This window comes from Flavobacterium qiangtangense (genome assembly GCF_042658345.1).
Classification (GTDB): Bacteria; Bacteroidota; Bacteroidia; order Flavobacteriales; family Flavobacteriaceae; genus Flavobacterium; species Flavobacterium qiangtangense.
Window position 1 is genome coordinate 57,672 of the sequence record NZ_JBHSQB010000009.1, and the last position, 57,671, is coordinate 115,342.

Genomic DNA, 57,671 nt, shown 5'->3' on the forward strand with positions numbered 1-57,671 from the left:
GATTCGGTGTATTCGTCCATCAATTTCACGGTGTCAACGTAAGCCGTTTTTTCTGCTGATGAAGTTGCTTCTTCTTTGTTACAAGAAATTAATGTGATGGCAATTGCAAATGCTACTATAGATTTTTTCATTCTAAAATTCTTTGGATTTTTTAATTGGGTTCAAAAATAGGAAAAAAAAGTTATAAATGTTGAAAGTGTTAATTTTCAGTCATTTTTTAATATATAAAGATAATTTATCGAAGTTGAAATTGATATAATTTTCAGCTATTAAAAACAGATTCAAATTAAGCGATTTAAACAACGTTCTTAAATTGGCAATATATTCTGATGTTTTGCTTAAAAATGATTGAACAGCGTTTTTTATTTTAATTTTTAGCGTTTTTTAGCACGTAAATGTGCGAAGAATATTCAAAATTATTCTTCGCTTTTAAATTTGACTTTAATCCGATTGAAAATGCTTTTAGGTAATTCATTTTTCCTGTTTTGTATTTTTCAGAAAGTAAGCTTACGTAAAACGAGTCAAATTTCATCGGAAGAATTTTCTCTAATCGTAAATCTTCTTGGGCAAATAATTTCTCGATTGCTGTTTTTGAGAAATGCCAAAGGTGTCTTGGAACGTCATAAGCGGCCCAAAATTCTTTGTAATATTTTGCATCAAATGATTTAAAATTTGGAACTGCAATAATTATAGAACCATTTGGTTTTATCAATCTTTTTAATTCGGTGATTTGATTTTTCAAATTTGGAACGTGTTCTAAAACGTGCCACATTGTAATTACGTCAAAAGAATGATCGGCGAAATTAGAAAGATTCGACTTCAGCTCCACTCCTTTTTTTTCGGCAATTGCTTTCGCTTTTTCGCTAGGCTCGATTCCGATAGTTTTCCAGCCGTTTTGTTTGGCAACTAATAAAAAATCTCCGGTTCCTGCACCGATGTCAAGAAGATTTCCTTTTGATTTTTGCAAATCATTAATCAAGGAAAGCTTATTTTTTAAAGCGATATTTTTTATAAAATGATATGCTTTTTCAAAAACGGAACGCTTTCCATCAGTATGCGAAATATAATCGTCGCTTTCATAATAGCGTCCAAGATTGTTTTCTGAAGGTTGTGGTGACGTGATTAATAAGTCTAAATTTTCATCATACAGCAGTTCGAATGTTTCTTTTGAAACAGAATTATCTTTAACTGTGAGGTAATTTTTTAGGTTTTTGGAAATCATTATTTGATGTTGATGTATTCGTCTTTTAAGTTTTTTAGGTAAATCGTAGAAACATTTTGAAGCATCGATTTATCAGAAAGGCAATCTTCGTTGAATTCGTTTACCATTGAAATGGCGATAAATTTTGGTTGCCCGCCAACAATATTTGCAATATTTTCTTGATTTACTGCAGCGAAACTAGAATAGCCAAAGTATTTATCAAATTCTGCATTGTCGTAAATAATCAATTTATATTTGCTTTTGTCGACCGTAATCCAAAAATCACGAGAAAACGTATTATTCAATTTATATTTCAAAGAAAGAAACTGTTCAAACGGAAGATTTGTCAGATTGTTTTCAAATATAAACGCGTTCAAAGGTTTTGTTGCAAGAATTTCAACTCCGTTTGGCGCGATATAATAATCGTCAATTTGATAGGCAGTTCTAGCTCCAACACAACTTTGCAATATAAAAACCATCAAAAAAATTAGAACAATCCCTTTGATGATGCGGTTTATTAAGAATGGTTTCACGTGAAACATTTTATGGTGTGGAGTATTCAAGCTTCAATTCTTTTAAATAATTTAAAACTAGGTTTTGATAAATGGAATTGTTTTTCAAGCAATCATTACCAATCTTATCTGTGACCGTAATAGCAACATAATTTTTCTGTTCGCCGTCTTTAACTATATTTCGGCCAGGTCGTTTGAGCACAAAATCTTCCAAAGTAATAAACTTCTCTACTTCTATTTGATCCAAAACCGATATCACGAAATCTTGACTTTGAATCTTAACTTTAAAATCCCGATTCTCGTTTTTCTGATTTAATTTGTAACCCAAAAATGTCTGGAACGAACGTTGCATTCTTTTGTTCTCAAACATAAAAATTGCCGGTTTATTCTTTTTCAATTCTTTTGAATCTACCGAATTTAAAATATGGTAATCTGCAATTTCTGGATTTGATTTTACCGGAAAACAAGAATTAAACACAAAAATCATCAAAAGAGCCGGAACGATTCCTTTGACGATGCGGTTTTGAGCAATTCGTTTCACGTGGAACATATTATCTTCCCATATGAATTAATAATACAGAAATATCGCTCGGAGAAACGCCGCTGATTCTTGAAGCTTGCGATAAAGTCACCGGACGAATTTTTTTAAACTTCTCTTTTGCTTCGTGCGACAATGATTTTATTTTGTCATAATCAAACGAATCTGGAATGATAACGTCTTCAAGGCGCGTTAATTTATCAGCATTATTTCGTTCCTTTTCGATGTAGCCAGAATATTTCACTTGGATTTCGGCTTGTTCTAAAACTTCTCTATCGAAATCATTTTCTGCTACAAACTTCGCTACTTTCTCGAATTTCAACATATCGTCTAATTCAATCTGAGGACGCGAAAATACCTTGAACATTTTATCAGGTTGGTTTATTGAAGCAGAACCTTTTTTTTCCAAAATAGGATTTGTTTCTGCAACCGTAACGCTTGTTTCTTTGAAAAAACTAACTAAGGATTCAGAATCTTTTAGCTTCTTCTCCATCCTTCTCAAACGCGCTTCAGATGCTAAGCCAATTTCATGCGACATGGGCGTCAGCCTAAAATCCGCATTATCTTGTCTTAAAAGCGTTCTGTATTCAGCACGAGAAGTAAACATTCTGTATGGTTCTTCCGTTCCTTTTGTAATCAAATCATCAATTAAAACTCCGATATAAGCTTCGTCTCTTTTCAAAATCAAGGGCGCTTTTTCGTGCACTTTTAAATGCGCGTTGATTCCAGCCATCAATCCTTGTGAAGCTGCTTCTTCATAACCTGTGGTTCCGTTGATTTGTCCTGCGAAATATAAACCTTCCACAAGTTTTGTTTCCAGCGTGTGTTTCAACTGCGTTGGCGGGAAATAATCGTATTCAATTGCATAACCAGGACGAAAGAATTTGACGTTCTCAAAACCTACAACAGAACGCAACGCTTTAAATTGAACTTCTTCAGGAAGCGATGTTGAGAATCCGTTTACGTAAACTTCACAAGTATTCCAGCCTTCTGGTTCAACAAACAATTGATGCCTGTCTTTGTCAGCGAAACGGTTGATTTTATCTTCAATTGACGGACAATATCTTGGCCCGAGTGATTGAATCCTGCCGTTAAACATTGGCGAACGGTCGAAACCTTCACGCAATAAATCGTGTACTTGTAACGACGTGTACGTCATGTGACACGACTTTTGAACTGCTAAAGGTTTGGTTATATCTGAATAAGAAAACTTATCTGGATTTACATCTCCAAGTTGTTCTTCCATTTTTGAATAATCTAAAGAACGACCATCAACACGTGGTGGCGTTCCTGTTTTCATTCTTCCAGCGGTGAATCCTGCACGAACTAAATCTTCAGTGATTCCGTAAGCTGCGCTTTCTCCTGCTCTACCACCACCGAATTGTTTTTCTCCAATGTGAATCAATCCGTTCAGGAAAGTTCCATTGGTCAACACAACCGATTTCGACCTGATTTCAACTCCAAGAGAAGTTCTGATTCCTGCTATTTTCCCGTTTTCAATAATCAATCCTTTGACCATTTCTTGGTAGAAATCAAGATTTGGAGTTGCCTCCAACATCATTCTCCATTCTTCCGCAAAACGCATTCTGTCGCTTTGAACTCTCGGCGACCACATCGCTGGGCCTTTTGATTTATTCAGCATTTTGAATTGGATTGCGGTCTTGTCAGAAACAATTCCGGAGTATCCGCCCAAGGCGTCAATCTCTCGCACGATTTGTCCTTTCGCAATTCCGCCCATTGCAGGATTGCACGACATTTGCGCAATGTTCTGCAAACTCATTGTTACCAATAAAGTTTTTGAACCCAAATTTGCCGCTGCCGCGGCGGCTTCTGAACCAGCGTGGCCGGCTCCAACAACAATTACATCGTATGTGTCTTGAAACATTTTTCTTTTCCTTTCGACTTCAGCTTTCGCAGAAATCTTGTTTTGTTCCACGTGGAACGTTAATCGTAAATTCTATTTTGAAGGAGATGTATAAGCTATTGTTTCACGTGGAACATTGCAATTTTTTCTTCTTCCTTTTGACGCATTTTAAGCTCGTCTTCTTCTGATTTATCTTTGTAACCTGCATAATGAAGAATGCCGTGAACCAGAACTCTTTTGAGTTCTTCGTCAAAACTTACTTCAAAATCCTTCGCATTATCCGCTACTCTTTCAACAGAAACAAAAATATCGCCGTGCAGCTCGTTTCCTACACTGTAATCAAAGCTAATAATATCGGTTAATGTGTCGTGGTTAAGATATTCAATATTGATTTTATGAAGATATTCATCATCACAAAAGATATAATTGATATCACCTTCCTTTTTTGACTCTGATAAAATCACTTGCGAAAGCCAATCTGAAATAGCGGTTTCATCTGACAATTCAAAGTCTGTTTCGTAATTAAAACTAATCATCTTTTCTAAAATATTCTTGAACCTTCTGGTTGTAATTTGGCCGCAAAGGTAGTGTTTGTCTATTTAATATTTCAATGCTGTTTAAATATTGCTTTAACGCAGGCGAAACGGCATTGGTTTGATTGTTGTATTCCTTTTTATTCGTTTCAGATTGGCGTTTGTTTTCTTCGCCTTGCTGTTGGATCGCGTTGTTTAATTTCAAAAGCTCATGTTTTAAATTTAGCATCTTTTGAAGCGTCTCGTTTTTGAAACCTCTGTTCAATAAATCTTTTTCAATCTGCTTCATTTGGTTCAGCGCATTTTGTCCGTTGCCACCCATTCCTTCTTTTTCTAATGCTTTTTGCAATGCTTCGCGAAGACGTTGTTGTTCTTTATAAATCTCTAAAACTTTTCCAGCATCGCCTTCGCCGTCTTCTCCGCCTTCTCCTTCGTTTCCACCACCTTTTCCATCTTTTCCAGACTTGCCTTCTTTTCCTTCGCCCGGCTTTTCACCAGGTTTCTGTCCGGGTTTTTTACCATCTTTCATTCCGTCTTTCATCTTCTCGCCGAGACTTTGTTGCTTTTGGATGATATCTGGTAATTGCATTCCTTGACCTTTTCCCGGTTTTGGCTTGCCTGAACCCATTCCTTGCATTTCCATTTGCATGCTATTCAAAATCTCGCTTAAAAAATCAGCCAATTTATTTGAAGAAGAAACTGCATATTGCTGGTGCGAAACGCCTTTTGGAATTTGAGATTCAGCTAAAGTTTCTAACGATTTATCAATATTGTAATGCACGTTTCCAACTTCGGTCGTGATGTTTTCGCCAAGTTTTGGGTTACGTAACGACATCGCAAAAAGACTATCGTCAACGTGCTTGAATTGCAGTTTTAAATCTTGCTGTGTTTTCAAGTTTTTGTTATATGAAAGCGAGCCTTTTTTGATGCCTTTAAATTGTTTCATCAAATCTTCTTGAGAGAACGAATATGCCAAAAGATTGTCCAGAATCTGACGCAACATTTTCACATCTTCCTCCAGTTGTTCTGATTCCCCGCCTTCCATCGCGTCCATCATTGCACCGCTCATTTTCTTCATCTTTTGAGAAGCGCTTTTCTGTTTTGGCTTTGCCTTGTCTTTTTTATCTTTCTGTAATTCTTCCGAAGCCTTCTTTAAATCTTCATCAATGCTTTTCTCGGTTTGTTCATCTTTCGGAATATCCATCGGAGACTTTAATTCTTTATTGTCTTTCTCCAATTGGTACAATTCTTCCTGAATTTTATCAAATTCTTTATTGACTTCGTTTTGCTTTTCAGTAGAATTTTGCTTGTCGTCGTTAGCCAATTTATCTTGTTTTTCAGAAAGCTTGTCTAACTTTTCAGCCAATTGTTCCGCCTTTTTTTCTACGTAATATTTCTTCGTAAGTTCCACCAATTGTTCCAAATTCTTAGTTTGGTTTTTAGAACTTTGTTTGAACTTATCAATTTTTTCAAAAAGCTCTTCTTCTTTTAATTTCTCCGAAAGCTTCTTCAGTTCGTCCAAAAGCTTTTCGTTCTTTTCGATTTCTTTGTTTGCTTTTTCCAGACGGTCTTTCAACTCTTCCTTAAATTCATCTTTTTTATCGGTTTTGAATTTATCCAAATTGTCTTCCATCTTTTTAGAAAACTCCTTCATCATTTGCTCTTGTTGCTTTTGACGCTGAATAAAATCATTGACTTTTTGCTGGTCTTTAAATTCCAGATTTGACTTTTCTTTTCCTAATTTTTGTAGCTTATCAATCTCACTTAATTGCTTGTCTTTATTTTTTATGGAATTTTCTAAGCTCTTAATATTGTCATTTTGCTGTTGCAAATTCTGTTCCTCTTTTTCTTCCACCGTAGCGATTCTATCCGCAAAAACAGAAGATTTTGTGGACTTGAAATTATGCAAAGCATCGTTGTCAAAAACCTCGAAATAATATTCATACGAAACACCTTCCTCCACCGGAAGATTTCCTGGGAACGAAAATATGAATTGGTCGAAGACATCTTTTTTCACAGGCAAAGCCATTTTCTTAGCTTCATTATTTTTATTCTTCGGATAAAAAACAATTTGCATTTTTGATAATCCGTTGTCATCAGAAACTTGACCCACAACCACGTTTTGATTCAACTTTAAACTATCTGGAGCGTTGTTCACAGCAATTGTTGGAAACTGGTCTTTGATGATTGAAATCTGATAATTCAGTTTTTCGTAATGCTTCACTTTGGCATTTGACGTCAAAATTTGGTATTCTATGTTCTGATTTATGCTTTTTGTGATTTGAAATGTATTTTCATTGGACAAAAATGGCGTAATTGTTTTTAAATCAGACCATTCCACAGAATTTGTGGCCAATGTTGCTACTTTCCAAGTCACTTTTGTGCCTTCAGGAACAATTGCGTTTCCAGAACCTTGAATTACTTCTGATTTCTTATTCAAATACGAAGGAAAATTTAAAACCATTTCAAAATTAGCAATCGTTGGAACAGCGACAACGGCCAATTCAAAATCTTTGGTCGTCACTTCATTTGATTCAATGTGGAAATTTACATTTTTAGTCGGCTTCGAAAATTTGTATTCAAAAACTCCCGGTTTGGTGCTTTCCATAAAATAACTTTCGCCGTCGATAAAAATCATCGCATTTTCTGGAACGACTTTTCCCTGCGATTTTACTTGCAAGACAAAATCATTTCCTTGTTCGGTTTGCAACGACGGATTTGTTACCACAAAAGCAAACGGCGCTGGCGGAGAAAAGCGTTCGTTGTATCGCACTACTCGATTGAAACTTTGCGTAATCACATCGCTGTTTCCGGAAATCATAAAAAAGGCAAAAAACAAAATCGGGATAATTGCCCAAGGAAGATATTTTACGTTTCCTTTAAAATTAATAGCGTTGCCAAAAGGAATTGGGTTCAAAGTTTGCGCCTTCTGGTCAATTGACGCAAGTAATAATTCAGTTTGATTAGTGTCGTTTGACAATTGCAGGAAATTTTTCAGCTTGTCATTGACTTCAGAAAAATGGTTTCCGATGATATTAGACGCTTCTTCATAATTGATTCCTTTTTGAAGCTTGAACAATTTGAATATGGGAAAAAAGATAAATCTAAACAAAAGAAAAAGTTCCACGATGATAAATGTCCAAAATAAAATGGTTCTTCCCATTGGTTTCAGCCACAGAAAATATTCGATGAACAACGTAAAAAGTAAATACAGCAATCCTAAACCTACGAAGAAAATTAATCCTTTGAGGAGTTCGTTGGTGTAAAACTTCTTGATGAAAGCTTCTAATTTGTCGTATATCAATGCTTTATTTTCCAAAATCTTGTGTGGTTTCTTTATAACCGATAAAAGTAGTAATTATTGTTTCAGTAAGCAAGAGCTGATTTTTAAGAGAATAGATGAAAGAAGAAAGAGAAAAGACGGCATCTGAAAAACTCTTTTCTCTTGCCTCTTGCTTCTTACTTCGTATCTTTGCAATAAAATTTATTCAAAATGTCAAAACCAATTCGTGTTCGTTTTGCCCCAAGTCCGACTGGACCTTTGCATATTGGTGGCGTGAGAACTGCCCTTTTCAATTATTTATTTGCTAAAAAACACGGTGGCGTTTTCTATCTACGTGTGGAAGATACTGACCAAAATCGTTTTGTTCCTGGTGCAGAACAATATATCTTGGAAGCCTTGGAATGGCTTGGAATTGCTCCTGATGAAACTGTTGGGAAAAATGAAAAGTTTGGTCCTTACCGTCAGAGCGAAAGAAAAGATTTGTACAAAGAATATGCTGACCAATTGATTGATTCGGGTTGGGCTTATTATGCTTTTGATTCTGCAGAAGACTTGGATAAATTGCGTAAAACGGATGAAGAAAACGGAAAAACATTTATCTACAACCACAGCAATCGTGAGCAATTAGACAATTCATTAACGAATGATGCTCCAACAACTGCCAAACGAATTTTGGACGGAGAAGAATACGTAATTCGTTTTAAAACTCCGGTTGGCGAGCTATTGCAATTGAAAGATATGATTCGTGGCGATGTGAAATTTGACACTAATCTTTTAGACGATAAAGTTTTGTTCAAAAGCGACGGAATGCCGACGTATCATTTGGCCAATATTGTTGACGACCATTTGATGGAAACGTCACACGTGATTCGTGGAGAAGAATGGCTTCCTTCAATGCCGTTGCACGTTTTATTATACAGAGCATTCAATTGGGAAGCTCCAGAATTTGCGCATTTGCCATTGATTTTAAAACCTGTTGGAAACGGAAAATTATCAAAAAGAGACGGAGACAAACTTGGATTTCCAGTATTTCCTTTGGAATGGAAAGACCCAAAATCAGGCGAAACTTCTTCAGGATATAGAGAAAAAGGATTTTTGCCAGAGGCGGTTATCAACTTCTTGGCATTATTAGGTTGGAGTTCAGGAACCGACCAAGAATTGTTTACGCTTGACGAATTGGTAAATATTTTTGATTTAGGAAGAGTTCATAAAGCTGGAGCAAAATTTGACCCAGAGAAAAATAAATGGTTCAACCACCAATATTTCCAACGATCTGACAACGAAGTTTTGGCGCATCAGCTTTCGCATACATTATTAGAAAAAGGAATCAACAGACCTATTGAAACGGTTACAGAAATTGTTCGTTTGGTAAAAGAACGCGCGACATTTGCATCTGAGCTTTGGGATTTATCGAATTTCTTTTTTGTGGCGCCAACATCTTACGATGAAAAAGCGACGAAAAACTGGAAAGAAGATACATCTGAATTGATGAAAAGATTGATTGAAGTCTTAGAAAACACTTTAGATTTTTCTACAGAAAATGTGGAGAATACGGTCAAAGCTTGGATGACAGAAAATGAAATTGGGATGGGGAAAATTATGCAACCATTAAGATTGAGTTTGGTTGGTTCTTTGAAAGGTCCTCACCTATTTGACATTATCAGCATTATTGGAAAAGAAGAAACGATCGCCAGAATTAATAAAGCGATTGAGACTTTGAAATAATCAAGATTCTAGAAATAAATTACTAAGCCTTTCTTAATGAGAGGCTTTTTTTATATCTTAACCGAATTAACTTTTAAACACTGTATTATGGACAACATTCCTTTGTATGTAATTTTATTCTTCGCCTTATTTATCTTCTTATCGTCGTTTTTTACGGTAAAACAACAGACTTCTGCTATCGTAGAACGTTTTGGGAAATTTCAAAGCATCCGTCACTCAGGATTGCAATTGAAAATTCCGATTGTTGATAAAATCGCAGGAAAAATAAATTTGAAAATTCAACAGCTTGATGTAATCATTGAAACAAAAACGAAAGAAAACGTGTTTGTGAAAATGAAGGTTTCGGTTCAGTTTAAAGTTATCCAAGACAAAGTTTATGAAGCTTTTTACAAGTTAGAATATCCGCATGACCAAATCACCTCTTATGTTTTTGACGTGGTTCGTGCGGAAGTTCCAAAGTTGAAATTAGATGATGTTTTTGAAAGAAAAGACGATATTGCCATTGCTGTAAAACGTGAATTGAACGAAGCGATGACCACTTACGGATACGATATCATCAATACTTTGATCACAGATATTGATCCAGACATCCAAGTTAAAAATGCAATGAACAGAATCAACGCAGCCGACAGAGAAAAATCTGCTGCAGAATACGAAGCAGAAGCTGGACGAATCAGAATCGTGGCAAAAGCAAAAGCCGAAGCCGAAAGCAAAAGATTGCAAGGTCAAGGTATTGCAGACCAAAGACGTGAAATTGCAAGAGGTTTGGTTGAAAGTGTTGATATCTTAAATAAAGTGGGAATTAATTCTCAAGAAGCTTCGGCTTTAATTGTTGTAACACAACATTATGATACATTACAAGCAATTGGCGCTGACGCGAATTCTAACTTGATTCTTTTGCCAAATTCTCCACAAGCCGGAAGCGATATGCTAAACAATATGGTGGCATCATTCACAGCTTCAAATCAAGTGGGCGAATCTATGAAACGTTATCAAAAGAAAAAAGATTCTGGTCAGGAAGTAAAACGAAGCATGACCGACTTCAATCAATCAGAAGAATCTAAGTCGAGAGACAAAGAAAATCCAGAAAATACTGATTTGGTATAAGAACATAAAAAAAGAGGCCTTAAAAAGCCTCTTTTTTGTTTTTACATCCGAAAAATCTTCTTTGTCAGATATGCTATTCCCACATTTTTGAGCGGTCCAGATAACGCACCTAAAATATTCAGTGCTATTCCAGGAACCGTCCCCACAATGTTTTTAGCAGTAAAACTATCTTTGGTTTCCATGAAACTCAAATTCATTTTCTCGAAAGCTAAATCTTTTTCAACTTTAAGAATCTGTAATTCTCTATTAATCTCTTCATATGAAGAATATGTTTTTGTAATTTCCATAAACTATATTATTAATATTTCTTGAAAAGCATCTTAGAGAAAGTTCTCAAAATCGGACCTTCAACAATCTTATCCTGAACATAATAGACCAAAATTGCCATGACCAGATAAATTCCGCCAACAATTAAAAATCCATACGCAAAGTTATCAAGACCATATCCAATCGCCAACGCTAAAGCAATCGAAAAAAATAGTGTTACGATCACAAGCATCACACCCAGCAAAAATAATTTGAGCATTAATGTTGTAGATTTCATTGCAATCTTAAAACCATAAAGCTTATAATATGCAATATTTGCATCAATATATTCTTTGGCTCTGTCTTGCAATTCGTCGGTGTTTTCTTTTATTTTTTCAAATGCCATAAAGCGAGGGTTTTATTTTTTGTCAGAAGCAGCTTGCGCCTGAGCTTTCAAGTCAGTCAATTTTTTTTCTAAAGCCGCAATCACATCTTCCTTCGTATCTTGTGCGTTTGCCACTAAATCATCAAAACCTGTCTCCAAGTCAACTTTCGCTTTAGAAAATTTACTTTTAACTTGCTCTGACAACGAATTGAATTTATTAGTCAATTCATCTTTTTGGTTATCAAAACCATCTTTAATTTTTCTTCTAGTTTTATCACCTTTGTCTGGCGCGAATAAAACTCCAATTGCTGCACCGATTGCTGCTCCAGCCAATACTCCGATAATTGCATTTCCTTTAGACATAACTATTTGTTTTTTTGGTTAATAATTTAAAGTTACAATTAATTTTAACATTTGGGTGTTAATGACAGGTTAAAGTATTTTTTTGTGTTTTTATTATGAACCAAACTTTTAGAATTTTTTAAATCATATTCCTGCTGCATGAATTATCTTTTTCTGAAAACAGAAAAAGGATAATTTCAAGCATCAGGGTTAAACGCACCATCTTTCAGGCTTCCTTTTCGCTTTTACAAGTTTGCGAACAAAAAACGCAAATAAAGCGATTTAAGAAAACTTCAATAATTACAATATAAATTACCATTAAAAAATTCAGAAATTCCCTTAAAAACAAAATATGAAAGCCGATTTTGATTACCAAAAACTATAACTGTTTATAAAGCAATAGAAATTTACAATAATAGAAAAAGCTTCCAATAACGGAAGCTTTTCATATATAAAATCTATCAAATGTTTTTTAAAATCCAGCTTAGCGAACTTTGCGAAACCTTTGCAACTTTGCGTTAAAAATTTAAAGCTACAAACTCTTCAAAACTTCCAAAACCAATTCACTTTTCTCATTATTTTTCAAATCTGAAATCTGTCCAGAAAATTCTCCCAAACTAACTTCATCCTTTTTCAAATTCTGAATTACTTCAAATCTTACAAAAGGCGATTCGCTTTTCAACGACATTGAATATAATTTATGCAATGTTTCCGTTTCAATATCCGAAGTTTTCAAATTAGAATATTTCAAAAGGAAATTAGAAAACAACAACGAACTCTTATTATTATTTATGTTTTTCTTCAATGAATTTTGCAACAAGCTGAAATTAGAAACGGTTGCAAGCTCCGCTCCTATTGATTTCTCAACCGCATTTCGCTCTTCATCAGTCCCAACTTTGAAATATTTATTGATTTCTTTCAAAGAATTATTGATGCTGTTTTCTTCTTTTTTACCCTTTTCTTCCCAAGAATCTTTTAACGCAACCGTTCTGTTAATAACTAATTTATTTTCCGTAGAATCCTTATCCACAGTAAAATAACCCAATCGCTGAAACTGAAATTTATCTTCCACTTTAGCGTCTTTTAAACTCGGTTCTAAATATCCTGTAATCACCTGCAACGAATTCGGATTCACAAATTCCAAGAAATCTTTTCCTTTGTGCGTATCTGGAGATTCATCGTTGAAAAGTCGGTCATACAAACGAATTTCAGCTTCAATCGCGTGTGAAATCGAAACCCAGTGTAAGGTTCCAGACACTTTTCTTTGACTTGCTTCCGTTCCGCTTCCGCTTAAACTGTCGGTGTCATAGGTTACGTGAATTTCAGTAATAGTTCCTTCCCCATCTTTTACAACACTTTCTCCTTTAATGATATACGCATTTTTCAAACGCACTTCTTTGCCTAAAGTCAAACGGAAAAACTTGCCGGTTGCTTCTTCTAAAAAGTCTTCTCTTTCGATATAGATTTCTCTAGAAAAAGGAACTTTTCTGAAACCTGCATTGTCATCCTCTTGGTTATTTTCAGCATCAAGCCATTCCTCTTTTCCTTCAGGATAATTGGTAATCACCACTTTCACCGGATCTAAAACTGCCATAACTCTTGGCGCTGTTTTGTTCAAATCTTCACGAATGCAGAATTCCAAAACTGAAATATCAATCAAGTTATCGCGTTTCGCAATTCCGATAGTATTGGCAAAATTACGCAAAGAATTAGCCGTATAACCGCGCCTTCTCAATCCAGAAATCGTTGACATTCTTGGATCATCCCAACTTTCAACATGCTTTTCCTTAACCAATTGCTGTAATTTTCTCTTGCTGACAACCGTATGTGAAAGATTACGTCTTGCAAATTCTCTTTGCTTCGGACGAATCTTGTTGTCATCATAAATTTGGTCTAAAAACCAATCGTATAATTCTCTGTGAGGCAAAAATTCCAACGTACAGAATGAATGCGAAATTCCTTCCAAATAATCGCTTTCACCGTGAGCCCAGTCATACATCGGATAAATTTTCCAATCGCTCCCGGTTCTGTGGTGGTCTTTGTGCAAAATTCGGTACATAATTGGGTCACGCATCAACATATTTGTCGATTTCATGTCAATTTTTGCACGCAAAATATGTGTTCCTTCCGGGAATTCTCCGTTTTTCATTCTTTCGAATAAATCAAGATTTTCCTCAACTGAGCGATTTCTATAAGGTGAATCCGTTCCTAGCGTAGTCGGTGTTCCTTTTTGTTCGGCCATCGCTTCTGAAGATTGGCTGTCAACATAGGCTTTGCCTTTCTTGATAAATTCAACCGCCCAATCATACAATTGCTGGAAATAATCAGAAGCATAACATTCGCTTTCCCACTGATATCCAAGCCATTCCACGTCACGTTTTATTGCATCCACAAATTCCTGTTCTTCTTTCTCAGGATTTGTATCGTCAAAACGTAAATTTACAGGAGCTTGATAATCAATACCTAAACCAAAATTTAATGCAATCGCACTGGCGTGTCCAATGTGCAAATAACCGTTTGGTTCTGGTGGAAAACGAAAACGTAATTTCTGTTGAGACAAGCCATTTTTGATATCTTCTTCAATGATTTGCTCAATAAAATTCAGTGCTTTTTCTTCTGATGCCATACTTTTTCTTAATTTTAGCAAATATAAAAAAAAGGTTCAAGGTTTAAGGTTTAAAGTTAGCAACTATCAATAATCTTTAAGCACTGAACTTTAAAGTTTTACACAAAATGGGAATTATAAAATTAAAAAACATCAGAACTTTTTCTTACCACGGCTGTTTGGTTGAGGAAGGAAAAATTGGTTCTGATTATTCTGTTGACCTTGAAATCAAGACCGATATGCGCAAATCAATGGAAACCGACGAGCTCGAAGATACCGTGGATTATGTACATTTGAATAAAATTGTGGAAGAAGAAATGGCTATCCGTTCCAAATTATTAGAACACGTAGCTCATAGAATTGTGCAAAGAGTTTTCAAGGAAATTGCTTCGGTGTCGAGAATTATTGTTTCTGTTTCAAAAATAAATCCACCGATTGGTGGTGATGTTGAAGCAGTTACCATTCAAATTGAAGAATATAGAAGTTAGGAGTTGGATTTTGTGAAACTTTTTAAACTTTAAACTTTAAACTTTTAAACTTTTTAATTACATTTGCCGTCCATTCAACAAATGGCGTCGTGGCCGAGTGGCTAGGCTGGGCTCTGCAAAAGCTCCTACTCCGGTTCGAATCCGGACGATGCCTCTAAAACCTTCAAGGAAACTTGGAGGTTTTTTTATGTTAAATTTTTAGTAAAAATAATTAAAGATGGGTTCGAATCTCTCCCGAAGCGTCGGGAGATGCCTCAAAAACCTTCAAGGACACGAACGCAGTGAACTGGCGAAGCAAACTTGGAGTTTTTTTATGCCTGATTTTGACAACGAGACCACCCAAACTTGTCATTCCGACGGAGGAAGGATCTCACAATTTGAGCTACTAACAGAGATTCCTCCTCCGTCGGAATGACAAAAATCTTTATATTTCCTAATTACACCCAACGGGTTAAACTACTTAAAAAAATACCTAACAGGTTTTGAAAACCTGTTAGGTATCTTGGAGGTTTTTTTATGCTTGATTTTGACAACGAGACCACCTAAACTTGTCATTCCGACGAAGGAGGAATCTCCACAATCTGAGCAAACATCGATGATTCCTCGTTCCTCGGAATGACAAGATTAAACCTAATATTTTCGTGGAAGATATTAACTGGAAAAAAAAGGAATTCTTACATTTTTAGCTATTAACGAAGATTCCTCTTCCGTTGGAATAACAAGATTCAGATGATACTTTCGATGAGAAGTTGCAAAATATTTTTGGACTTCTTTTCTCGGAATGATGAGATTAAGCGTAATACTTTCGATAAAAATTTAAGACAAAAGTTGCTCCACAATCTTGTAAAAGTTTAAAAGAAGCGGAAAGTTTGAAGATAGCCCTGATGTTCGTAAATATCCTTTTATCACTGTCCAGAAGCTTCGGGAGTGATAAAAGATATGGCGAAACAGCAGGAATTTCATTTAAAAGATTCGGAAGTTTGGCTCAAAAAAAATCCCAACTTTTTGGCTAGGATTGTAGTTTATTTTTTATGTTCAATTTTATTAATAACGTCTTTTACAAATTTCTGATCGCTTGGAAATAGCGCTTGTGACATGATTAATAATCCAAAAATAACCAAAAGGATGCTTGTTATTTTCTTTATTTTAAGGATGTTTTTTGGTGTCATTTTGCTTTTTAGTCTTTTTGCAAGAAACATTTTTGCAAGGTCAACTAAAATGTAAGTTCCGATTACGGAGCCAAAAAATACTAAAAGTCGTGAGGTTTGAAGGTCTAATTGTGGGCCAAATGTGATGATGATTAAAAGCCAAAATCCGAGTACGCCGACGTTGATGAAATTGAGAAGAAATCCTTTGATGAAAAGGCTTCCATAGTTTTTTTTGATTAATTCTACTTCTGGGTCTTCGTTTTGTATTTTATTCGCTTTTTTAAGTTGCATGAACGAAATGACGCCATAAGTTGCCATTATTAATCCGCCAAAAATAAAAAGTGCGGGTTCGTCTTTGATACTGTTGATAAGTCTGTAACTGCTGAAATATGCGATGCAGATGAAGAGAATATCTGCGATTACAACTCCTAAATCAAACACCAATGCTGCGCGGATTCCTTTGACTGCAGCGGTTTCTAAGAGGATAAAAAAAACTGGCCCAATCATAAAGCATAAAAAAATACCGAGTGGAATGCCAGTTAAAATGTCTTGAATCATCAAAAAGGATTGTAAGTTTTCAAATTCTGTTTTAAATCTTGCAAATTAGCAATTTCAGCTAATTTACAAAGAAGTAATACAAAGATAATTCAAAATTTACAATCCTTTTTTAAATTCTCGTTAATGGATGGTGATATTTCCGCCGATAACGTTTTTCTTGTTTACTTGTTTTGGGCTACCGTAAACGTGGATATTTCCGCCAGCTCTGGTTTTTGCTTCGACTAAATCTGACGCATTTACTTCAGCTTCGCCTCCGGCATTTACCGTAATTTGAGTTTGTTTTGTTTTTAAATCTTTTGCCTTTATAATGCCGCCTGAATTACTCACTGAAACTAAATTTGTAGCAGTTCCGGTTAATTTCAAAATACCTCCAGAAGACGTTTTAGCATCTAATTTATCCACATCTAAGTTAATTTTAACCTCTGCTCCTTCTTTTGAGCTTACCTCAAAGGAGACAGCTTTAAAAGTGGCTTCACTAGAAACATAGGAACCTTCGCTGGCTGTAATTTCATGAATTTCATTTTTGAAATATAATTTTGCCGTGATATCATCGCCAGCTAAAAGTTTTCCAAGGCGCATTCTTACTTTTAATTCGCCATTGTTATTCACAATTTGAACGTCGTCTTTCTTTGCTCCTGTGATTTCAATTTTATTTTCAGTTCCTTGAATTAATTGCAAAGAAATTTTATCGAATACTTTTACTTCGTCAAAATCTCCTAAACTTACTGTTTTGTCTTGTGCAAAATTCAGTTGCGAAAGCATTAAAAATGCTACTAAAATTATCTTTTTCATGTTCATTGTGTTTTAATTACCGCAGATTTGCAGATTAAAAAAAATTTAAAATCTAAAAAATTTGCTCTAATTTTATTAATAATTTACCTCAATATTCTGAAGAAAAAATCTACGAATCTGCGGTAAACTTTTTATTCATTCTTACGCAAATAAGTAAAATCCAATTGTTTTTTTACCAAATCTGCGCTTTTTACTTTTACATAAACTTCATCGCCAAGTTGCAGAATATTCTTTGAAACTTCTCCAACCAAAGCATATTGCTTGTCATCAAAAGTGTAATAATCATCACGAATTTCACGGATTCTACACATTCCTTCACATTTATTAGAAACAATTTCCACGTAAATTCCCCATTCGGTTACACCAGAAATTACCCCTAAAAATTCTTCGTCTTTGTGGTCTTGCATGTATTTTACCTGCATGTATTTGATACTGTCGCGTTCTGCATTGGTGGCCAAAACCTCCATATTTGAAGAGTGCTGACACATTTCTTCGTAGGTTTCTTCATCGGCAGTTTTTCCTCCGTCAAGATAATGCTGAAGCAAACGATGTGCCATCACGTCTGGATAACGGCGAATTGGCGAAGTAAAGTGTGAATAATAATCAAAAGCCAAACCATAATGTCCGATGTTTTCTGTCGAATATTTGGCCTTGCTCATTGTTCTGATTGTCAATGTGTCAACCAAATTTTGCTCCTTTTTACCATTGACATCTAACAATAATTGGTTTAGCGATTGCGAAACGTCCTTCTTAGATTTCAGGTTTAAAGTATATCCGAATTTTGAAATAACAGTCTGTAAATTAAACAGTTTTGTTTCATCTGGCTCGTCGTGGATTCTATAAACAAAGGTCTTTTTAGGTTTTTGTTTTCCTATAAATTCAGCTACTTTTCTGTTAGCTAAAAGCATAAATTCTTCAATCAAATGATTCGCATCTTTTGAAACTTTGAAATAAACACCAACCGGTTCGGCTTGTTCGTTCAAATTAAATTTCACTTCCACTTTATCAAACGAAATCGCGCCGTCTTTCATTCTTCTATTACGAAGAATTTTAGCCAAATCATCTAATTTAAGCGTCGCATTTTGAATTTCAGCCGGAACTTGATATTCGCTTCCAGTTAATGAAATTTCTGCTGGAATAACGTCTCCTTTTGTTTCAATGATATGCTGTGCTTCTTCGTAAGAAAATCTTTGATCCGAATAAATCACGGTTCTCCCAAACCAAGAATTTACCAATTGCGCATTTTCAGTCAATTCAAAAACCGCTGAAAACGTATATTTTTCTTCGTGCGGACGTAGTGAACAAGCGAAATTTGATAAAACTTCTGGCAACATAGGAACTACTCTGTCAACCAAATAAACTGAAGTTGCTCTTTGATATGCTTCTTTATCTAAGATGGTTCCTTCTTCAAGATAATACGAAACATCGGCAATATGGACACCGATTTCGTAGTTTCCATTTTCTAATTTTTGGAAGGAAAGCGCATCGTCAAAATCTTTGGCATCTCTTGGGTCAATCGTAAAAGTCAACACATCACGCATATCGCGACGGTTTTTAATTTCACTTTCTTGAATCGAAGTATCAATTTTTTGTGCAAAAGTTTCCACTTCAATCGGGAATTCATACGGAAGACCATATTCTGCCAAAATCGCATGGATTTCAGTATTGTGTTCTCCAGGTTTTCCTAAAACTTTGATTACAGCTCCAAACGGACTGTCGGCTTTTTTCGGCCAATCTTCAATATGAACTAAAACCACATCTCCGTTTTCAGCATCTCCAATTTTATCCTTTGGAATAAAAATATCGGTGTACATCTTTGGATTTGCAGTGGAAACAAAGGCAAAATTCTTTTGGATATCAATAACTCCAACAAAATCGGTCTTGTTTCTTTCGACGATTTCCACCACTTCACCTTCCGGTTTTTTGCCTCTTCTTCGGTTATAAACATAGACTTTCACTTTGTCTTTGTCTAAAGCTTTGTTCAAGTTATTGGTTGGGATAAAAACGTCATCTTCAAAATCATCTGATACAAAATAAGCCGTTTTTCTGCTCGTCATATCGATGGTTCCTTCATAATAATCTTGGCTTGTGGCCACTACCAAGAATTTTCCTGGTTCAATTTCAACTATCTTCTTTTGTGAAGCCAAAAGCTTTAAATCTCTGATAATTTCATTTCTGCTTTTTGTATCGTCAAGTTCTAGCTTTGCTCCTATTTGCTTATAATTGAATGCTTTATTGGCATCTTGTGATAAAATTTTTAAAATCTGTGCTGTAAAATCTTTTACTTTTTTTACAGGCTTGCGAGGTTTCTTACTCATAATTCTTTTCTAATAATGCTGAAAATTACGAATAACATTTCAGATTCTTTTCAAATGTTAAAATTTTTAATCTAAATATAACTTTTTGGAACTATTCTTGAGAATCTGATTTCTTGCGTATCTTTATGAAAATCAAATCATCAATGGAAAAATTCGTTACCATCGCCATCTTCAACTATCCACACGAAATCACAATTTTAAAACATCGGCTGGAACAAGAGGAAATCCAATTCTTTTTTGAGAACGAGACCATGATGAACATCGTTCCCATGTATTCGCAGGCTTTGGGAGGAATCAAATTGAAAGTCCATCCGGAAGATGAAGCTTTGGCAAAGGAAATCGTGACTGAATTCAATGGAAACGAAAATCTGAAAATCGTTTGAAGTTTTCAAAGTTGTCAACATTTATTAAAAACAACAAAAAGAAAAAGAAATTTAAATTTAATTTTTAATGGTTATTATAGCTTGTTAATAGTCGATATAACTTTAAATTTTTTTGTGAGGAATTGTAGTTAGGGATTGTTATACCGAGTTATCAACATAGTTTAAAAGAATTAAGTATCTCATTTTAAGGTAATTTTAAGACATTGTTAACAACGGTTGATAATTGTTTTTGTTTTTGAATTGTAGATAAGTTCACTTGTTAATTACTGTTAACAAAATTGGTTTAGATGCTCATAACTTTTCCAAAAATTCATCAAACTAAACTTGCTTTTTAAATCTAGGTTTTGGATTACTGTTTTTAATCGAACAAACAAGAAATACTTCTAAAATTCTATCCGAACTTATCAACAATCAATGTTAATTTACAATTAACTCAAAGTCAATGGATTGTAAATTGCTGTTAACAATGCAAAGTTTTAACAATTTCATTACAATTTAGGTACTAATAACCAGCATTTTACAAATTGGTAAAAATCTAAATATTTGATAATCAAAAGGTATAACTTCTCTCCTATTTATTTTGGTAAATGATAAAGGTTACGGTAAATTTGCACAACACAACTTAATAACTACAACTTATGAAAATTTCCATCGGAAATGACCACGCAGGACCAGAATATAAAAAAGCAATCGTTGAAATGCTAAAAGCAAAGGGCCACGAAGTTACCAATTATGGAACAGATTCAGCCGATAGCGTTGATTATCCAGATTTTGGGCATCCTGTAGCGACTGATGTTGAAACTGGAAAAGCACAACTTGGAATCGTAATCTGCGGAAGCGGTAACGGAATCAATATGACTGTTAACAAACACCAGGGAATTCGCGCCGCATTGTGCTGGACAAAAGAAATCGCGGCGTTGGCGAGACAACATAATGACGCCAATATCATTAGTATTCCAGCAAGATATACTTCTATAAATCAAGCCGTTGAAATGGTTGAAACTTTTTTGAATACTGATTTTGAAGGAGGAAGACACCAAAATAGAGTGGATAAGATTGCTTGTCAATAAGTAATTTTTTAAATTTTTTTAACCGCAGATTCGCAGATTTTTTGATTTGTAGTTTGCGGTTTTTTTATTCCACAGAGTTTCACAAATACTCACAGAGATTCACGAAAGCTTTGTGAAACTTTGCGAAAAAACTTCGCGGATCTTTGCGTTAAAACCCACAATCAAAACCGCCTGCAAAACCACAATCAGAAAAAACTTCAAAAGATAACTTCCTTTAGAAATCTTATGTCGAAAAAGCAACATTCCAAGCGAAGAACCAACAGTTCCACCAATTGCAACCCAAAACAACAGTGTTTTCTCAGAAATTCTTCTTTTATTTTTCACCGCAAGCCGTTTATCATAACCGATGGTTGTGAAAGCGATGACATTTACCAATAAAAAAAGCAATAATAAAATATCCATTTGGCGAAGATTTGATTGCAAAGATATTATTTTAGCAGAAATATTTTAGAAAAAATGACCAACCTCGAATACATCTCAAAACAAGTCACAACGCCAACAAAAAACATTGAAAACACACTGCAGCTTTTAAACGAAGACTGCACGATTCCGTTTATTTCGCGCTATCGAAAAGACAAAACCGGCAATTTAGATGAGGTTGTCATTGAACAAATCGCCAAACTTGACAAGGAATTTGAAGCCATCACAAAACGAAAAGAAGCGATTTTAAAATCCATTCAAGAGCAAAATGCACTGACGCCAGAATTAGAAAAGAAAATCCAGCAAAGCTATGATTTGAATGAATTGGAAGATTTTTACCTTCCGTATAAAAAGAAGAAAAAAACAAGGGCAGATGTTGCGCGTGAAAACGGATTGGAACCTTTGGCCAAAATAATTATGGCGCAAAATAACGACGATGTTGACTTCGTAGCTTCAAAATATCTGAATAAAAATGTGGCCAATGAAGAGGAAGCTTTGCAAGGAGCGAGAGACATTATCGCCGAATGGATTAATGAAAATATCTATATTCGAAAAAATTTACGTAGAACTTTCCAAAGAAAAGCTTCGATTACAACAAAAGTTGTAAAAGCAAAAAAAGACGACGAAAAAGCCAAGAAATTCGAGCAATATTTTGAATGGGAAGAAAATCTGCAACGCGCGCCTTCGCACAGATTATTAGCAATGCTTCGTGCGGAAAATGAAGGTTTTATCAAATTTAAAATAGAAATTGATACCGATGAAGCCATCGAAATGATGGAAGAATCGATTATAAAAAATAAAAAAGACACAGCTGTCCATTTGAAAAAAGCCATTGAAGACAGTTATAAAAGACTGCTGGCTCCGGCGATTTCAAACGAAACTTTGCAGGAAGCAAAAGCAAAAGCCGATGCGACGGCAATTCAAGTTTTCGCAGGAAATTTGGGTCAGTTATTATTGGCGCCACCTTTGGGCGAAAAACGAATTTTGGCAATCGATCCAGGTTTCAGAAGCGGTTGTAAAATCGTTTGTTTAGACGAAAACGGAAATCTGCTTTACAACGAAACGATTTTCCCGCACGCGCCACAAAATGAAACCACAATTGCGATGAAAAAAATCCGTTCGATGGTGAATGCTTATAAAATTGACGCAATTTCCATCGGAAACGGAACAGCTTCTCGCGAAACAGAATTTTTTATCAAAAAAATTGCGTTTGATAAACCGTTGCAGGTTTTTGTGGTTAGTGAAGCCGGCGCGTCGATTTATTCTGCGTCTAAGATTGCCAGAGATGAATTTCCAACGTATGATGTGACGGTTCGTGGCGCGGTTTCCATCGGAAGAAGATTGTCTGATCCGTTGGCAGAATTGGTAAAAATTGATGCAAAATCAATCGGAGTCGGGCAATACCAGCACGATGTGGATCAAACTAAACTAAAAGAAGAACTAGATTCAGTCGTGGTTCGTTGCGTGAATTCGGTTGGAATTAATATCAACACGGCTAGTAAATCTTTGCTGAGCTATGTTTCCGGAATCGGGGAGAAGATGGCTGAAAATATTGTGGCGTATCGTGCTGAAAACGGTGCTTTTGAAGAACGAAAAGAATTGAAAAAAGTCCCAAGATTAGGAGAAAAAGCCTATCAACAAGCCGCCGCTTTTATTAGAATCGCGAATGGAAAAAATCCGCTAGATAATTCTGCAGTTCATCCTGAAGCTTATAAGATTGTAGAAAAAATGGCCAAAGATTTGAAAGTTTCTGTCAATGATTTGATTGCCAATAAAGAAAAAATAGCGCAGATCCCAGTGGAAAAGTATGTAACAGAAGATATCGGATTACTTGGTTTAAAAGACATCGTAAAAGAATTAGAAAAGCCAGGATTAGATCCCAGAAAAGCGGCTAAAGTTTTTGAATTTGACCCAAATGTGAAAACAATTGGCCACTTAAAAACCGGAATGGTCTTGCCAGGAATTGTGAATAACATCACCAATTTTGGCTGTTTTGTTGATATCGGAATCAAAGAAAGCGGATTGGTTCACATTTCACAGTTAAAAGAAGGTTTTGTTTCTGACGTGAATGAGGTAGTGAAAATGCACCAGCAAGTTCAAGTGAAAGTTGTTGAGGTGGATGAAAGTAGAAAGAGAGTTCAGTTGACGATGATATTGTAAAATAAAACCCTCGAGAATTTCCCGAGGGCTATTAAATTTTTATCGAAACATCGGTTTATATTTCTCCCAATTATCTTGAATCATCCAGATATTTATTATCAAAAACACGCCAGCAATCGCCAAACCAGATGGCATGAAAACAGCATTATGTAAAATAATTCCAATTGTTATCGGCAAAATAACAATTGCTCCTAAAGCTCTTGTCTTTGGAAAAATAAATAATAATCCACCTAAAATTTCAATAAGCCCAATTAAAGGGATTAACCATGTTATTGTTACCATCGCCTCTCCAGCTTTTACTACTTCTGGACTCATTTCAGGCATTGGCATATAATGCAAGAATTTGTCAACACCAGCGTTTAGGAACATAAGTCCAAACAAGGTGCTGAGAATAGTTTTTAGAATTTTCATAAGTTTATAATTTTAAGTTATTTGATGCTACGAAATTAGAAATTTATACAATTAAATTTCGATAAATAAAATAAAACTATAAAATTCAGAAATAATTTTGTTCGGAAAATATAAAAAATAAAAGCCTCAAAGATTTTAAAATCCTTGAGGCTTTCAATAAAAGCTTTTGAGTGGAAAAGCTTTATTAGATCTTTTCTTCTTCTTTTTTTGCTGCTGCTGGCTGATTCTCGTCTTTAGCTGCATTTTTGAATTCCTTAATACCAGAACCCAATCCTTTCATTAATTCTGGAATTTTTTTACCTCCAAAAAGTAATAAGATGATCGCAACGATTACAAGTATTTCTGTTAAGCCTAATTTTCCCATGATGTTTAAAATTATTGCTTGCGCAATGTTTAGAAATATTTTACAAAGATAAAAAAGAAAAACGTACCACTTAATAATAATAAGTTAAAAACGTTATGTCTTATAAAACCAATTTACGACAAAAAAATGAAATTGGTTTTAATTTGAAAATTTATCCTAAATAATTCCATTGTAAAACTGCATAAAAGCAAGCAAAAAACTGTCAAATTATTATATTTGTAAAATACACGAATTCCAATGTCAGCAAAGAGACAAAAACGAGAAATTTTAAAGAAAAAGCTACTGACAAAAAACCGTTTGGTTATTTTGAATGAGGAAACTTTTGAAGAAATTTTTTCGCTGAAATTGAACTTGATGAACGTGTTTGTGGTGTTGACCGGAGGCGCCATTTTCTTGATCGCAATTACCACATATATCATTGCTTTCACGCCATTGCGAGAATATATTCCGGGTTATGCTTCTTCAAAATTGAAACGAGAAGCGACAGAATTGGCCTTAAAATCAGACTCTTTAGAAAAAGCTATCAAAGTAAATAATGCATATATCGAATCCATAAAAAAAGTTTTGGCGGGCGACGTTGAGGTAGCAAAATTGAACAAAGATTCGATAAAAGCGGCTGAACTTTTAGATGAAGACGAAGTGAATTTGAAGCCAACTTCTGCCGATTTAAAACTCAGGGAACAAGTGGCTCAAGAAGACAAATATAATTTATTCGATAAGGCTGAAGCCAAAGTAAATCTGGTGCTTTTTCCGCCAGTCACCGGACATATTACTGATAAATACGATCCAAAGACCAAGCATTTTGCCGTGGATATTGCCGTTCCAAAAAACACTCCGATAAAGTCAGTGGCCAACGGAACCGTGATTTTTGCTGATTGGACGCCCACAAACGGTTATGTAATCATCATTCGCCACGGCGAGGGAATTCTGTCTGTTTACAAACACGCCAATTCGCTCACAAAATCACAAGGTGACGTAGTTCGAACAGGCGAAGTCGTTGCCACAGCAGGAACAACCGGAAAAGAATCGACCGGAGTTCACCTTCATTTTGAATTATGGAAAGACGGTTTTGCCATCGATCCCACAACTTTTATAGATTTTGAATAATATGGAATGGACTGAAAACATAAACCAATTACCGCTTTTGACGGGTTCGATTTTTATAATCGCTGGATTTATTATGTATCGATTTCCGCCAAAAAAAATAAATATGTTTTATGGATATCGAACTATGAATTCGATGAAAACGCAGGAAAGATGGGACTTTTCGCAGAAATATTCTGCAAAAGAATTGATGAAATTTGGCGGTATTATTTTGCCATTTTGTTTTTTAGGTCTTTTTGATTTCCCTGAAAATTATATCAATATTATTGTAATATTCGCCGTTTTTATTCCAATTTTAACCACAGAAATAGCATTGCGAAAAAAATTCGCAAATCCTAAATAAATATCAATTTGAGCTAAAATCTCAAATCAAAAATCATAAATAAAGAATGTCAATAAAAGCTTTTTTAGCCAAGCAGTTCGCCAAAAAAATCTATGATAAAACCCAGAAATGGGCCAAAAATCCGATTGAAACTCAAGAAAAAGTGTTCAAGAGTTTGATTCAAGATGCGCAGGAAACACAGTTTGGGAAAGACCATAATTTTAGCCAAATAAAATCATTTTCTGATTTTGCAAAACACGTTCCGGTTCGTGATTATGAAGGTTTGAAATCATATGTCGATAAAGTCGTGAAAGGCGAAGAAAATGTGCTTTGGAAAGGAAAACCGCTGTATTTTGCGAAAACTTCCGGAACCACTTCTGGTGCAAAATACATTCCGTTGACCAAGGAATCAATGCCTTTTCACGTCGAAGCCGCGCGAAATGCGATTCTTCATTACATCCACGAAACTGGCAAAGCCGATTTTGTTTCGGGCAAAATGATTTTCTTGCAAGGAAGTCCGATTATGGAGGAAAAAAACGGAATCCAGTTTGGAAGATTGTCCGGAATCGTGGCACATTTTGTTCCAAAATATTTACAGAAAAACAGAATGCCGAGTTGGGAAACCAATTGCATTGAAGATTGGGAAACCAAAGTTGATGCGATTGTGGAAGAAACTTTCGACAAAAACATGACCGTCATTTCGGGAATTCCGTCGTGGGTTCAGATGTATTTTGAAAAGCTGAAACAAAAAGGAGGGAAGCCTGTCGGCGAAATTTTCAAAAACTTCAATTTGTTCATTTACGGAGGCGTGAATTTTGAACCGTACCGTGCCAAATTTGAGAATTTAATCGGAAGAAAAGTAGATTCGATTGAACTTTTTCCGGCTTCCGAAGGATTTTTTGCCTACCAAGATTCGCAGTCAGCAAAAGGAATGTTATTGCTCTTGAACGCCGGAATTTTCTATGAATTCATCAAAGCCGATGAATTTTTTACGGAAAATCCAAGAAGATATACGATCGGTGAAGTACAATTAAATGTCAATTATGTCTTGATAATTTCAACCAATGCCGGACTTTGGGGTTACAATATTGGCGACACCGTGCAATTTACGTCGTTGAAGCCATATCGTGTCATTGTTTCTGGGCGAATCAAACATTACATTTCTGCTTTTGGCGAGCACGTTATTGGCAAAGAAGTGGAAGAAGCCTTAAAAGAAGCGATGGAAAATTCAAACGTGCGCGTGAATGAGTTTACCGTTGCCCCGCAAATTGCTCCAAATGAAGGTCTGCCGTTTCACGAATGGTTTATCGAATTTGATTCTGAAGCTTCGGGAGAACCCGAAAACCTGGACGAATTTGCCTTGAAAATTGACAACGCGATGCGAAAACAAAACATTTATTATGACGATTTAATCGTAGGAAATGTGTTGCGAAAGCTTGTAATTACTAAAGTTTCTAAAAACGGATTCCAAGATTATATGAAATCCATCGGAAAATTAGGCGGACAAAATAAAATTCCAAGGTTGAGCAATGATAGAAATATTGCGGATAAATTAGTTTAGGAGAAAAGAAAAAAGATGAAAGAGAAAAGATTAATCGCATTGCTTTATTTTATTGGATTTATCGGTTTTGCCCAAACCAAAGGCGTTGTCAAGGACAGTCTTTCCGGAAATGCAATTCCTTACGTGAGCGTATGGGTGGAAAATGAAAACATCGGGACGACTTCTGAAGAAAATGGCGAATTTGTCATTAATTTTTCGGATAAAAGTAAAAATCTGGTTTTTTCTGCTTTGGGATTTGAAAGGAAAGTGGTGAAAGCTTCAGAATCGCTGATTGTGAATTTGTCTCCGTCGGCGGTGGAAATTGGCGAGATTTTGATTTCAAATAATAGGAAGGAAAAAACACAAATCGAAATTGGGAAAACCAAAAACAGAGTTGCTGAAGCTTTTGACAACGGACCAAAAATGGACGCCAAGTTTTTCCCTTTTTTGCCCGAATACAAAAAAACAAGCTGGATTAAAAAAGCCACAATTACTGTTGACAGCAAAATTGAAGGCGCGACGATCAGAATTCAATTGTATAAAGTTGACGAGCGCGGTTATCCTGGCGATGAATTATTGGACAAAAATTATATCGTGACCTTAAAAAAAGGCATCAACAAACAAGAAGTTGATTTGACGGAATTTAACTTAGAAATGCCTGAAACCGGAGTTTTTGTCGTCTTCGAAAGACTTTTGATCGAAAAAAATAAAATCACAAAAACCATCACCGATTACAATTCAAATACCACAAAAACCAAAATCAGTTTTGCGCCGTTGGTACTTTATAATGCGGTTGAAAAAGATCATTTGTTTAGTTTTTCTGGCGGAAGATGGATCAAGCAGAGTAAAGAAGAACTGAATCCGTATGGAAAGACGACGACGATTTATGAACCGTCGATCAACTTGATTTTGACGAATTAATGATTACATAAAACTAAGACAAAGTCACTGTTAAAGTTAATTAAAAATAAAAATCTTACTTTTGCGGGTTAGAAATTAAAAAGAATGAAAGAAACTAAAAATATATCACGATCAAGAGCCCAAGAATCTTCGGCGGCAATTGAGAAATTATACATCACAATGCGCCATTTGTTTAATAGAGGATTCTATAAACCAATGGGCGTTTCTGGAGAAACATTGAGAGAAGCATTACTGCAATTGCGTCCGGAAATTTATGGAACTATTGCAGAAGAAAAGGTCGAATTAAGCGGATTATTGTATGTAATCGAGAGGCTTCCGGTGGGAATTGAAGAATGTCGTTTCATCAATTTAACTTCGGATGAAGGCTACTCAAAATCGCATTTCACGCCGATTGTTCCGCCAAAAAGAAAGCGCAATTGCTACCGAATTGACGATGAACAAATGAACGTGGAAATCACACGAGGTCGTTCTGATATCTATGATATTTTGACGCATTTGACTTTTATTTTCATCGAGTCGCATAAAATCAAGGACAGAGTTTTATTGGATGAAAATACCAAAGAATTTACCAGAGATTGGGAAAAATTACAGGAAATTGTTTTCAAAAACGAAGAACTTCCGTTGATTGAAAGAGAAATTGCTATTTCGCACGCTTCCAATATTTTAGGACGTTCTTTTGAGGAAATCTTGGATATTTATGAAGCTTTTGGAACCAAAGAAAAACCAGATCGTTTCTTGCATGTCATTTACTGGTTAGGAAAATTGGCGATTGAAGAAGTGATTTTCAATAATAAAAGAACAATTACTTTTAGTCCGATTTTGCGTGAACGTTTAGGACATCATATCCACGGAGAAATTTGGGCAAACAACATCAAGGAAGTTTTGAGACAAAACGACTTGTTAGATCGCCCAATTCACATTATCAGCGCGAATATGCATAGTGTGATGAACTCGATTTTTGCTACGCACACATTAAAAACAAAATTCAAGGACAAGTCTGATTTCTTTATTTTTGAAGAATTAAGCAAGCCAGGGGCAAATGATGTGCGCGATAAAGTGGAAGAAGTAGCATTAAAATTCGGAATGATTTCTGTTCCTGATGCGGCTTCTGGAACAAATATTGACGTTCAGGTTTTTGATACTGCTAAAATTGATTGGGCAAAATCTGCGTTTCCAAAAGCACAAATTGGCGAGCATCCGCCGGTAATTATCGTGATGGATTATGCGTTTGGAGAGCAAGCTTATGAAACGATTGACGAATTATTGAAGCCTTATAAATTTGAGAAAAACAAATATTTCTTAAATGTAGAATCGGTTTCGATTATGGGAAAAGCCGGAATTCTTGAGGGCGGAAAAGGCGATATAATGATTCCGTCCGCGCATATCAATGAAGGAACGGGAGATAATTATCCGTTTGAAAATGAGCTTACTGCAGAAATGTTTGAAGGAAATGATATTCCGGTTTATGCGGGGCCAATGGTTTCTGTTTTGGGAACTTCGCTTCAAAATAAGGATTTATTGAAATTTTTCCATGAATCGACTTGGGGCGTAATTGGCCTTGAAATGGAAGGTTCTTATTACCAAAAAGCGATTCAGTCGGCATCAAAAATTAGAAAAAGCATCAATCCAGATGTAAAAGTAAGATATGCGTATTATGCATCGGATAATCCGTTGGAAACCGGAAGCACATTGGCTTCGGGCGGACTTGGAACTACCGGTGTAAAACCTACTTATTTGATTACTATAAAAATATTGGAACAAATCTTTAACGTAAAATAATAACTTTTTATGAGTTCAAATACTCCAAATAATAATGATCAAGAAATTGATTTGAGACAGGTTTCGCAAAAAATGGGTCAGGCTTATGAAAACTTCCTGAGTTGGATTTTTAGAGGATTTCTTTTTGTGAAGAGAAATTTGATTGTATTGATTGTTTTGTTCGTGATAGGAGCGGGAATTGGGTATTATTTGGATAAAAAGACGAATTCGTATAGCAGTGAAATTATTGTAAAGCCGAACTATAAAAGTACAGATTATCTGTATTCCAAAGTTGAGCTTTTGCAATCAAAAATAAAAGAAGGTGATACTGTTTTCCTTAAAAAAATTGGAATAAAAAAATCGCAAAAAATGTCATTTATTGAAATTAAGCCAGTAGTTGATGTTTATAAATTTATTGAAAATAATGAACAAAATTTTGAGCTTATTAAATTAATGGCTGAAGATGGCGATTTGAATAAAATCGTTCAAGACAAAGTAACCAGCAAGAATTATCCTTTTCACGGTATTTATTTTACAACTGGCGAAACCACTAATCAAAAAAATACTGTAGAGCCAATTATTAACTTTTTAAATGACTCTGATTATTATGCTGAACAGAAAAGAGTACACATAGAAAACATAAAGATGAAAATGGTTTCAAACGATTCAATCATCAAGCAAATTGATGCCATTTTGAATATGTTTTCAAAGAATCAATCTGGATCAAAAGGCTCTCAATTAGTTTATTATAATGACAATACGCAACTCAATGAGATGCTAAAGACTAAAGAGTTATTGATTCAGGACAACGCTAATATCAGGATTGAGCTCTTGAGCGCTGATTATGTGGTAAAACTTAATAGTTCAGTACTTAATATAAAAGATACAAAGTCAATAAATGAAAAAATGAAATTCATTCTTCCGATAGTTTTCATACTTTTATTTTTGATAATTAATTCATTTCTAAAATTTTATAAATCGCAGTTGCGAAAAATAAACACGTAGTGTTAAACTGTTTCAGTCCAATAACTAGAATAAACTAAATGAATTACGAAGACAAAGCAAGTGATTATTATACTAACATAAGGAAAGATCTTATTAGTATGATTGAAGACAAAAAGGATTTAAAAGTTTTGGAAGTGGGTGCTGGTTTTGGAGAAACGCTTTTTTACTTAAAAAAAAAAGGTATTGCGGCAGAGGCAATCGGTTTAGATATATTTGAAGACGTAGAGAAAAGAAATCAATATAAAAAAATCGATAATTTTATATTTGGAAACATTGAAGAGCTAGATTTTCCCCAATATAATGGATACTTTGATGTTATTTTGCTAGCCGATGTCTTAGAACATTTGATAGAGCCGGCTGTTGTGTTAGAAAAGTTAAAAAACTATCTAAAACCCGATGGAGAAATATTGGTAAGCATGCCTAACATAAGGCATTACACAGCGTTTGTTAAGATTTTTATAAAAGGAAATTTTGACTATGACGAAAGCGGACTTTTTGATTATACACACCGACGGTTTTTTTGCAAGAAAAACATCAGAGAATTAATTGAATCAAACTTTAAAGTGAAAAGAGAAGCGAGTAGCCTCGAATTTTACAAAGGAAAATCCGGAGCAAAAATTTTCAATAAACTAACTTTTGGGTTGTTTGAAGAGTTTTTATCCGTGCAATATTTATATCAGGCTGGGAAGTAGCAAGATTAATGGTGTTCTATAAAAATAATGTCAAAAATTGTTTCAAGAAAATTTAAAAATGTCCCAGTTGAAAAAAATATATTGTTTGACCCCAGTTTATAATGACTGGAAAAGCTTTGCGATATTGTCGGAATATATCAATCAGTTGAATTCCAAACATTCTGGGAACTACTTATTTGAAATAATTGCAGTAAACGACGGTTCCACTGAAGAACCACAAAAAGTTCTACCATCTGGTTTAACGGTAAAGACACTGAATTTAAAAGTCAATATTGGACATCAAAGAGCAATAGCTGTTGGGTTACAATACATTTATAACGAGATTACAGATAATGACTATGTTGTTGTAATGGACAGTGACGGCGAAGACAAACCTAATGATATAATTTTTTTGCTTGAAGAGGCAAGAAAAGAAAAAGACAAGAAGATTGTTTTTGCACAGCGGAAAAAGAGACAGGAATCAATAGCTTTTAAAACCGGCTACTTTTTCTATAAATATCTTTTTTATTTTTTAACTGGCCAAAAAATATCTTTTGGAAACTTTAGCATAATTCCGAAATCACTTCTTGGAAAAGTAGTACATCAAAGCAACATCTGGAATCATTATTCTGGAGGAATTATTCAATCGAAGATACCTTTTTCAAAGATTTTACTAGACAGAGGAAAACGGTTCAAAGGAGTTTCTAAAATGAATTCTAACAGTTTGATTATCCACGGACTGAGCTCTATCGCAGTTTATTTTGATTTTTTGTCATTAAGAATTTTGCGGTATTCACTTTATGGGATTGGCATTTGTTTTATTTCGGTGATGTATATTCTTTATCAAAAAATATTTACCGATAACGCTATACCGGGCTGGGCTTCTAGTTTGATTTTAATTATATCGGGAATCATTTTACAATTATTTTCGGTTACATTAATTGTATTGCTGTTGCAATTAAGTTCGAGAAAAAATATCAGTGCACCAAACGCGAAGATTTATTTAGATTTTATTGAAAATGAGGAAAATAATAAATGGAATTCAAAACAATAAATTATTATTCATAATAATTGTTATAGGCTCAATTTTAAGATTTTATCACTTAGATTATCAAAGTGTGTGGTTAGATGAAATCCATACTCTGAATGAGGCCAATCCAAGTACACCATTTTCAGAACTTTATACTAAAATTAAAGAGGGAGAACAAATGCCCCCATTGTATTTTTACACCGTATATTTTTTGTTTAAGATTTTTGGCTACACAACGATTGTTGTAAGGGTGTATTCAGCTTTGTTAGGCGCTTTCAGTCTGTATGCATTATATTTGCTAGGCTATGAACTATATTCAAAAAGAGTAGGGCTTATCGCTTCATTTTTTTTGAGTGTAAATTATTTTCACTTATTTTATTCACAAGAAGCAAGACCATATTCTTTTTTTATGCTTTTTAGCATTCTTTCTTTTTATTGGTTGGTAAAATTTATAAAGAGGCCTACCTATAAAACAAGTATATATTATGGAATTTTCTCTGCCTTAATGATTTATGGACATTTCTTTGGATTGTTTGCTCTTTTTTCCCAATACATTATTTTATTGCTCTTTTTATTATTACACAATAATAAACAAAAAATAGATTTCATAAAAAAGGCAATTGTCTCAGCCTTGATTACTTTAATTCTTTATCTACCGGCAATAAATATATTGTTAGGAATATCCAAGTTAACCAATTTTTGGATTCCAGCACCCACAAATGATAGCTTTGGGATAATTTTTAAAGAGTTCTTTGGTAACTCTGAGATTCTTTTTTCACTTTTACTTATTCCAATAATAGCTTACATAGTAAGTTTATATAAAAGTAATGTTATTAATATTGATAAAGAGAATATTTTAAATGATAAAATAACAATTAGTTTTTTAGTACTGTCTCTTTGGATTTCAATTGTAATAATTTGTCCATTAATCCGGTCGTACCTTTCTGTACCAATGCTTATAAGCAGATATTTTATAGTTATTTTACCAGCAGTTCTAATCATATTTGCCATAGGACTTGCTGCAATAAAAAATAAAATAGTTTTATATAGCTATTGTATATCGTTTTCTGTTTTTTCATTGATAGATATTTCAATTGTCAAAAACTTTTATTCTGGAATTAATAAAACCCAGTTTAGAGAAGCAACTAACTTTGTAAAGGAGAATAATAAAAAGGGATTGCCCATTGTTAGTAGCTTAGGGGTATATATGCCCTATTTTTTTAATAAAAATCAAACTATTATAGACCAAAGTTTAGAAAATTACATTTCTGAGATGCAACAAGATTCTACCAAAATAAAAGAGTTTTGGTACATTGACGGGCATGGTCGTAATTATACTAAAAACGAGCAAGTATTGGCTTTTATAGATAAAAATTTTTATATCGAAAATAACTATAATGGAATGGATGCTTGGACAAAACACTTCATATTATTAAAAAATTTTTCAAGTACGGTAGATTTATCGAAGTTTAATTTAGTTGGAACAGAAGGAGATTTATTTAAATTAAATTTAGAATTTTTTGAAAATAATGGAATAACTATAAAGGCTACTGGTTGGGCATTCTTTGAGGGCATGGAGAGTAAAGACACAAGGATTGAATTGGTTTTGATAAAAGCAGGCACAAAAAATGCAATTAAGCTTCGTACCCAAAAAGTTAATAGGCCAGATGTAACAGATTATTTTAAAAGTGAAAAGAACTTGGATAATTCTGGTTTTACTTCCGAAATTAATGTTAGTGACTTACAATCAGGAAGCTACAAATTAGGTGTCTTATTAATAAATAATCAGTTAAAAAAGGAAGGAATCTTTTTAACAGACAGAGAAATTAACAAATAAAGGGCCTGTAATAACGAGTATGAAAATTTACTGTCCACATAAAAAAATATATTTATATTTGCACAAATTATGACGTTATGAGAAAAAATATTTTTGTTGTTAGCATTCTATTTTGCCTGTTTTCTTGTAAAGAAGAGCCAAAAGTGGTTCAACAAGAAAAAAAAGAAACTTTTAGGGTTGCTTTGGATTTAATTGTTAAGGCGGATGATAGCCTTCAATTATTTTATTGTGAAGAAGGTGAACAGGATTATGACGGCGTAAAAACAGTATGGGCGCCAATTAAGGGTAAAGAAACTAGTCAAGAGGTGAAATTTGAATTACCTGAGGACGCTATGCCAACAAAAATTCGAATCGATTTTGGAGTAAATAAACAGCAGCAGCCAATTGAGGTAAAAAAATTCACGATGAATTATTACGATAAATCATTTCAAATAAAAGATACAATGTTTTATCAATATTTTATCCCAAGTCACCAAATTGAATGGGACAGAAAAAAAGCGGTAGCCACGCTCAAGCCTACAAATGGCGAAACATATGATCCAGCTTTCAGAAGTAGAACTTCTTTAGAAGTAGAACTAGCTAAAATGTTTAAAAACTAAATAAAAGATCTCTAGAAATAGAGATTTTTTTTTAATATGAAATGAAAAACTCTTTAAAAGTAGCCTTTGTAACTTCTACTGACCCAAATGATAAAACTTCTTGGTCTGGTATACATTATAAAATGTTTACAACCTTGAAAGACAATTTTGAAGTAGTAGAAGCGATTGGCCCAATCGATAACTTGTTTTTCAAATCATTTGGAATAATCAATAGAATTACCAGGTTTCTTTTCTCAAAAGGATATAATCATAAAAATTCTATTGCTAGAAGCTACTTTCTCTCAAAGATTATTCAGCGACGTTTACGGAAGGATAATTACGACGTTATATTTGCTCCAGCCGCTTCTACTGAAATTGCCTTTCTTAAAACTGATTTGCCGATTTGTAGCACTTCAGACTCTTCTTTTGGGCAGCTTAAGGGCTACTATGATACTTATTCAAACTTATTCAACTTTTCAGCAAAAGAATCTAATTTTATTGAGCAAAAAGCGCTATTAAAAGCCAGTTATATGACTTATCCTTCACAGTGGGCTAAAGAATATATCGAGAAAAACTATCAGAAAAAAGCATCAATTGATGTGATACCATTTGGAGCCAATATTTTAGATGAGCAAATATCTTATATTGAAAAATCGATTGATAAATCAAAGCCAGTACATTTGCTTTTTTTAGGCGTAGATTGGCTGAGAAAAGGCGGGGACATTGTTTTTGAAACTTTTTTATTATTAAAAGAAAAATACGACGTGAAGCTTACCGTTTGTGGATGTATTCCACCTGTTTCACATCCTGATATTGAAGTCATTCCTTTCTTAAACAAAAATAACCCGGTTGATTTTGAGCAATTTAATAAGATGTTAGAACAGACCCATCTTTTATTTTTACCGAGTCGTTCTGAGTGTTTTGGAATTGTTTTTTGCGAAGCAAGTGCTTACGGAATTCCAAGTATTGCATCAAATACTGGCGGTATTGAAGGAGCAATAACAAATAACGTCAACGGATATTGTCTAGACGTTTCGGCCACACCAGCCAATTATTTTTCAAAAATTTCTCATTTAATTGAAAATGCTGACGATTATATAAAAATAAGCGAATCTTCTAGAAAATTATATTTAGAAAAGCTAAATTGGAACAATTGGGGTAAAGAAATTTCTAATAAAATAATTGCAACAGCTTTACAAAAAAAATAAACCGAAATTTGTGAAAATCATCATAAGTAAACTTTTAAATGACAACGTATTAAAATATCTTCTATCAAAAGGTATTGTTTCGCTAGCTTTTAGGGCATTGGGAGTTGCTTTTGGGTTTCTGGTTGCGTGGATGCTTTCTTTTTATTTTAAAGAAAAAATTTATGGTGCTTTTTCCCTTTTGCAAACCATTATACAGTTATTAGCAATGATTTTCACACTGGGAATACAAAACACAATTCTCATTGAAATTAATAAGATCCAACCTCTTAACATTCATAAGGCAACCTCTTTTCTTTTTCATGTTTTTAAATTGGTTTTTTTTGTCGCTTTAATCCCTATATTGTTTTTTTATTTTGGCGCGCCATTTATCAGCGCGGTTATCTTTAACAAGCCTCACTTATCAGAAAGTTTTAAAATCATAGCTTTATTCCTACCTGTGTTCTTGTTTCATGAATTAGTACTTTATTATTTTATAGGCATCAAACGTTTTTTAACATTTGGGCTATTTATGTTTGTAGTGCCTAATTTGTTTTTCATAGGCTTTGTTTTTTTACTTCGTGATAGTCTAAATGGTCCATCCGAGATTGTTTTATATTATGCACTTTCATTTTTAATTACTTTTATAATTGAACTTCTGGTAATAATTGACAGAAAGAAAAAGTTTATTATGGAAAAATTTTCCAATAAAAAGACATTTTTTAGTTCTCTTCCAATGATGTTTTCAGGATTGATGGGTTTTTTAATAAGTTGGACAGATGTGTTGATGTTGGGCGCAATGTCTACAGAAGAGAGTGTTGGGATTTATAATGCTGCTTTCAAAATAGGTATGTTTGTATTAATTATTATTGCTTCCATAAACATTGTTACAGGTCCTAAAATAGCAGAATTTTTTGTGAATGGAGATAATCAAAATTTAAAAAAGATGATCCAAAAATCCACGCAATTAGTAACTTTAATTTCGTTACCCATCGTTTCCATAATAGTTTTTTTTAGTGACTTATTGCTTCAGTTTTTCGGTGAAAGTTTTAAGAGTGGTTCATTGGTGCTTATTATTATTGCTGTTTCGACATTCATAAGTGCTGCTAGCGGAAATGTTGACCAAATCCTTAATTTGACAGACAATCGTAAACTACTTTTCAAGATAAATCTCATCGCTTTATCTGTGAACATTGTTCTTAACTATATTTTCATACCTATATACGATATTAATGGATCTGCAATCGCAAGTATGATTTCTATTATTATTTTAAACTTAACATGCGTGTATTTTATCAAAAAGAAATTGGGATTTTACACTCTTATATAAATGGAAAAACAGTTATCAATAATCATAGTTAACTACAATGGGCTTAAATACTTAAAAAACTGTATTGATAGCATTATATTAAAAACGAATGGGTTGTCTTATGAGATTATTATTTTGGATAACAATTCAATAGACGAAAGTTGCGCCTTTATAAAATCACATTATCCAAAAGTACAATTGATTGAATCTAAAGTTAATTACGGCTTTGGTAAAGGAAATAATGAGGCATTTAAATTAGCAACTGGAGATTCAATTTTGTTGCTTAATAATGATACAATTTTACGAGATGATTTATTGCCAATTGTAAATTATTTGAAAAAAGATCCCACAATAGGTGCAATTGGAATTAAGATGTTAGATGGAAACAAACAATTCCTACCTGCTTCCGGTGATTTTCCAACAATAAACAATATGTTTTGGATGAAGAATATTCAAAAGAAAAGTAAGAAATTAGCAAATAGCAAAACGTTACAAGAAGTAGATTGGTTAACAGGCTCTTTTTTATTAATGCCTAAGAACGTGTTTGCAGAAATTGACGGCTTTGATGAAGACTATTTTTTATATGTAGAAGATGTTGATTTGTGTAAAAGGGTTGCAGATAAAAAGTACAAGCGAATATTTTTGCCACAATATCAGTACACCCATTTTGTGGGATTTAGCACATTGAAAAATCCACTGTTGGTCAAAGGGTATGAATTATATATTTCGAAGCATTTTAAGGGAGCTCACAAAGTTTTAATTAGTTTTGCCTTGAGTATTAATAAATTTGTAAAAAACATCAAGTTGTTCTTTAGAACTACAAAATAAGAATGGTAATTAAAAAAAAATCATTTTATGCGTTTTTGTTTGCAATCGTAATTTTTGCGCAACTGTATGTCGAATCTTTTCGAATAAATACAGTGCTGCAAATTTCGGCCTTATCAATTTATTTCAATTTTGAAAAATTCGTTTTACCAATACGATTAATTAAGAATATTTTACCTGTTGTAATTCTATTTTTTATAGGTTTTGCTGGTTTTTTTTTTCACGATTACTCCACATTTAATTTCGTTAAGGATATTTTCCATTTTATTAAACCAATCTTAGGAATCTCTATTGGATATCTGTTTTTTTCTAAATCCCAGAATATCGCAGTATTTATAAAAACGATAATATTTGTATCGTTATTTTCAGCGATAATCCATCTTATAGTATTACTGGCAACAGGAAGTATTTTTACTGGTTCCGTGGAAGCAATTAGAAGTCTTTCGAGAGATAATTTTTTAGAATTATTCGCCATATTTTTTCTAATTTATTTTAGAAAATTTCAAGGATACCTGCTCTTCGAAAAAAAAATAATACATCGCTTAATTTTAGGGCTTCTGCTACTTTCATGCATTTTATATTTCTCAAGAACAATGTTAATCGTAGCATTTATTTTGTACGCTAGCGTGAACGGATACACTCGCTTGACGGTAAAATCGATTAAAATTATTGGCGTTTTCTTGCTTTGCGTTGGGTTAATGTATGCATATCTTTTCTCCATTAAAATTGACCGAAGAGCAGAAGGATTAGAAAACTTTCTCTTCAAGATAAAAAATGCACCAGAAGAACTTTTTGTGACCAAAATCAATAGAAATGATCATAAAGATTTATGGGATCATTGGAGAGGATATGAGGCAAAACGGGCACTTGAATTAATGAAAAAACAGCCCTCGAGTTACGTCGTGGGAACCGGTCAAGGGTCTCTGGTAAATTTAAAATTTAAAGCCCCTTTAACCTCAGATGGCAGCAAGGGATTAAAATATATTTCAGAGCTTCATAACGGGTACATTTACATTTTTTATAAAACAGGAATTATTGGTTTAGTAATATTATTGAGTTTTCTTTTTTCAATTTATAATACGATTAACAAAAAAGAGTGGAAAAATAAAATGGACGCTGTTTTTATTTCGGCCATTGGAATTATATTTTTATTTTCAACTTTAACCATTACCGGAATTTACAATTCTAGAGATATTATAATTTTTATATTGGGAGCATTACTTTTCTTTCTTCACAAAGAAAACGTAGATTTAAAAATAAAAGATGAAGCCAATTAATATATTCATAGACTGTCACGTTTTTGACGGAGGTTTCCAAGGAACAACCTCATATATTCGCGGAATCTACCAAGAATTAGTCAAACATAGTTACATTAATTTTTATTTTGCTTCACACGACATGGCTGTACTTAAAGACGTTTTTGGCACCGCCGAAAACATCTATTATTTGCAATATTCATCGCATAACAAGTTTTGGAGATTATTAGTAGATATTCCAAAGCTTATCAAAGACAACAAAATCGACTATGCGCATTTTCAGTATATTGTTCCACCAATAAAATATTGCAAATACATCAATACAGTTCATGATGTTCTTTTTTTAGATTATCCACGGTATTTTCCTTTATCATACAAAATTAAAAATAAATTTTTGTTCAAATGGAGCGCCAGACACTCTGATATTGTTTTGACTGTTTCTGAGTATTCCAAGAATCAAATTAAAAAACACTTTGGCATAAATCAAGTTTTTGTAACTCCAAATGCGGTAGATACTATATTTTTTAAGAAATATGACAAGTCAAAGATGGAGGCGGAGGTTTTAAGCAAGTTTAAGGTGCAAAATTACTGGCTCTTCATAAGTCGATGGGAACCCCGAAAGAATCATCACACGCTATTAAAAGTTTTTGTGGATGGCGAGTTTTATAAAAATCATGATTTGGTTTTTGTTGGGGATAAAGCAATCTTAAATCAGCACTATAATCAGTTATACAACTCGTTGTCAGAAGATATCAAGAAAAAGATTCATAGTTTCAGTAAAGTCACTTTTAGCGATTTATTGTTGTTTTTGAGAGGGGCAAGGCTGTCTGTTTATCCCTCTATAGCGGAAGGATTTGGAATTCCTCCATTAGAGGCTGTCGCAGCAGGAATTCCATCCGTATGTTCAGGCACAACATCAATGGCCGACTTTTCTTTTCTAAAAAAATATTCTTTCAATCCCTTAGATGCATCTGACGTGGACAACATTATCAGAGAGACATTGAGAGATTTTGAACCAATTCCAAAAGAAACTATTTTAGAGATGTACAATTGGAAGATTGGTGCAGAAGCACTTTACAAACTTTTGAAATAGATATATCATTGTAATTTTTAATAAAATTTACCCTCGAAAGGGATATTTTTTTTTAATTTTACCAGTTGTTAATGTCCGATACAAATGAAAATAGCTATTTTAGGAACTCGAGGCGTGCCTAATCATTATGGAGGTTTTGAGCAATTTGCAGAGTTTTTTTCAGTTTATCTTGCCGAAAAAGGACATCAAGTTTATGTTTACAATTCTCACAATCACCCTTACCAAGGAAAAATATTTAATGGTGTAAATTTAATTCACCGCTATGATCCAGAATTTAAAATTGGAACTGCGGGACAATTCATTTATGACTTAAACTGTATTTTAGATTCTAAGAAAAGAGATTTTGATATTATTCTTCAACTGGGCTACACAAGCAGCTCTGTATGGCACTTCTTGCTTCCAAAAAAAGCCATTATCATCACAAACATGGACGGTTTAGAGTGGAAACGTACAAAATACTCAAGTCTAGTTCAAAAAGGATTAAAATTTGCTGAGAAGCTAGCAGTTAAGAACAGTCATGCCCTCATCGCAGATTCGATAGGTATACAAACATATCTTAAAAATAAATATAGAAAACACGCCACCTATATTGCTTACGGAAGCGACATTTTTGAAAAGGCAAATGAAGAAATACTTTCAAAATTTAAACTTGAAAAGTATCATTTTAATATGCTTATCGCGCGATTAGAGCCAGAAAATAGCATTGAAATGATTCTTGATGGTTTTGTTGATAGTAAAGACACAACTCCTTTTTTGGTAATAGGAAATCATGACACAAAATTTGGTAATTACTTAAAGCAAAAATACAGGCTTTCAAATACCATTAAATTCTTGGGCGCAATATACAATCTCGACTATTTAAATAATCTTCGATATTTTTCAAATCTATATTTTCACGGGCATACAGTTGGCGGAACCAATCCTTCTTTACTAGAAGCGATGGCTTCAAAAGCACTTATTTTAGCTCATAAAAATGAATTTAATGAGGGAATATTGAGAGAAAACGCATTCTATTTCTCTTCAAGTCTCGAAGTTAAAAATTTAATTTTGTCAATAAAAAAAAGTGATAACTTGCGACTTATCCAAAACAACGGAAATGCTATCCAGAATGAATTTAATTGGACAAAGATAAATGAGCAATATTTACAACTTTTTGAGGAAAGTTTATCAAGATTTAAGGGAAGAGACGAAAATCAATAATTTATTCGTTCCAATAATATTAGTATTGCTTACTATTCCATTGAATTATGCATATAACAGCGTCAGCGTTTGCGTATTTTCAGGAATTACGCTCCTGACGTTCAAGAAGGACAAAGCAAGTTTACAAAAAAGGCTTTTGCCACTAATGCTGCTATACGTTTTAATGGTCATTTCAATAACCTGGAGTTGGGACGTTGACAAATCGGCAGCATCAATTGTGAAAGAACTTCCTCTGTTTGCAATTCCATTTTGTTTTTTTATTTACAAACCATTTACAAAAGCTCAAGTAAACAAAATCTTAAGATATTATAGTTTTGGTATGGTCTGTTTCGCTATTTTCTATTTAATACGGGCAACCATTCGATTCATTACTCACCATGATTATAAATTCTTTTTTTATCACGGACTCGTAACAGAAGATTTAAATGCGATACATGTTTCAATTTTTATGGCTATGGCATGCTTTTACTTTATAGACAAAAAAAATAAAAGCATAGTAGAAATAGCATTTATCATCTTATTATCAGCAATTATTTTTATGTTGGCTTCAAAAAATGCGATGGTTATCTTCCTGATGTTGGTATTCATTTACTTTTTCTTTTATGCTAAAATTTCTAACAAAATAAGGTATGGAAGCATCATTGGTATTGTTACATTATTAGTTTCATTTTCATTTGTCAAACAAATTAGGGAACGTTTTTTAGTAGAAATCAACACAAACATCACTGAAAACACTTTAGCGAGCGGTGCAGTCATGAACACAAGTATTAGACAGGCTTGGACAAATGAAAGTTTTACTGAAAACAATTTTTTCCCAGGAGCGGCTTTTAGGGTTTATCAAGTGAGAATTTTTCTAGAAATGATACACGAAGATTCCATTTTTTTTACAGGATATGGACTAAATGCGTCACACATAAAAATTGAAGAAAAAGCAAGACAATATAAGATTCATCCTGGTTACGCAACTTACAATTTTCACAATCAATATATTCAGAACTTTGCAGAACTTGGAATCTTTGGATTGTTACTCTTGCTGATTCTTTTATATCTTAACACCCAAAAAGCTTTTAGTACCAAAAATTTTGTGCATATTGCTTTTGCAATTTTAATGATAATGCTTTTTTTAACAGAATCATTTTTATGGAGACAAAGAGGGGTGATTTATTTTGCAGTACTTTATTGCCTCTTTAATGCCAATGGTCAAATTAAAGCCAACGAAAAAACAATATGAAAAGACTTTTAATAACAGGTGCAGCCGGTTTTTTAGGCTCCCATCTCTGTGACCGATTTATTGCAGAAGGCTATCACGTGATTGGTATGGACAATCTCATCACGGGAGATTTGAAAAACATCGAACATCTGTTCAAGCTCGAAAATTTTGAGTTTTACCATCACGATATTACAAAATTTGTTCACATTCCGGGTAAATTAGATTACATACTCCATTTTGCATCGCCGGCAAGTCCGATCGATTATTTGAAAATTCCAATCCAAACTTTAAAAGTTGGATCCCTGGGAACACACAATTTATTGGGCTTGGCCCGAGTTAAAAATGCGAGAATTTTGATCGCCTCAACATCAGAAGTTTATGGAGATCCATTGGTTCATCCTCAAACCGAAGATTACTACGGAAACGTAAATACAATTGGCCCAAGAGGCGTGTACGACGAAGCAAAACGTTTTCAAGAATCAATAACGATGGCGTATCATACTTTTCACGGCGTAGAAACCAGAATTGTTCGTATATTTAATACATATGGCCCAAGAATGCGATTAAACGACGGCCGCGTAATTCCGGCTTTTATCGGACAAGCACTGAGGGGAGAAGATTTGACTATCTTTGGAGACGGAATGCAAACCCGTTCGTTCTGTTATGTTGATGATCAAGTTGAAGGAATTTTTAGATTATTGCATTCTGACTACGTTTATCCGGTAAATATTGGAAACCCAGATGAAATCACAATCAAAGATTTTGCCGAAGAAATAATAAAATTGACAGGAACAGACCAAAAAGTAGTGTACCATCCCTTGCCAATAAATGATCCATTGCAACGCCAGCCAGATATTACAAAAGCAAAAGAGTTATTAGGCTGGGAAGCAAGAGTGTCAAGGTCAGAAGGAATGAAAATCACCTATGAATATTTTAAATCTTTATCGTCAGAAGAGCTGTTGAAGGAAGAACATAAAGATTTCTCGAAATATATTTTTTAAGTGCGTAGAAAAACAGGAAGATACTCAGGCTATATAAGGCCTTTTTCATATTTGCTAGATTTGATAATTGTCAACATCTTAGCAAATTTTCTGTTACCCGAAACTCTAAATATTTTTAGTTATCACATCTTCATAACCATTTCTTGGTTGGTAATTGCTTGGAATATAGGGTTTTATGAAGTATATCGTTACACAAAAGTCATCGATATATTAGCAAATATTTTAAAGCAATATTTTATATTTTTAATTATAAATTTTGCATTCATAGGTTTCTACCTCAAGTTTTCAGAGCCGTCAATGATGATTCAATTCGTCACCATTTCGGTTTTGTTGATTTCAATGGCAAAGTTTTTTATTTATTTTGCACTAAGAAGATTTCGTGTTGTTTTTGGAGGAAACTTTCGAAGAGTCATAATTGTTGGAAACGGAAAAAGTGTCGAGCAATTAGAAGATTTCTTCAATGAAAATCCAGATTATGGTTATAAATTAGAGCACACTTTTAATTTAAATTGCAATAAAAAGGAAGAATTAGAACAGTGTTTTCAATTTGTGATGAAAAATAAAATCGACGAAATTTATTGCTCACTAGCCGATTTGTCGAATACTGATATTAATAAATTTGTAGATTTTACAGATAATAATTTAAAAATTTTAAAATTTCTTCCAGACAATAAAGAAGTGTTGGCCAGAAACTTGATCTTTGATTATTACGATTACATCCCAATTATTTCTTTACGAAACATTCCGTTAGACGAAACTGCAAATAAGATAATAAAACGTCTTTTTGACATCGTTTTTTCGCTACTTATCATCGTCGGAATTTTATCTTGGCTGATACCAATATTAGCGGTTTTCATTAGATTAGAATCAAAAGGAGGCGTTTTCTTTAGACAAAAAAGGAATGGACTCAATTATAAGGAATTTAACTGCTATAAATTTCGCTCTATGGAAATCAACGATATAGCAGATTTACACCAAGTTTCAAAAAACGATCCCCGAATTACCAAAGTTGGGAAATTTATCAGAAAAACCAGCATCGACGAATTACCGCAGTTTTTCAATGTATTGCTCGGCGATATGTCAGTCGTTGGCCCACGACCGCACATGGTCAGCCACACCGAGATGTACGCCAGAAGAATTGACAAATTCATGGTGCGCCATTTTATTAAACCAGGAATTACCGGATTAGCCCAAACCAAAGGATTTCGTGGCGAAGTAGAAACCGATAAAGACATTATTTACCGAGTTAAATTTGATATTTTCTATCTCGAAAATTGGTCACTTTTACTCGATATAAAGATTGTATTCTTGACAATTTACAACGCAATTAAAGGCGAAGAAAAAGCATATTAAATCATGGAAAATTCTTTAGTTTCCATAATTACGCCTTCTTATAATTCAGAAAAATTTATTTCTGAAACGATAAAATCAGTCCAAAACCAAACCTATCAAGATTGGGAAATGATCATTATAGATGATTGTTCAACTGATAAAACAACCGAAATTATAAGGAAAATTTCCAAAGAAGATCCCCGAATTAAATTAATACTATTAAACAAAAACTCGGGCCCAGCTATTGCCAGAAATAAAGGAATTGAAGCAGTTCAAGGGCGATACATGACATTTCTTGACGCCGACGATATTTGGTTTCCAGATTTTATCGAAAACAGCATCCAGGCCATAAAAACCACTGGAATATATTTCGTTTTTTCATCATATAAACGTTCTGATGAAGCGCTGAATTTTGTCTATTCAGATTTTATTGTTCCAAGGAAAGTGACATATTTCGACATTTTAAAAACAAATTCCATCAGTTGTTTGACCGCATTCATCGACATTCAAGTTCTTGGGAAAAAGACGATGCCCGAAGTTTTTAAAAGACAAGATATGGGCTTGTGGCTGAAATATTTGAAAGAAATTCCGTTTGCCTACGGAATTTTAGAACCAAAAGCAATTTACAGAATCAGGAAAAATTCGTTGTCAAGAAAAAAATCTGATTTATTAAAATACCAATGGCAATTTTACCGAAACGTTGAAAATCTAACTGTTTTTCAATCGTGTTTTTACATGGCACATTGGATGTACCGCGGATTCATGAAATATCGAAATTAAATCAAAGACTGAAATTGCTTTAATTTTCCTCGATTTGTTCGTTCCAAGGACTTTTTTCGGATAAAAATAAAATTTAAATTTGGTTCTAAATAAAGCGAAATCGCATCTTTTATTTTTAAAATTTGTTCTTCAGAAAGTTGACTTTCGCTAACATATTCCACCTCAAAAGAATCAATTTTTGTTTGTTTAATGACAAATTCCTTCACGTTTCCGTCATCTTCAATGATACTTTTAGTAACGTAATAAAATGTCAACCCAGGCGATTTTTTCCCACTCGGAAGCATTGCAAAATCATTAGTTCTTCCGATTAATTTTTTAAGAATTGGTTTTTTAAATGTGCTTTTTTCGTCTAAAATCCCGATGTCGCCAATTTCATATCTAATAAAAGGATGCGCTTTGTTATACAGCGAAGTGATTACGATTTTTCCTTCTTCTCCGTTTGCAACCGGCTGATTATTTTCGTCTAAAATTTCTACGAATAACGTTTCAGAATTGACTTGCCATTCTCCATTTTTATTTTCAAAAGCAATTAAATCTAATTCAGAAGCTCCGTATTCATTGATAATTGGAATCCCGAATTGCTTTTCCATCAAAATTTTATCTTCTTCAAAAAGCATTTCTGAAGTGACAAAACAAACTTTCAAGCTGGGGCAAACTTCTTTCAAAACAATATTTTTTCGATCTAAGAATTTTGCAAATAAAACAATCGAACTGGTATAACCGTTGAGGTAGTCGAATTTAGAGGTCTTAAATTTCTGCAGAACTTTTTCTAGAAAACCATCCGAAAGATCAAAAATTGGAAAGCGGAATCTTCTTCCGAAAAAATCTTTCAAACGCTCTTTTTTATTTCCGAAAAAATCCAAAGGAATTCCATAAAATCTAGCTTGATAAGAAGCATTAAAATCAATTCCAAACCAACCAAAACGATAAATTATTGAAGCCCAAGTCAGTGCGTGACAGTATTTATCTTTAGCAAAAATAAAAGGCTCACCGCTGGATCCCGACGTTTTATTGACAAAAACACTCTTTTCAGAATATCCTTTTGAAAGCCGTTCTGACAATGGTTTCTGCAAGTCTTTTTTTGAAATAACAGGCAATTTATTCCAATCAGTTGTATCAACTCCTGAAGTCAATTCTTTATAAAATTGATTATTTCTTAAATGGAAATCAATAATTTCTTTCCTTTTCTGTAAAGTAAACGCTTCAAAATCAGCTTCTGGAACTTCTAGAATTCGCTCAAAATCTTTTTTAGCTTCTTCTATTTTGAAGCCATTTAGTTTTAAAGAAAGGTCGAAGAGTTTGAACACAGCCAAAAGTTGATAGTTTTTAGTAAATTAATTATTTTTTATGTTCAAAAGCAATTAATTTTGGGACTTATTAAACAAACAACATAACAATGACAATTTTACTACTTGGATCAGGCGGAAGAGAACATGCTTTAGCTTGGAAAATGTTGCAAAGCGACAAATGCTCAAAACTTTTTGTGGCGCCGGGAAATGCTGGAACTGAAGCAATTGCAATCAATAAAAACATCAGCCCAACTGATTTTGAAGCTATAAAAGAGTTAGTTATCGAAGAAAAAATTGAGATGGTTGTCGTTGGTCCAGAAGATCCTTTGGTGGCCGGAATTTTTGATTTTTTCAAGAAGGATGAAGCTTTAAAAGATATTCCGGTAATTGGTCCGTCAAAAAATGGCGCGCAATTAGAAGGAAGCAAGGAGTTTGCGAAAGAATTTTTGGTAAAACACAACATTCCAACCGCAGCTTACGGAAGTTTCACGGCAGCAACGTTAGAAAAAGGACAGCAATTCTTGGAAACTTTAAGTCCGCCTTATGTTTTAAAAGCAGATGGTTTGGCTGCGGGAAAAGGCGTTTTGATCATTCAAGATTTGGAAGAAGCAAAAACTGAATTGAAAAATATGTTGGTCGATGAAAAATTCGGTCAGGCAAGTTCAAAAGTCGTTATCGAAGAATTTTTAGACGGAATCGAATTGAGTTGTTTTGTTTTAACGGATGGTAAAAACTATAAAATTCTTCCAACGGCAAAAGATTACAAAAGAATTGGCGAAGGCGACACCGGCTTAAATACGGGCGGAATGGGCGCTGTTTCGCCGGTTCCATTTGCGGATGCGGTTTTATTGGAAAAAATCGAAACTAGAATTGTAAAGCCAACAATTGATGGTTTGCAAAAAGATGGAATTGAATATAAAGGTTTCGTTTTCATCGGATTAATCAACGTGAAAAACGAGCCGATCGTGATTGAATACAACGTGAGAATGGGCGATCCAGAAACTGAAGTTGTAATTCCTAGAATTAAATCTGACTTGGTCGAATTATTTCAAGCGGTTGCCGAACAAAAATTAGGCGAAAAAACATTGGAAATTGACGAAAGAAGTGCAACGACAATTATGGTGGTTTCTGGCGGTTATCCTGAAGATTATGAAAAAGGAAAAGCAATTTCAGGAATTGAAAATGTGCAAGATTCAATCGTTTTTCACGCAGGAACAAAAACTGAAAACGGACAAGTGGTTTCTAACGGAGGAAGAGTTCTGGCGGTAACTTCTTATGGAAATGACTTTCAAGAAGCTATAAATCAGTCTTATGCCAATATTGGAAAGTTGCAATTTGACAAAATGTACTTCAGAAAAGACATTGGATTTGACCTATAAAAAACAAAAAAAATCCTAGAAATGAATAAATCGTTTCTAGGATTTTTTTATGCTTTAATGAAAATTATTTCAAGAAAGAATGTGCAGTCGTATCTTGATACTCGTCATTATTTTCTTTGTGCAATTTTAATTGTTTAATCCAGTAAACAATTGCGGCAGCGCAAATAATCATAAAAATCCAGTTTAAAGTATTTGCTCCAAACCAGCTAGTTAATTCTAATTCTCTTAACCAATCAAGCGGTTTGAACAAAATATCCACGAACAAATATTGTATTCCTTCGAAAAATGCTTTCATATCGTTTTCTTTATATTTAATTTGTCAGACAAAACATTTTATAGCTTCATCTTCGAACAAGTATTATCTTTACAATTGCAAAAGTATAAAATATCCTTATGATTACAAGCATTTTTAGCAAATCTCGACCAGCAAATTACATAATAATTACAACGTTACTTGTCGTATGCTATTTTTTATACCTACAAAACTTTCCAGAATCGCTTCAAACGTTGGAAGGAATCGGAGCTAAACTCGCATTATTGCTGGTTTTAGTAGGTTCGCTTTTCATCATAAATTTTGTGACGAAGAAAAATGGATTGAGCAAAGACAATAGTTTTGCGTTCTTATTTTTCTTTTCGTTTTTGATATTATTTCCCACAACTTTAGGAAATACCGACTTGATTTTGTCTAATTTCTTCATTCTTTTAGCCTTGAGAAGGCTGATTTCGCTACAATCCTTGCTTACGCCAAAAGAAAAAATCTTCGACGCATCGCTGTGGATTTTTGTCGCTTCGATTTTTCATTTCTGGAGTATTTTATTTATTCTGATTGTTTTTGTGTCGATACTTTTCCACGTTTCAAGAGATTATAGAAACTGGGTTTTGCCTTTTATCGCATTTTTTTCTGTCGGAGTTATCGGCTTGATGTATGCACTGACTTTCGATAAAAGCTTAATAGATTCTATAATTGACAGCGCTTATATTGATTTTAATTTCAATTATTTTACCAATAATTACCAGAATTTTGCCCTCTCATTATATGTTGTAATTGCGTTGTTTTTCTTTGTGACGCAAGCATTGTCAGTTCCAAGCAAACCTTTGAATATGCAATCATCTTACAAGAAAATCATCGTGGCGTTCATTCTTGGAGCCGTAGTTTTTTTGATTTCTTCGGATAAAAATAACAGCATGATGATTTTTACGTTCGCTCCGGTTGCCATTATGGCCACAAATCAAGTGGAAGCAATGCAAATTAATTGGATGAAAGAAACGGTCGTTTATGTGATTGTGATTTGCAGTTTATTGACGTTTTTCTCGCAATTATAATTTATTTCCATACGCCAAATCGCCAGCATCGCCAAGACCTGGAATGATGTAATTTTTTTCGTTTAATTTCTCGTCTAAAGTCGCAACCCAAAGATGGCAATGATCAGGAAGATGTTGCTCTAAATAAGCAATTCCTTCTGGAACCGCGATTACCACTGCAATGTGAACTTCCTTCGGAGTTCCTTTTTCCATCAATTTATTAAAAACTGCAACCATCGATTGTCCTGTCGCCAACATCGGATCAATTAGAAGCAAATTTTTATTTTCTATGCTTGGAACTGCTTGATATTCCACCTTAATTTCAAAAGCTTCGTCATTGTTATAATGATGGCGATAAGCAGAAACAAATCCGTTTTCAGCCGCATCAAAATAATTCAAAAAACCCAAATGCAACGGCAAACCAGCTCTTAAAATCGAACACAAAACCAAATCGTCTTCAATTTCTGTAGTTTTTTTGATTCCAAGAGGCGTCTGGATTTCGATATTTCTATAATGCAAGTTTTTGCTCAATTCATAAGACATCACTTCGCCAATTCGCTCAATATTTCTACGGAAACGCATGCTGTCTTTCTGAACATTTACATTTCTGATTTGTCCCAAAAAGTGATTCAGGATGCTATTTTCTTCAGATAAATAATGGATTTGCATTTCTTTAGTTATGAATTATAAGTTATGAATTATGAGTTTGAGCCAATGTGTTTGTGTTTTGAAATCCAATAACTGCAAACTGAACACTAAACACTGCAAACTTTTTCCCTGCCATAAAGGTATAAAAAGTATATTTGTATTTTAAATGTAAAAATATGTTTTCAAAACTAGCGTATTCCGTTTTTGAACAGAGTATTAACGATTATCACAAATTTGATAGCGTTGACCAACCAATAGAAAATCCGTATTCAAATGATACTTTTGAGCATTTGTTGTATCTAAAAAATTGGATTGATACCGTTCAATGGCATTTTGAGGATATCATTCGTGATCCAAATATTGATCCAGTTGCAGCGTTAACTTTAAAAAGAAGAATCGACGCTTCCAATCAAGAAAGAACTGATATGGTTGAATTTATCGACAGCTTTTTCTTGAAAAAATACAGCGATGTGAAAGTGAAAGATTCGGCAAAAATCAATTCCGAAAGTCCGGCTTGGGCTTTTGACAGACTATCGATTTTGGCTTTAAAAATCTACCACATGAACGAAGAAGCGACTAGAAAAGATGCTTCAAAAGAACACATCAGCAACTGTCAGGTGAAATTAAATGTTTTGCTTGAACAAAGATCAGATTTGACCACGGCAATCGATGATTTGTTGACAGATATTCAAAACGGTGATAAATATATGAAAGTGTACAAACAGATGAAAATGTACAATGACGACGATTTGAACCCAATTTTGTACCAAAACAAAAAATAATCGATTAAGGAATTCAATTAACAAACCTAACAGGTTTTCAAAACCTGTTAGGTTTTTATAGTTTAATCAATTTCAATTGTCAAAAATCAAACACATATTAGTTTTCAGACTTTCCGCAATGGGTGACGTGGCGATGACAGTTCCTGTGATTCGGGCGTTTGTTTCGCAACATCCAGAAGTTCAAATCACGGTGGTTTCCCGACCGTTTTTCAAGCCTTTTTTTGACGGAATTCCGAATTTAAATTTCTTTTCAATTGATTTAAAAGAAAGGCACAAAGGTTTCTTCGGATTGCTCCAACTATATAAAGATTTAAATATGCTGAAAATTGACGCCGTTGCTGATTTGCACAATGTTTTACGATCTAAAATCATCAGAAATCTTTTCGCTTTAAGCGGAAAAAATACAGCGTTTGTCGATAAAGGAAGAGCCGAAAAGAAAGCGTTGACCAGAGCCGAAAATAAAATTTTTAAGCCGGTAACTTCAATGTTTGAAAGACATAAAAAGGTTTTTCAAGAGCTTGGGTTTGATATAAATCTAAATGATCCAATATTTCCGCTAGCGGCAAATCTTTCTTCAGAAATTCTAAATGTTACTGGAGAAAAGACTCAAAATTGGATTGGAATTGCGCCTTTTGCACAATATGATTCCAAAGTTTATCCGCAAGATTTGATGCAAGAAGTAATTGATAAATTAGGAGAAAATAACAATAACAAAATCTTCCTTTTTGGTGGCGGAAATAAAGAAATTGAGATTCTGAATCAATTCGCTTCCGGAAAAGTAAACGTAATTACAATTGCCGGGAAATTAAAATTTGAAGAAGAATTAAAGCTGATTTCCAACTTAGATGTCATGCTTTCTATGGATTCTGGGAATTCTCATATTGCTGCGATGTTGGGAATTAAAGTTGTAACGCTTTGGGGCGCGACACATCCTTACGCGGGATTTTTATCGTTTAATCAAACACTGGATTCTGCTTTAGTTTCCGACAGAGAAAAATATCCATTGCTTCCGACATCCGTTTACGGAAATAAAAAAGTGGAAGGTTATGAAGACGCGATGCGAAGTATTTCTGTGGAAAGTGTTGTGAAGAAAGTTATAGAAAATCTAACAAAATAACCGCAGATTCGCAGATTAAAAATTTTAAAAATCTGCGAATCTGCGGTAAAAATTACGCCTTCGGTTTCGATTTAAACTTTCTATATAGAAACCAAATCCCAAAACCAATTAAGATAAATGCCCAAAGATTGGCTATAAAAACAATGATTTCTTCCAAGATATGCCAGCCGGTTTTTAATCCGTCGAGCAATCTTACGCCAAGACCAGTCCTAAATTCTTCATTATCAGGATTCGTCACTTTTTCGCTTTTAATTTCTTCACGCTGATATAATTGCAGGCTTAAAGTGCTGAAATTCACTTGATCTTTCATTGACAAATTAGAAAGTTTTGCTTCATCAGATTCAGTTTGGCTATTGTGCAATCGATCTTCAGCATCAAGAGTTTCGCCTAATTTTTTGCCTCGATTTTGAATTGCTTCTTGAACACGCTGTTGATTCGCGCTGTTTCTGTTTTGCGAAAGTTGGTTTGACAACATTTGCAATGAAACATCGTCAGCTTTTATAATTCTGAAATCTAAATAGTCGATTTGTCGCGCGATTGTTTTTAAAGTCGTATCCAACATTGTATTTGGAACGCGGACAATCATATTGTTTTCGACATAAAAACGCGTGTTTTCAAGTAGAGAATCGTTGTTAATTTTGGTTGTGGAAGTATTTAAAATGTTGCTTCTTAATTCTGTGGAAGTTACAAATCCGCCAAATTTTGCGACTGTATTTTCGATAGAATAAGTCGATTGCGCAACATTTTTCACCTTGAATCGCAAGTCTGCGGTTCGTATAAATTTCCGATCAGATTTTGGATCAACAACTGCGGCGGAGGACGAAGCCATTTTCGCTTCTTTTGAAGAAGATTCTGCACTTTCGGACATTGCGGCTTCTTCTTGATTTTGATTTTGTTTGCAAGAGAAAATACTGGCTGATAATAGAACTACATAAAATAATTTTTGCAATTTCATATATTGTTGATTTTAAAGTGATAATCAAAAATATGTAAAATTTCTATTACTTTTTAAATTAATTGAAAAAGAGGATTCTAAAAAAATAACCGCAGATTCGCAGATTTTGAAATTATAACCTGCGAATCTGCGGTATATTAATCTTAAAGATAAATTTTATTAATTCTGCAAATTTCTTGAATATAGCTTTTCAAATTAGAAACCGTTTCTTGATAATCAGGAGCTTCGTAGCCAAAGCGCTCGTGTTCCATTTGCTCTTTTTCAAGCGCGTTGCAACCTTTCATCACTTCTTTCATCATGTCGAGAAGCACCAATTCTTTGTTGGCATTTTTCTCGAATTTCAAGTCAATGAGTTCTTCTTCAAGACTTTCGCAATATTCTAAAAGCGCTTCCACTTCTGGTTCGTCCAAAAGTGAAGGTTTGTTTTTAAAGAAATCGCGAGGTTTTTTCATCCGAAGAAATTTTTAAAATCGCTAAAACTAGACACTAATTACTGACTAAACGTCGTCGAAATCAATATAAATTTCTGCAGAAGTTGGGTGCGCTTGGCAAGTCAACGTCAATCCTTCGGCAATTTCTCTGTCGGTCAAGATTGAGTTTTTCTTCATTTCGGCAGTTCCAGAAACGATTCTTGCGATACAACTACTGCAGATGCCGCCTTGGCAAGAATATGGCGCGTCAATTCCTTGTTTTAATGCGGCATCAAGAAGCGTCATTTTTTGCGACATATCAAAAGTCGTCTCTTCATCGTCAACCATCACGGTCACTTTTGAATGTCCTTCAAGAGATTGGTCGATTTCATTTTCTTTGGTAGAAGTTGAAAATAATTCGAATTTAATATGTTTTTCGTTGATGTTATTTTCTTTTAAAACGCCGTTTACCGTGTTGATCATATCTTCTGGACCGCACAAATAAAACTTGTCAAATTCAAGAGAAGCGTGTTTGTTTTTCAAAACAAAATTCACGGCAGATTTTTCAATCCTTCCAAAGATTGAATTTTCTGCGCGCGCTTGACTGAACACAAAATGCACGAACAAACGTCCGGTATATTTCAATTGCAAATCGTGCAATTCTTGGTAAAAAATCGTGTCTTCGGGAGTTTTGTTTCCATAAACCAAAACAAAAGTGCTTTGTGGTTCTTTCTCCAAAACTGTTTTTATAATGGCCATAACCGGCGTGATGCCACTTCCGGCAACAAAAGCCGAATAATTTTTAGTTCTCTCCGGATTTGGTTCAAACGTGAATTTTCCCTCTGGAGTTCCCACCTCAATAACGTCTCCGGCTTTCAAGCTTTTGTTCGAAAAAGTCGAAAAAGCTCCGTTTGAAACTGCTTTGATGGCAATTCTCAGTTCGCCACTTTCTGGTGAAGAACAGATGGAATAAGCGCGACGAATTTCATTTCCGTCCAAAGTCAATTTTAAGTTGATGTATTGTCCGGCGATGAAATTATAGTTTGGCTGTAAAGCTTCGGGAACGTTGAAGAGAACCGAAACCGCATCTTTGGTCTCGCGTCTTACTTCTTTTATTGAGAGTTTATAAAATGTAGACATGCTTTATATTTTATGCAAAAGTAAGCAATCTGTTAACTTTTTTAAATAAGAATTCCTTAAAATTAATACATAGGAATATTATGTATAAGAAACTTATGTATATTTGTAATTCAAAATCGCATTTATGAAAAACTCGCAATTGTATAAAGGAAGCCTTAACACGATAATAATGAAGTTATTAGGTGAAAACGGGCGGATGTATGGTTATGAAATTACGCAGAAAGTAAAAGAGATTACCAAAGGCGAATTGAATATTACCGAAGGCGCGCTGTATCCGGCTTTGCATAAATTGGAAGCCGAAGGTTTGCTTGACGTGGAAATGGAAAAGGTGGATAATCGTGTTCGAAAATACTATAAATTAACCGAAAGTGGCCAGACAGAAACGGTAAACCGCTTGGCAGAACTCGAAGAATTTATCAGAAATATGCAAAGTATCGTGAATCCTAAACTAGCCTAATTATGAAGTTGAACGAAGAACAAATTAATGCAATAGACTTGTTTTTGGAACAATCAGGCGTGGTTTATGTTGATTATAAATTTGAAATTTTAGATCATATCGCGACAGAAGTCGAAGAATTGATGGCTGGAAAAGACTTAAGTTTTGAAAATTCATTGGACTTAATTTTAAAGAAATGGGAACCGAAACTTAAAAAATCTACTGCAAGCACTTTTGGGTATTTTTGGGAAATGCCCGAGATTTTGATGCAAAAAGCAAGGAAATTATATTGGAGAAAAATGATTTTGCTTTTTGGAACATCGTTTGTTTTTATGGGAATATTGCTTTTAATAAAAGAAGTTCTGGCAAAATTTACTAAGAACATTTGCTATTTACTCATTTCGATTCTAGCGATTCAATTCGTTGGATATATCAAGATAAGATTGAGCAGACAGAAAACCACTTTTGGGTTTTTATACAAGCAACAATTTTTTGCGTTTTTCTTTATGTATTTGATTCCCACATTTACTTTAAGTACTAACGAAAAACTTTTAGAAAAGTCTGCGAACGAGATTTTCCTGTAATTTTTATGATTGCAACGTTAATAATCGCACCAATTATGAATTTCAAATTTTACAACGAACATTTTGAACAATTAAAAAGAAACAAAAAACTTATTTAATCGAAATATGCAAAAAATTACTCAAGAACAAATCAAATTTATAGACAATTACCTGCAAAAATCAGATGTCATTTTCGTGGATATTCGGGCTGAATTAACCGATCATATTGCTTCTGCGGTGGAAGAAAAAATGGAAGTTGAAAATTTAGATTTTTATGATGCTTTCAAGGATTTTATGGTGCGTAATAAAAAACAGCTTTTGCGAAAAAAGAATAGCTTTTTGCCACCACTTTTCAGCTTTAGTAAAACACTTTATAAATGGTATAATCTGATCATTGGAGTTTTAATTATAGTCGTTTTTTATCTAATTTCTGAAGATAGTAATCAGCAAAATATCTTGAAAAAAATTCATCTAGGGTTATGGTATGGTATTTTAATTTTCACGATTTTACAAGGAATTTACACTTTTTTAATTATTAGGAAACGTTTTGCATACATTGAAAAAACTACATTTTGGTTGGTAATTATTTTTTATATAGATCAGCTTTTTAATGGAGCGTATAAAAACTTTTACGGAAATTTTTTTAGTGTAGGAATTACGCTTTTTTTGTTCATTGCATTTTTAATTTATTTTGCAAAAGCTATTTTAAAATTTAATCCGAAAATATTTGTGCGGTGAAATGGGAGAATATGAAATTTTAAAATAATCTGTAACATTTTCCAAACTTTTCCTACTTATTAATTAAACCAAACCAAAAAAATATGTTCAAAAAGTTTCTCTTTCTCGAATGGAAATCGTTTATCAGGTCGGCTTCCTTTGGGACAAATTTAGCCCTCAAAATTATCTTGGGCCTTGTGGCTTTTATGTATGCCGTCATCTTTCTCTTTGCAGGAGTCGGCGCTTTTTATGGATTAAAAGAAGCCAATCTCGATCCGCTTTTTGAAGTCAATAAATTTTTAATTTATTATTTGATTTTTGACTTGATGATTCGCTTGTTTCTGCAAAAAATTCCGGTGTTAAACATCAGGACTTTGCTGACTTTGCCGATAAAAAAAGCCACAATTGTCAATTTTTCTTTGGGTAAAACCATGCTTTCGTTTTTTAACTTGGTACATTCTTTTTTCTTTGTGCCGTTTTCAATCGTTTTGCTGATCGAAGGTTACGATCCTTTGCATGTGATT

Annotated in this window: 58 protein-coding genes and 1 tRNA gene (2 of these 59 cut by a window edge); 35 read left to right on the forward strand and 24 right to left on the reverse strand. The window is 33.9% G+C overall.

Going from position 1 to position 57,671, the window contains the following annotated elements:
• From ACFPVY_RS12030 to ACFPVY_RS12060, 7 genes are all read right to left on the reverse strand, one after another.
• Nucleotides 1-131, reverse strand: partial view of an OmpH/Skp family outer membrane protein gene (locus tag ACFPVY_RS12030; protein ID WP_379792328.1) — the 5' portion only. It extends 454 nt beyond the left edge of the window; the window shows 131 of its 585 coding nt (coding positions 1-131); its start codon is at nucleotides 129-131; the stop codon falls past the left edge of the window.
• Nucleotides 132-367: 236 nt separating this feature from the next.
• Entirely contained in the window at nucleotides 368-1,222 is an 855-nt protein-coding gene (locus ACFPVY_RS12035; protein ID WP_379792329.1) for a class I SAM-dependent methyltransferase, read from the reverse strand.
• The gene (locus ACFPVY_RS12040) at nucleotides 1,222-1,734 is read right to left on the reverse strand and encodes a hypothetical protein (protein WP_379792330.1); all 513 of its coding nucleotides are present in this window, start codon (nucleotides 1,732-1,734) and stop codon (nucleotides 1,222-1,224) included. Before ACFPVY_RS12040 ends, ACFPVY_RS12035 begins: the two co-directional genes overlap by 1 nt.
• Nucleotides 1,735-1,744: 10 nt before the next feature.
• Nucleotides 1,745-2,254, reverse strand: coding sequence for a hypothetical protein (locus ACFPVY_RS12045; protein WP_379792331.1), 510 nt, complete (start codon nucleotides 2,252-2,254; stop codon nucleotides 1,745-1,747).
• 10 nt (nucleotides 2,255-2,264) lie between these two features.
• Entirely contained in the window at nucleotides 2,265-4,136 is a 1,872-nt protein-coding gene (gene mnmG, locus ACFPVY_RS12050; RefSeq protein ID WP_379792332.1) for a tRNA uridine-5-carboxymethylaminomethyl(34) synthesis enzyme MnmG, read from the reverse strand.
• Nucleotides 4,137-4,231: 95 nt separating this feature from the next.
• The gene (gene ybeY, locus ACFPVY_RS12055; protein WP_379792334.1) at nucleotides 4,232-4,651 is read right to left on the reverse strand and encodes an rRNA maturation RNase YbeY; all 420 of its coding nucleotides are present in this window, start codon (nucleotides 4,649-4,651) and stop codon (nucleotides 4,232-4,234) included.
• Nucleotides 4,644-7,967: a hypothetical protein gene (locus ACFPVY_RS12060; RefSeq protein ID WP_379792335.1), complete on the reverse strand. Its 3,324-nt coding sequence runs from the start codon at nucleotides 7,965-7,967 to the stop codon at nucleotides 4,644-4,646. The genes ybeY and ACFPVY_RS12060 overlap by 8 nt, the downstream gene beginning before the upstream one ends.
• 174 nt (nucleotides 7,968-8,141) lie before the next feature.
• Here ACFPVY_RS12060 and gltX point away from each other — a divergent pair, with 174 nt between their 5' ends.
• Both gltX and ACFPVY_RS12070 read left to right on the forward strand, forming a co-directional pair.
• On the forward strand, nucleotides 8,142-9,656 hold the full coding sequence (gene gltX / locus ACFPVY_RS12065) for a glutamate--tRNA ligase (RefSeq protein ID WP_379792337.1): 1,515 nt from the start codon (nucleotides 8,142-8,144) through the stop codon (nucleotides 9,654-9,656).
• Between the two features lie 87 nt (nucleotides 9,657-9,743).
• Nucleotides 9,744-10,763 (forward strand): SPFH domain-containing protein, encoded by a 1,020-nt coding sequence (locus ACFPVY_RS12070; RefSeq protein ID WP_379792339.1) that lies wholly within the window; start codon nucleotides 9,744-9,746, stop codon nucleotides 10,761-10,763.
• 41 nt (nucleotides 10,764-10,804) lie between these two features.
• On the opposite strand, the gene ACFPVY_RS12075 is transcribed toward ACFPVY_RS12070, so the two are convergent.
• The 4 genes from ACFPVY_RS12075 to ACFPVY_RS12090 form a co-directional block, all read right to left on the reverse strand.
• Entirely contained in the window at nucleotides 10,805-11,050 is a 246-nt protein-coding gene (locus ACFPVY_RS12075) for a DUF6327 family protein (protein WP_379792340.1), read from the reverse strand.
• An 11-nt stretch (nucleotides 11,051-11,061) separates the two neighbouring features.
• Nucleotides 11,062-11,415 (reverse strand): competence protein, encoded by a 354-nt coding sequence (locus tag ACFPVY_RS12080; RefSeq protein WP_379792341.1) that lies wholly within the window; start codon nucleotides 11,413-11,415, stop codon nucleotides 11,062-11,064.
• Nucleotides 11,416-11,427: 12 nt separating this feature from the next.
• On the reverse strand, nucleotides 11,428-11,757 hold the full coding sequence (locus ACFPVY_RS12085) for a YtxH domain-containing protein (protein ID WP_379792342.1): 330 nt from the start codon (nucleotides 11,755-11,757) through the stop codon (nucleotides 11,428-11,430).
• Between the two features lie 511 nt (nucleotides 11,758-12,268).
• Entirely contained in the window at nucleotides 12,269-14,362 is a 2,094-nt protein-coding gene (locus tag ACFPVY_RS12090; RefSeq protein ID WP_379792344.1) for a glutamine--tRNA ligase/YqeY domain fusion protein, read from the reverse strand.
• 107 nt (nucleotides 14,363-14,469) lie between these two features.
• On the opposite strand from ACFPVY_RS12090, the gene folB reads away from it, so the two are divergent.
• Nucleotides 14,470-14,829, forward strand: a complete 360-nt coding sequence (gene folB, locus ACFPVY_RS12095) for a dihydroneopterin aldolase (protein WP_379792346.1) — start codon at nucleotides 14,470-14,472, stop codon at nucleotides 14,827-14,829.
• 83 nt (nucleotides 14,830-14,912) lie between these two features.
• Nucleotides 14,913-14,983, forward strand: a tRNA-Cys gene (locus tag ACFPVY_RS12100).
• Between the two features lie 868 nt (nucleotides 14,984-15,851).
• On the opposite strand, the gene ACFPVY_RS12105 is transcribed toward ACFPVY_RS12100, so the two are convergent.
• The 3 genes from ACFPVY_RS12105 to rnr all read right to left on the reverse strand — a co-directional run bounded on the left by ACFPVY_RS12105 (nucleotide 15,852) and on the right by rnr (nucleotide 19,645).
• Nucleotides 15,852-16,535 carry a LysE family translocator gene (locus tag ACFPVY_RS12105; RefSeq protein WP_379792347.1) on the reverse strand — a complete coding sequence of 228 codons (684 nt, stop codon included), beginning with the start codon at nucleotides 16,533-16,535 and terminating at the stop codon, nucleotides 15,852-15,854.
• 120 nt (nucleotides 16,536-16,655) lie between these two features.
• Nucleotides 16,656-17,327 carry a head GIN domain-containing protein gene (locus tag ACFPVY_RS12110; protein WP_379792348.1) on the reverse strand — a complete coding sequence of 224 codons (672 nt, stop codon included), beginning with the start codon at nucleotides 17,325-17,327 and terminating at the stop codon, nucleotides 16,656-16,658.
• A gap of 131 nt (nucleotides 17,328-17,458) precedes the next feature.
• Nucleotides 17,459-19,645, reverse strand: a complete 2,187-nt coding sequence (rnr, locus tag ACFPVY_RS12115; protein ID WP_379792349.1) for a ribonuclease R — start codon at nucleotides 19,643-19,645, stop codon at nucleotides 17,459-17,461.
• Between the two features lie 143 nt (nucleotides 19,646-19,788).
• Here rnr and ACFPVY_RS12120 point away from each other — a divergent pair, with 143 nt between their 5' ends.
• Nucleotides 19,789-20,028, forward strand: coding sequence for a putative signal transducing protein (locus ACFPVY_RS12120; RefSeq protein ID WP_379792350.1), 240 nt, complete (start codon nucleotides 19,789-19,791; stop codon nucleotides 20,026-20,028).
• 638 nt (nucleotides 20,029-20,666) lie between these two features.
• The gene (gene rpiB / locus ACFPVY_RS12125) at nucleotides 20,667-21,098 is read left to right on the forward strand and encodes a ribose 5-phosphate isomerase B (protein ID WP_379792351.1); all 432 of its coding nucleotides are present in this window, start codon (nucleotides 20,667-20,669) and stop codon (nucleotides 21,096-21,098) included.
• Between the two features lie 99 nt (nucleotides 21,099-21,197).
• Here rpiB and ACFPVY_RS12130 read toward each other — a convergent pair whose 3' ends face one another.
• On the reverse strand, nucleotides 21,198-21,500 hold the full coding sequence (locus ACFPVY_RS12130; RefSeq protein ID WP_379792352.1) for a DUF1294 domain-containing protein: 303 nt from the start codon (nucleotides 21,498-21,500) through the stop codon (nucleotides 21,198-21,200).
• 54 nt (nucleotides 21,501-21,554) lie between these two features.
• On the opposite strand from ACFPVY_RS12130, the gene ACFPVY_RS12135 reads away from it, so the two are divergent.
• Nucleotides 21,555-23,678 carry a Tex family protein gene (locus ACFPVY_RS12135; protein WP_379792353.1) on the forward strand — a complete coding sequence of 708 codons (2,124 nt, stop codon included), beginning with the start codon at nucleotides 21,555-21,557 and terminating at the stop codon, nucleotides 23,676-23,678.
• Between the two features lie 39 nt (nucleotides 23,679-23,717).
• Here the strand turns inward: ACFPVY_RS12135 and ACFPVY_RS12140 are convergent, their stop codons facing one another.
• Nucleotides 23,718-24,089, reverse strand: coding sequence for a DoxX family protein (locus tag ACFPVY_RS12140; protein WP_379792354.1), 372 nt, complete (start codon nucleotides 24,087-24,089; stop codon nucleotides 23,718-23,720).
• Between the two features lie 184 nt (nucleotides 24,090-24,273).
• On the reverse strand, nucleotides 24,274-24,453 hold the full coding sequence (locus tag ACFPVY_RS12145; RefSeq protein ID WP_379792355.1) for a Sec-independent protein translocase subunit TatA/TatB: 180 nt from the start codon (nucleotides 24,451-24,453) through the stop codon (nucleotides 24,274-24,276).
• Between the two features lie 237 nt (nucleotides 24,454-24,690).
• On the opposite strand from ACFPVY_RS12145, the gene ACFPVY_RS12150 reads away from it, so the two are divergent.
• The 13 genes from ACFPVY_RS12150 (at nucleotide 24,691) to ACFPVY_RS12210 (ending at nucleotide 38,540) form a co-directional block, all read left to right on the forward strand.
• Entirely contained in the window at nucleotides 24,691-25,560 is an 870-nt protein-coding gene (locus tag ACFPVY_RS12150; RefSeq protein WP_379792356.1) for a M23 family metallopeptidase, read from the forward strand.
• A 1-nt stretch (nucleotide 25,561) separates the two neighbouring features.
• The gene (locus ACFPVY_RS12155) at nucleotides 25,562-25,900 is read left to right on the forward strand and encodes an SdpI family protein (protein ID WP_379792357.1); all 339 of its coding nucleotides are present in this window, start codon (nucleotides 25,562-25,564) and stop codon (nucleotides 25,898-25,900) included.
• A 46-nt stretch (nucleotides 25,901-25,946) separates the two neighbouring features.
• Complete coding sequence (locus tag ACFPVY_RS12160) at nucleotides 25,947-27,440, forward strand: GH3 auxin-responsive promoter family protein (RefSeq protein ID WP_379792358.1); 1,494 nt, start codon at nucleotides 25,947-25,949, stop codon at nucleotides 27,438-27,440.
• A 15-nt stretch (nucleotides 27,441-27,455) separates the two neighbouring features.
• Nucleotides 27,456-28,340: a carboxypeptidase-like regulatory domain-containing protein gene (locus ACFPVY_RS12165; protein ID WP_379792359.1), complete on the forward strand. Its 885-nt coding sequence runs from the start codon at nucleotides 27,456-27,458 to the stop codon at nucleotides 28,338-28,340.
• Nucleotides 28,341-28,424: 84 nt separating this feature from the next.
• On the forward strand, nucleotides 28,425-30,119 hold the full coding sequence (locus ACFPVY_RS12170; protein ID WP_379792360.1) for a DUF6909 family protein: 1,695 nt from the start codon (nucleotides 28,425-28,427) through the stop codon (nucleotides 30,117-30,119).
• Between the two features lie 9 nt (nucleotides 30,120-30,128).
• Nucleotides 30,129-31,103, forward strand: coding sequence for a hypothetical protein (locus tag ACFPVY_RS12175; RefSeq protein WP_379792361.1), 975 nt, complete (start codon nucleotides 30,129-30,131; stop codon nucleotides 31,101-31,103).
• A 38-nt stretch (nucleotides 31,104-31,141) separates the two neighbouring features.
• On the forward strand, nucleotides 31,142-31,795 hold the full coding sequence (locus ACFPVY_RS12180; RefSeq protein WP_379792362.1) for a class I SAM-dependent methyltransferase: 654 nt from the start codon (nucleotides 31,142-31,144) through the stop codon (nucleotides 31,793-31,795).
• A 67-nt stretch (nucleotides 31,796-31,862) separates the two neighbouring features.
• A complete protein-coding gene (locus ACFPVY_RS12185) occupies nucleotides 31,863-32,828 on the forward strand; it encodes a glycosyltransferase (RefSeq protein WP_379792363.1) in 966 nt (321 codons plus the stop codon).
• The gene (locus ACFPVY_RS12190) at nucleotides 32,794-34,641 is read left to right on the forward strand and encodes a glycosyltransferase family 39 protein (protein ID WP_379792364.1); all 1,848 of its coding nucleotides are present in this window, start codon (nucleotides 32,794-32,796) and stop codon (nucleotides 34,639-34,641) included. The genes ACFPVY_RS12185 and ACFPVY_RS12190 overlap by 35 nt, the downstream gene beginning before the upstream one ends.
• Before the next feature lie 77 nt (nucleotides 34,642-34,718).
• A complete protein-coding gene (locus ACFPVY_RS12195; RefSeq protein ID WP_379792365.1) occupies nucleotides 34,719-35,240 on the forward strand; it encodes a hypothetical protein in 522 nt (173 codons plus the stop codon).
• Nucleotides 35,241-35,281: 41 nt separating this feature from the next.
• Nucleotides 35,282-36,427: a glycosyltransferase family 4 protein gene (locus ACFPVY_RS12200; protein ID WP_379792366.1), complete on the forward strand. Its 1,146-nt coding sequence runs from the start codon at nucleotides 35,282-35,284 to the stop codon at nucleotides 36,425-36,427.
• A 10-nt stretch (nucleotides 36,428-36,437) separates the two neighbouring features.
• A complete protein-coding gene (locus ACFPVY_RS12205; RefSeq protein WP_379792367.1) occupies nucleotides 36,438-37,733 on the forward strand; it encodes an oligosaccharide flippase family protein in 1,296 nt (431 codons plus the stop codon).
• Nucleotides 37,734-38,540, forward strand: a complete 807-nt coding sequence (locus tag ACFPVY_RS12210; protein ID WP_379792368.1) for a glycosyltransferase family 2 protein — start codon at nucleotides 37,734-37,736, stop codon at nucleotides 38,538-38,540.
• A 223-nt stretch (nucleotides 38,541-38,763) separates the two neighbouring features.
• Here the strand turns inward: ACFPVY_RS12210 and ACFPVY_RS12215 are convergent, their stop codons facing one another.
• Nucleotides 38,764-39,012, reverse strand: a complete 249-nt coding sequence (locus tag ACFPVY_RS12215; RefSeq protein WP_379792710.1) for a hypothetical protein — start codon at nucleotides 39,010-39,012, stop codon at nucleotides 38,764-38,766.
• On the opposite strand from ACFPVY_RS12215, the gene ACFPVY_RS12220 reads away from it, so the two are divergent.
• From ACFPVY_RS12220 to ACFPVY_RS12250, 7 genes are all read left to right on the forward strand, one after another.
• Nucleotides 38,960-39,814, forward strand: coding sequence for an O-antigen ligase family protein (locus ACFPVY_RS12220; RefSeq protein ID WP_379792369.1), 855 nt, complete (start codon nucleotides 38,960-38,962; stop codon nucleotides 39,812-39,814). The two genes, ACFPVY_RS12215 and ACFPVY_RS12220, sit on opposite strands and share 53 nt — an antisense overlap.
• Complete coding sequence (locus ACFPVY_RS12225; RefSeq protein WP_379792370.1) at nucleotides 39,801-40,886, forward strand: glycosyltransferase family 4 protein; 1,086 nt, start codon at nucleotides 39,801-39,803, stop codon at nucleotides 40,884-40,886. The genes ACFPVY_RS12220 and ACFPVY_RS12225 overlap by 14 nt, the downstream gene beginning before the upstream one ends.
• An 84-nt stretch (nucleotides 40,887-40,970) precedes the next feature.
• The gene (locus tag ACFPVY_RS12230; RefSeq protein ID WP_379792371.1) at nucleotides 40,971-42,086 is read left to right on the forward strand and encodes a DUF1972 domain-containing protein; all 1,116 of its coding nucleotides are present in this window, start codon (nucleotides 40,971-40,973) and stop codon (nucleotides 42,084-42,086) included.
• Nucleotides 42,019-43,317 (forward strand): O-antigen ligase family protein, encoded by a 1,299-nt coding sequence (locus ACFPVY_RS12235; RefSeq protein ID WP_379792372.1) that lies wholly within the window; start codon nucleotides 42,019-42,021, stop codon nucleotides 43,315-43,317. Before ACFPVY_RS12230 ends, ACFPVY_RS12235 begins: the two co-directional genes overlap by 68 nt.
• Entirely contained in the window at nucleotides 43,314-44,297 is a 984-nt protein-coding gene (locus ACFPVY_RS12240) for a UDP-glucuronic acid decarboxylase family protein (protein ID WP_379792373.1), read from the forward strand. The genes ACFPVY_RS12235 and ACFPVY_RS12240 overlap by 4 nt, the downstream gene beginning before the upstream one ends.
• Nucleotides 44,298-45,650 (forward strand): undecaprenyl-phosphate glucose phosphotransferase, encoded by a 1,353-nt coding sequence (locus tag ACFPVY_RS12245; protein ID WP_379792374.1) that lies wholly within the window; start codon nucleotides 44,298-44,300, stop codon nucleotides 45,648-45,650.
• A gap of 3 nt (nucleotides 45,651-45,653) precedes the next feature.
• A complete protein-coding gene (locus tag ACFPVY_RS12250; protein WP_379792375.1) occupies nucleotides 45,654-46,409 on the forward strand; it encodes a glycosyltransferase family 2 protein in 756 nt (251 codons plus the stop codon).
• Here ACFPVY_RS12250 and ACFPVY_RS12255 read toward each other — a convergent pair.
• Entirely contained in the window at nucleotides 46,406-47,716 is a 1,311-nt protein-coding gene (locus tag ACFPVY_RS12255; RefSeq protein ID WP_379792376.1) for a phenylacetate--CoA ligase family protein, read from the reverse strand. The genes ACFPVY_RS12250 and ACFPVY_RS12255 overlap by 4 nt on opposite strands.
• A gap of 89 nt (nucleotides 47,717-47,805) precedes the next feature.
• On the opposite strand from ACFPVY_RS12255, the gene purD reads away from it, so the two are divergent.
• Complete coding sequence (gene purD / locus ACFPVY_RS12260) at nucleotides 47,806-49,077, forward strand: phosphoribosylamine--glycine ligase (RefSeq protein ID WP_379792377.1); 1,272 nt, start codon at nucleotides 47,806-47,808, stop codon at nucleotides 49,075-49,077.
• Between the two features lie 64 nt (nucleotides 49,078-49,141).
• Here purD and ACFPVY_RS12265 read toward each other — a convergent pair whose 3' ends face one another.
• Nucleotides 49,142-49,372, reverse strand: a complete 231-nt coding sequence (locus tag ACFPVY_RS12265; RefSeq protein WP_379792379.1) for a DUF6341 family protein — start codon at nucleotides 49,370-49,372, stop codon at nucleotides 49,142-49,144.
• A 98-nt stretch (nucleotides 49,373-49,470) separates the two neighbouring features.
• Here ACFPVY_RS12265 and ACFPVY_RS12270 point away from each other — a divergent pair, with 98 nt between their 5' ends.
• The gene (locus ACFPVY_RS12270) at nucleotides 49,471-50,400 is read left to right on the forward strand and encodes a DUF6427 family protein (protein ID WP_379792381.1); all 930 of its coding nucleotides are present in this window, start codon (nucleotides 49,471-49,473) and stop codon (nucleotides 50,398-50,400) included.
• Here the strand turns inward: ACFPVY_RS12270 and upp are convergent.
• Nucleotides 50,395-51,048 carry a uracil phosphoribosyltransferase gene (gene upp, locus ACFPVY_RS12275; protein ID WP_379792382.1) on the reverse strand — a complete coding sequence of 218 codons (654 nt, stop codon included), beginning with the start codon at nucleotides 51,046-51,048 and terminating at the stop codon, nucleotides 50,395-50,397. The two genes, ACFPVY_RS12270 and upp, sit on opposite strands and share 6 nt — an antisense overlap.
• 155 nt (nucleotides 51,049-51,203) lie before the next feature.
• Between upp and ACFPVY_RS12280 the strand changes: the two genes are divergently transcribed.
• On the forward strand, nucleotides 51,204-51,809 hold the full coding sequence (locus tag ACFPVY_RS12280; RefSeq protein ID WP_379792383.1) for a DUF4254 domain-containing protein: 606 nt from the start codon (nucleotides 51,204-51,206) through the stop codon (nucleotides 51,807-51,809).
• Between the two features lie 118 nt (nucleotides 51,810-51,927).
• On the forward strand, nucleotides 51,928-52,926 hold the full coding sequence (locus tag ACFPVY_RS12285; RefSeq protein ID WP_379792703.1) for a glycosyltransferase family 9 protein: 999 nt from the start codon (nucleotides 51,928-51,930) through the stop codon (nucleotides 52,924-52,926).
• 52 nt (nucleotides 52,927-52,978) lie between these two features.
• On the opposite strand, the gene ACFPVY_RS12290 is transcribed toward ACFPVY_RS12285, so the two are convergent.
• The 3 genes from ACFPVY_RS12290 to ACFPVY_RS12300 all read right to left on the reverse strand — a co-directional run bounded on the left by ACFPVY_RS12290 (nucleotide 52,979) and on the right by ACFPVY_RS12300 (nucleotide 55,431).
• Entirely contained in the window at nucleotides 52,979-53,881 is a 903-nt protein-coding gene (locus ACFPVY_RS12290) for a DUF4349 domain-containing protein (RefSeq protein WP_379792384.1), read from the reverse strand.
• A 143-nt stretch (nucleotides 53,882-54,024) separates the two neighbouring features.
• Nucleotides 54,025-54,333: a hypothetical protein gene (locus tag ACFPVY_RS12295; protein WP_379792385.1), complete on the reverse strand. Its 309-nt coding sequence runs from the start codon at nucleotides 54,331-54,333 to the stop codon at nucleotides 54,025-54,027.
• A 45-nt stretch (nucleotides 54,334-54,378) separates the two neighbouring features.
• Complete coding sequence (locus ACFPVY_RS12300; protein ID WP_379792386.1) at nucleotides 54,379-55,431, reverse strand: 2Fe-2S iron-sulfur cluster-binding protein; 1,053 nt, start codon at nucleotides 55,429-55,431, stop codon at nucleotides 54,379-54,381.
• A gap of 124 nt (nucleotides 55,432-55,555) precedes the next feature.
• Here ACFPVY_RS12300 and ACFPVY_RS12305 point away from each other — a divergent pair, with 124 nt between their 5' ends.
• The 4 genes from ACFPVY_RS12305 to ACFPVY_RS12320 form a co-directional block, all read left to right on the forward strand.
• A complete protein-coding gene (locus ACFPVY_RS12305) occupies nucleotides 55,556-55,888 on the forward strand; it encodes a PadR family transcriptional regulator (protein ID WP_379792387.1) in 333 nt (110 codons plus the stop codon).
• Nucleotides 55,889-55,890: 2 nt separating this feature from the next.
• Entirely contained in the window at nucleotides 55,891-56,451 is a 561-nt protein-coding gene (locus tag ACFPVY_RS12310; RefSeq protein ID WP_379792388.1) for a hypothetical protein, read from the forward strand.
• A 228-nt stretch (nucleotides 56,452-56,679) separates the two neighbouring features.
• Nucleotides 56,680-57,168, forward strand: a complete 489-nt coding sequence (locus ACFPVY_RS12315; protein ID WP_379792389.1) for a hypothetical protein — start codon at nucleotides 56,680-56,682, stop codon at nucleotides 57,166-57,168.
• A gap of 83 nt (nucleotides 57,169-57,251) precedes the next feature.
• Nucleotides 57,252-57,671, forward strand: the beginning of a protein-coding gene (locus ACFPVY_RS12320; protein ID WP_379792390.1) for a DUF5687 family protein. The gene runs 1,050 nt beyond the window's last position; only the first 420 of its 1,470 coding nucleotides appear in the window; the start codon lies at nucleotides 57,252-57,254; its stop codon lies beyond the right edge, outside the window.

Coding starts and splice junctions, on each gene's coding strand:
- ACFPVY_RS12165 (WP_379792359.1), top strand. CDS start 27,456: ATGAAAGAGAAAAGATTAATCGCATTGCTTTATTTTATTGGATTTATC.
- ACFPVY_RS12250 (WP_379792375.1), top strand. CDS start 45,654: ATGGAAAATTCTTTAGTTTCCATAATTACGCCTTCTTATAATTCAGAA.
- ACFPVY_RS12280 (WP_379792383.1), top strand. CDS start 51,204: ATGTTTTCAAAACTAGCGTATTCCGTTTTTGAACAGAGTATTAACGAT.
- ACFPVY_RS12215 (WP_379792710.1), bottom strand. CDS start 39,012: ATGGCGAATAATTCTAAAAAATTATCTCTCGAAAGACTTCTAATTGCT.
- ACFPVY_RS12120 (WP_379792350.1), top strand. CDS start 19,789: ATGGAAAAATTCGTTACCATCGCCATCTTCAACTATCCACACGAAATC.
- rpiB (WP_379792351.1), top strand. CDS start 20,667: ATGAAAATTTCCATCGGAAATGACCACGCAGGACCAGAATATAAAAAA.
- ACFPVY_RS12240 (WP_379792373.1), top strand. CDS start 43,314: ATGAAAAGACTTTTAATAACAGGTGCAGCCGGTTTTTTAGGCTCCCAT.
- ACFPVY_RS12070 (WP_379792339.1), top strand. CDS start 9,744: ATGGACAACATTCCTTTGTATGTAATTTTATTCTTCGCCTTATTTATC.
- ACFPVY_RS12175 (WP_379792361.1), top strand. CDS start 30,129: ATGAGTTCAAATACTCCAAATAATAATGATCAAGAAATTGATTTGAGA.
- ACFPVY_RS12180 (WP_379792362.1), top strand. CDS start 31,142: ATGAATTACGAAGACAAAGCAAGTGATTATTATACTAACATAAGGAAA.
- ACFPVY_RS12200 (WP_379792366.1), top strand. CDS start 35,282: ATGAAAAACTCTTTAAAAGTAGCCTTTGTAACTTCTACTGACCCAAAT.
- ACFPVY_RS12225 (WP_379792370.1), top strand. CDS start 39,801: ATGAAGCCAATTAATATATTCATAGACTGTCACGTTTTTGACGGAGGT.
- ACFPVY_RS12170 (WP_379792360.1), top strand. CDS start 28,425: ATGAAAGAAACTAAAAATATATCACGATCAAGAGCCCAAGAATCTTCG.
- mnmG (WP_379792332.1), bottom strand. CDS start 4,136: ATGTTTCAAGACACATACGATGTAATTGTTGTTGGAGCCGGCCACGCT.
- ybeY (WP_379792334.1), bottom strand. CDS start 4,651: ATGATTAGTTTTAATTACGAAACAGACTTTGAATTGTCAGATGAAACC.
- ACFPVY_RS12135 (WP_379792353.1), top strand. CDS start 21,555: ATGACCAACCTCGAATACATCTCAAAACAAGTCACAACGCCAACAAAA.
- ACFPVY_RS12300 (WP_379792386.1), bottom strand. CDS start 55,431: ATGTCTACATTTTATAAACTCTCAATAAAAGAAGTAAGACGCGAGACC.
- ACFPVY_RS12085 (WP_379792342.1), bottom strand. CDS start 11,757: ATGTCTAAAGGAAATGCAATTATCGGAGTATTGGCTGGAGCAGCAATC.
- ACFPVY_RS12140 (WP_379792354.1), bottom strand. CDS start 24,089: ATGAAAATTCTAAAAACTATTCTCAGCACCTTGTTTGGACTTATGTTC.
- ACFPVY_RS12075 (WP_379792340.1), bottom strand. CDS start 11,050: ATGGAAATTACAAAAACATATTCTTCATATGAAGAGATTAATAGAGAA.
- ACFPVY_RS12295 (WP_379792385.1), bottom strand. CDS start 54,333: ATGAAAAAACCTCGCGATTTCTTTAAAAACAAACCTTCACTTTTGGAC.
- ACFPVY_RS12310 (WP_379792388.1), top strand. CDS start 55,891: ATGAAGTTGAACGAAGAACAAATTAATGCAATAGACTTGTTTTTGGAA.
- purD (WP_379792377.1), top strand. CDS start 47,806: ATGACAATTTTACTACTTGGATCAGGCGGAAGAGAACATGCTTTAGCT.
- ACFPVY_RS12160 (WP_379792358.1), top strand. CDS start 25,947: ATGTCAATAAAAGCTTTTTTAGCCAAGCAGTTCGCCAAAAAAATCTAT.
- ACFPVY_RS12190 (WP_379792364.1), top strand. CDS start 32,794: ATGAGGAAAATAATAAATGGAATTCAAAACAATAAATTATTATTCATA.
- ACFPVY_RS12210 (WP_379792368.1), top strand. CDS start 37,734: ATGGAAAAACAGTTATCAATAATCATAGTTAACTACAATGGGCTTAAA.
- ACFPVY_RS12090 (WP_379792344.1), bottom strand. CDS start 14,362: ATGGCATCAGAAGAAAAAGCACTGAATTTTATTGAGCAAATCATTGAA.
- rnr (WP_379792349.1), bottom strand. CDS start 19,645: ATGAGTAAGAAACCTCGCAAGCCTGTAAAAAAAGTAAAAGATTTTACA.
- ACFPVY_RS12270 (WP_379792381.1), top strand. CDS start 49,471: ATGATTACAAGCATTTTTAGCAAATCTCGACCAGCAAATTACATAATA.
- ACFPVY_RS12230 (WP_379792371.1), top strand. CDS start 40,971: ATGAAAATAGCTATTTTAGGAACTCGAGGCGTGCCTAATCATTATGGA.
- upp (WP_379792382.1), bottom strand. CDS start 51,048: ATGCAAATCCATTATTTATCTGAAGAAAATAGCATCCTGAATCACTTT.
- folB (WP_379792346.1), top strand. CDS start 14,470: ATGGGAATTATAAAATTAAAAAACATCAGAACTTTTTCTTACCACGGC.
- ACFPVY_RS12155 (WP_379792357.1), top strand. CDS start 25,562: ATGGAATGGACTGAAAACATAAACCAATTACCGCTTTTGACGGGTTCG.
- ACFPVY_RS12110 (WP_379792348.1), bottom strand. CDS start 17,327: ATGAAAAAGATAATTTTAGTAGCATTTTTAATGCTTTCGCAACTGAAT.
- ACFPVY_RS12080 (WP_379792341.1), bottom strand. CDS start 11,415: ATGGCATTTGAAAAAATAAAAGAAAACACCGACGAATTGCAAGACAGA.
- ACFPVY_RS12315 (WP_379792389.1), top strand. CDS start 56,680: ATGGAAGTTGAAAATTTAGATTTTTATGATGCTTTCAAGGATTTTATG.
- ACFPVY_RS12145 (WP_379792355.1), bottom strand. CDS start 24,453: ATGGGAAAATTAGGCTTAACAGAAATACTTGTAATCGTTGCGATCATC.
- ACFPVY_RS12150 (WP_379792356.1), top strand. CDS start 24,691: ATGTCAGCAAAGAGACAAAAACGAGAAATTTTAAAGAAAAAGCTACTG.
- ACFPVY_RS12130 (WP_379792352.1), bottom strand. CDS start 21,500: ATGGATATTTTATTATTGCTTTTTTTATTGGTAAATGTCATCGCTTTC.
- ACFPVY_RS12235 (WP_379792372.1), top strand. CDS start 42,019: ATGAGCAATATTTACAACTTTTTGAGGAAAGTTTATCAAGATTTAAGG.
- ACFPVY_RS12285 (WP_379792703.1), top strand. CDS start 51,928: ATGGGTGACGTGGCGATGACAGTTCCTGTGATTCGGGCGTTTGTTTCG.
- ACFPVY_RS12265 (WP_379792379.1), bottom strand. CDS start 49,372: ATGAAAGCATTTTTCGAAGGAATACAATATTTGTTCGTGGATATTTTG.
- gltX (WP_379792337.1), top strand. CDS start 8,142: ATGTCAAAACCAATTCGTGTTCGTTTTGCCCCAAGTCCGACTGGACCT.
- ACFPVY_RS12290 (WP_379792384.1), bottom strand. CDS start 53,881: ATGAAATTGCAAAAATTATTTTATGTAGTTCTATTATCAGCCAGTATT.
- ACFPVY_RS12105 (WP_379792347.1), bottom strand. CDS start 16,535: ATGATTCAAGACATTTTAACTGGCATTCCACTCGGTATTTTTTTATGC.
- ACFPVY_RS12035 (WP_379792329.1), bottom strand. CDS start 1,222: ATGATTTCCAAAAACCTAAAAAATTACCTCACAGTTAAAGATAATTCT.
- ACFPVY_RS12195 (WP_379792365.1), top strand. CDS start 34,719: ATGAGAAAAAATATTTTTGTTGTTAGCATTCTATTTTGCCTGTTTTCT.
- ACFPVY_RS12305 (WP_379792387.1), top strand. CDS start 55,556: ATGAAAAACTCGCAATTGTATAAAGGAAGCCTTAACACGATAATAATG.